Consider the following 57,671-nt stretch of genomic DNA (forward strand, 5'->3'; position numbering starts at 1 on the left):
CCGGGCCCAAGCTCCCCAGCGGTCTCGAGAACCTAGGTGGCAACGGGCTCGCAGACGGCGCGGGAGGGTCCGCTAGCGGACCCTCCCGCAAACGCGCTTATGCATCATTATCAAGATACAAGGTGGCAGCCCGCAGGGCTGACGGAGGGGCGGGGAACGTAGCGGGCTCTTTGCGCTCGGCCCCTCCACCACCCTTCAGGCGGTCCCCCTCCCCATCGCTTCGCGACAGGGAGGATATCGCGCCCCACTGTATTGACACAGCAATACGCTTTCGTTATGTCCTGCATGGGGCAAGGGGATCGGTCTAAGAAGGACGACCCCGATGTATAGCGAAAGCGACCTGCAAGCTGCGGTCGATGCAAAAGTCTTGACGCCGGAGGCGGCCACCGCCTTTCGGACGCATATTGCGTCGCTGCGCGACGCCCCCGGAGCGGATGAGGAATCCTTCCGGCTCATAACCGGTTTCAACGATATTTTCGTCAGCATTGCCGCGGTGATCCTGCTGGTCGCGGTGGCGTGGATCGGGGAATCGATCCATCCGGCGCTCGCGGGGGTCTTTGTCGCCGGGTCGGCTTGGCTGCTCGCCGAATATTTCACCCGCCGCCGCCGCATGGCGCTGCCCAGCATTCTGCTCGTCCTCGCCTTTTCCGGCGGGGTTGCCGCGACGATGATCGGCTTCCTCGTCAAGCATGGCGAGGCGATCTTCGGCAATCACGTGAACGAAACCACGGGCGCGCTGATCGCCAGCGTCATCGCCTTCGTTACCGCGGGCGCGACATGGCTGCACTGGAGGCGGTTCATGGTGCCCGTGACGATCGCCGCCGGCACCGCCGCGCTTGCCGCCACCGCAGTCGGGCTGATCCTCTCGGCCGTCGGAATGCCCGATCCGTCGCAGACGCTGTTGATGGCCCTGATCCTCGTCGCCGGTGTCGGCGTCTTTACGCTCGCCATGTGGTGGGACCGCAGCGACCGGACGCGCACGACGCGACGCAGCGACGTTGCCTTCTGGCTTCACCTGCTCGCCGCGCCGATGATCGCGCACCCGGTGTTCCATCTGCTTGGCGTCACGAGCGGCGACAATATCACCAGCGGCGCCGCGGTGATGGTCGTGGGCATCTATATCGTCTTCGGACTGATCGCGCTCGCGATCGATCGCCGCGCGCTACTCGTCTCGGCACTCGCCTATGTGCTGTTCGCGATGACCGAATTGTTCCGCACCTTCGGCGCGGTCGAACTCAACGTCGCTCTGACGGCCTTCGTCATCGGTTCGGCGCTGCTGATGCTGTCGGCCTTCTGGCAGAATGCCCGGGCGGTGGTTGTCGGCATACTGCCGGCGGAGGTGGCGAACCAGTTGCCCGCTACGATCCGTCCCCAACCAGCTTCATAAGCTTGCGCTCGACGGGGGCGAGCACGTTAGAAAGCTCGTCCCCGCGCTTGAGCACTGCCCCGCCTTCGGAGACAAGGGCCCACATGCCCTGACGGCTCCGCAAGGCGGGGCGTTTTTCTATGCGATATTCGGGACGTTCGGCGGTACGCCGAAAGGCCGAGAAGATCGCGACGTCGCGGTGGAAATCCATCGCATAATCGCGCCACTTCCCCGCTGCGACCATGCGGCCATAGAGATCGAGGATGCGCATCAGCTCGTCGCGGTCGAAACCGGTCTGTTGCGGCAATGCCCGCCCCGCATATGGAAGGGGCGTTACCGTCCCCATCAGGCGCTTTTCCGGCCTCCCTTGCGGCGCGGCGCATCATCGCCCTCACCCGATGCGGCGCGTTCATCGAGCAGCGTCTTGAGCTGCTTCTGCAACACTTCGAGCTGACATTGCAGGATTTCGAGCTTCTGCGTCGCCGGGTCGAAGGCTTCATTGCACGGGGTGCCATAGGGCACGAAGTCGCGCGCATATTCGGTCGCGTCGAGCAAGGTCGAACGCGCGGGGATGCCCACCATCACCGCGCCTTCGGGCACATCCTTCGTCACCACCGCATTGGCGCCGACGCGCGCGCGCGAATTGACGATCACCGGGCCCAGAATTTGCGCGCCAGACCCGACGATGACATCGTCGCACAGCGTCGGGTGGCGCTTGCCGCCGATGCCGTTCGCGGGATCGGTGCCGCCCAGCGTTACGCCCTGATAGATCGAAACATTGTCGCCGATCTCGGCGGTTTCGCCGATGACGACGCCAAAGCCATGATCGATGAACAGGTGGCGGCCGATCGTGGCACCCGGATGGATGTCGATACCGGTCAGCCAGCGCGACAGATGATTGACGAAGCGCGCGAGGAAGAACAGGTCCGCCTCGAACAGCCAGTGGGCGATGCGGTGCATCCCGACGGCGAGCAGCCCCGGATAGAGCAGGATTTCCCAGCGCGAGCGCGGCGCGGGATCGCGCGCCTTGATCGAGTCCAGATAGGCGACGAGCCCGTTAAACATCGCAATTTCCCCTGCGACCCTATCTTGTTTGCGCCAAGATAGAGGCTCGGGGGCGGCATTCCCCCCCCCGCCACAACACTTTCCCGTCAAAGGCCAATCGGGCCCGTCAAAGCCCAGTCAGGCCGATGCGGAAAAGCAGCAAGCCTTCGCTGCGCCAGCGTCGTTCGCCGCCGCGCGCCGCGATGGCCGCCGACCAGCGATCGAGCATCAGCAAAGCCTTGCTGCCGAGCAATCCGCGCGGCGGTGCCGCGCGGTTACAGGCATCGCGAAAAAGCTGCGCCGCGGCGTCCGCCGCTTCCTGCTGCCCGGCCAGCCAGACCAGCCCCCAACGCGCCCCGCCCGCGCCGCCCGACAGCGCGAACAGCGCCTCGCCGAACGCTGCGCCAGCCGCGGTCCGCGCTGCGGCGTCTTCGACAAGCAGCACCGCTTCGGCGGCATCGACCAGCGCATCGAGCCCGCCCCGCCCTGCCCAGCTCCGCTGCAATTCGGCGAGCAGCGGCTCGCCCTTCGGCAGCGCGGCGGGATCGGACGCGAGCAGCCCCGCCATGTCGCGCCACCAGGCGAGCTTGATCTGGCCGATCATCGGCTCGCGCGCGTCGGCAAGCAATTTGGTGAGCCGCTCGGCGAGCGCCCACAGCACCGCCAGTGCCTCGCGCCGCGCGCGCGGCACCGCGACCATCACGCGCGGGTCGCGAATGTCGGGATAGCCGCAGAGAATCGGCGAGGCTTCGGTCGTCATGCGATCGCGCGATAGAACAGACGGCGCCAAATAAGAACCGCTCGCCCTGAGCTTGTCGAAGGGCTGTTCTTCACTTCGTCGTTGCGAAAGAAAAACGGTGCTTCGACAGGCTCAGCACGAGCGGAGTTCGGGCGGGTTCGGAAGGTCAGCCGCGATTGCAAACCGTCTTCGCCGCCGCGATCACGCGCGGGACGTCGACCAGCGCCGCCTTTTCCAGATTGGCGGCATAGGGCAGCGGGACATCCTCGTCGGTTACGCGCAGCACCGGCGCATCCAGGTCGTCGAAGCCCTGTTCCATCGCCACCATCGCAAGTTCGGTGGCGATCGAACAGGTCGGCCAACCTTCCTCGACAACGATCATGCGGTTCGTCTTCTTGAGGCTGGCGAGCACGGTTTCGGTGTCGAGCGGGCGCAGCGTGCGCAAGTCGATCACCTCGGCCTGGATCCCCTCGCCGGCGAGCGCGTCGGCGGCCTCGAGCGCAAGCCCGACGCCGATCGAATAGCTGACGATGGTGACGTCGCTGCCCTCACGCATGATCCGCGCCTTGCCGATCGGCAGGACATAATCCTCGACGTCGGGAAGCTCGAAGCTGCGGCCGTAGAGCAGCTCGTTTTCGAGGAACACCACCGGGTCTTCGCTGCGGATCGCCGCCTTGAGCAGCCCCTTGGCGTCGGCGGCGTCATAGGGCGAGATCACAATCAGGCCGGGGACGCTGGCGTACCAGGGCGCATAATTCTGGCTGTGCTGTGCCCCGACACGGCTCGCCGCGCCATTGGGGCCGCGGAAGACGATCGGACAGCGCATCTGGCCGCCCGACATATAATTGGTCTTGGCCGCCGAGTTGATGATGTGGTCGATCGCCTGCATCGCGAAGTTGAAGGTCATGAATTCGATGACCGGCTTCAGCCCGCCCATCGCCGCGCCGGCGCCAAGGCCCGCAAAGCCATATTCGGTGATCGGCGTATCGATCACGCGGCGCGGGCCGAATTCGTCGAGCAGGCCCTGCGTCACCTTGTAGGCGCCCTGATATTCGGCGACTTCCTCGCCCATCACGAAGATGCGGTCGTCGGCGCGCATTTCCTCGGCCATCGCATCGCGCAGCGCCTCGCGAACGGTCAGCTTGACCATCGCCGTGCCCGCGGGGATCGACGGATCGGCGGCGCGTACGGCCGGCGCCGGCTTTTCAGCCGCGGGAGCGGGCGTGGCGGCCGGAGCCGGAGCCGGAGCCTCGGCGGGCGCGGGAGCGGCAGCGGGCGCGGGCGCCGGAGCCGCCTCTTCGCCCTCGCCCGAAATCGTCGCGATCACGGTGCCGACCTTCACATTGTCGGTGCCTTCGGGAACCAGAATCTGCGCGATCGTGCCTTCGTCGATCGCTTCAAATTCCATCGTCGCCTTGTCGGTCTCGATCTCGGCGAGAATATCGCCCGATTTGACCGCGTCGCCTTCCTTGACGAGCCACTTGGCGAGCGTGCCTTCTTCCATCGTCGGCGACAGCGCCGGCATCTTCAATTCGATGGCCATCTCAATATTGCTCCACCAGCACGTCGGTATAAAGTTCGGACGGATCGGGTTCGGGCGCGCTTTCGGCGAAGTCGGCCGATTCCGCGACCACCGCGCGGATTTCCTTGTCGATGTCCTTGATGCGATCTTCGCCGATGCCGGCGTCGATCATCGCCTTTTTCAGATGCTCGATCGCGTCGCTCTTGTCGCGCACCGCCTGCACTTCCTCGCGGCTGCGATATTTGGCGGGGTCGGACATCGAGTGGCCGCGATAGCGATAGGTCTTGAGTTCGAGCAGGATCGGTCCCTTGCCCGCGCGCACCCATTCGAGTGCCACCTCGGCCGCGCCGCGCACCGCGAGCACGTCCATGCCGTCGACCTGCATACCGGGAATGCGGAAGCTCTCGCCGCGGCGATAGAGCTGGTCCTCGGCCGACGAACGGTTGACGCTGGTGCCCATGGCATATTGGTTATTCTCGATCACGAAGATGATCGGCAGCTTCCACAGCTCGGCCATGTTGAAGCTTTCGTACACCTGGCCCTGGTTAGCGGCGCCATCGCCGAAATAGGCCATCGCAACGCCGCCGTCGCCGCGATATTTGTGCGCGAAGGCAAGCCCGGTGCCCAGTGCGACCTGCGCGCCGACGATGCCGTGTCCGCCGTAGAATTTATGCTCGACGCTGAACATGTGCATCGAGCCGCCCTTGCCCTTCGAGATGCCGGCTGCGCGTCCGGTCAGTTCGGCCATGATGACCTTCGGATCGATGCCATAGGCGAGCATATGGCCATGATCGCGATAGCCGGTGATCACGCTGTCCTTGTCGCCGTCGAGCGCCGACTGCAGGCCGACCGCGACCGCTTCCTGCCCGATATAAAGGTGGCAGAAGCCGCCGATCAGGCCCAGGCCGTAAAGCTGGCCCGCCTTTTCCTCGAAGCGGCGGATGAGCAGCATCTCGCGATAGAATTTCTCGAGCTCTTCGGGCGTCGCCGCATAGGGGACGGGCTCGCGCGGGGTTTCGCGATTGCTCGCGGCAGCTGGGGTGGATGCAGTCTTTTTTGGCGCGGCAGTCTTGCGCGCGGGTGCTTTTGCCAAGGCGATATCCTTTGCGTTTGGCCGTTACGGCAAGGCCCCTATAGGAGAGCGACGCCCCGCTTGGCAACGCCCCGCGGGCATGGCGCGGCTGCGTGGCTACCTATGCATTTATCGGTGGGAAAGCGCCGGTCAGCGCTGGCCGTCGGCCTTGGGCGCGGGGCCCGCGGGCTTTTCCGCGGGGTCCATCGGAATGGCGATCTCGTCGGGGTGCATCACGCCCAGCTTTTCGCGAACATATTCGTCGGCCAGATCGGGATCGACGCGCTGTCGCCCGAGCAGGTTCACCCGGTTCTGCAGCTCGTTCTGCTTCTTGGTGAGCTCGGACAGGATGACGCGCTTCTTTTCGACCGACTGGCCGTAATCGCCCCACGCATAAAGGCCGGTGGGCCCGAAAATGATATAGCCGATCATCGCCAGCACCGCGATCAGCGCCACCGTCGGCCCGACCGCCCGGCTTATCGATTTACGGAATTTGTGGCGCTGCGTCATTTCGACTCTTGAATCAGAGTTGATTCGCGGCGTCAAGGCGGCATCGCCGCATTCGCGTCGTCCCGGCGCATCATCCCGGTAAAAACCGGGACGACGCGTGATTGGTGACCGATCGGGCTCGCTTTACCCGAAAATCGCCGCCCCCGGATAGCGCGCCATGTTGCCCAGCTCTTCCTCGATGCGGATGAGCTGGTTGTACTTCGCGAGCCGGTCCGAACGCGCGAGGCTGCCGGTCTTGATCTGGCCGCAGTTCGTCGCGACCGCGAGGTCGGCAATCGTCGCATCTTCGGTCTCGCCCGAACGGTGCGACATCACCGCGGTGTAGCGCGCGCGGTGCGCCATATCGACCGCGTCGAGCGTTTCCGACAGCGTGCCGATCTGGTTGACCTTGACGAGCAGCGAGTTGGCGAGGCCGGTCTTGATGCCCTCCTCCAGCCGCGCGGGATTGGTGACGAACAGATCGTCGCCGACGAGCTGGCACTTGTCGCCGATCAGGTCGGTCAGCGCCTTCCAGCCGGTGAAATCATCTTCGCTCATCCCGTCCTCGATCGACTTGATCGGGTAATCCTTGACCAGCGCGGCAAGATAGTCGGCCATCTGTTCGGGGCTGAGCGACAGGCCTTCGCCGCTGATCTCATATTTGCCGTTCTTGAAGAACTCGGTCGCGGCGCAGTCGAGCGCCAGCACCACGTCGCTGCCGAGCTTGAAGCCCGCCTGATCGATCGACGCGGCGATGAAGTCGAGCGCGTCGCGCGTCGAGGCGAGGTTCGGGGCGAAGCCACCTTCGTCCCCGACCGCAGTGGCAAGGCCCTTTGCCGACAGGCCCTTCTTCAGCGTGTGGAAAATCTCGCTGCCCCAGCGCACGGCTTCGGCGATGCTGCCGGCGCCGACGGGCATGATCATGAATTCCTGGACGTCGATCGGGTTGTCGGCATGTTCGCCGCCGTTGATGATGTTCATCATCGGCACCGGCAGCGTGCGCGCCGACACGCCGCCGACATAGCGATAGAGCGGCAGGCCGCGCGCGTCGGCTGCGGCCTTCGCCGCCGCCAGGCTGACGCCGAGGATCGCGTTGGCGCCGAGGCGGCCCTTGTTGGGCGTGCCATCAAGATCGATCATTGCCATGTCGAGCTCGCGCTGATCCTCGGCATCGAGGCCGATCAGCGTCTCAGCGATCTCGCCGTTTACGGCGGCAACCGCCTTCGTCACGCCCTTGCCCAGATAGCGGCTCTTGTCGCCATCGCGCAGTTCGACCGCCTCGTGCGCGCCGGTCGAAGCGCCCGAAGGAACCGCGGCGCGGCCGAAGCTGCCGTCTTCGAGCAGCACGTCGACTTCGACGGTCGGATTGCCGCGGCTGTCGAGAATTTCGCGGCCGTGAATGTCGATGATGGCGGTCATGGGTCGGGTCCTGCTGCGGGGCCGAAGGGCGGCCGGTTGGAAAGGCGCCCGCCTGTTATCGGCGCCCCGCCGCCAAAGCAACACGTCGCATAGGAATTTCACGCGATTTTCGGCGCGCTATGGAACCAAATCGCCGCGCTTGCTATATAGATTGAGGTAGGACCGCGGACGGCGCGACGCGTGCGCGCCCCCAACAAGAATGAAGAGGACGATGTGATGGCCAAAGCCGCTACTCCCGCGACCAAGAAGGCAGCTCCCCGCCCCAAGGCACCCGCAAAGCCCGCCGCCACCAAGGCAGCACCGGCCGCGAAGGCGAAGGCGGCGGCAAAGGATCATCCGATCCGCGACCAGCTTGCCGTGACCCGCGACACGATCAAGGCCGAAGCGTCGAAGAAGGCCGCATCGATCAAGGAAGATGCGACGAGCTTTGCCAATCAAGCATCGGCAAAGGCGCGCGAAGCCGCGACCAAGGGCAAGGACAAGGCGGCCGAAACCGTCGGCAGCCTCGCCAAGATGCTCGAGGATAGCGCCGATACGGTGGATTCGAAATTCGGCAAGCAATATGGCGATTATGCCCGCTCGGCCGCGACCACGGTGGCCGGCCTTGCCTCGTCCCTCGATCAGAAGGATCTCGACGAACTGGCGGGCGCGACCCGCGATTTCGTCAAGAAGAGCCCGGCGGTCGCGGTTGGTGCGGCGGCGGTGATCGGCTTCGTGTTGGCCCGTATGCTCAAGGGCGGGTCGAGCAACGACTGATCGCCCCTTGCCCGCACAGAAACCGACCCCACCCCCGACCTCTGCTTCGGCGTCCGATCCGCACGGCTTCGGCGGCGTCAGCCACGGCTATGCGCCCGACGGGCCGCCCAGCACGCCGCCGCCGGTACCGCTCGAAGATATCGTTCGCGATCTCGTAGACGATGCCAAGCAGACGGTGCAGGCCGAACTGGCGCTTCTCGAAGCGCGCGGTGCACTGGCCTCGCACGGGGTCAAATGGGCGTCGGCGTGGGGCTTTGTCGCGGCCTGCTCGCTGCTCGTGGCGTTGCTCGCGGTTGCCTTCGGCGCGATCCTGGTGCTCGCGCCGCACGTCGGCCCGCTGCTCGCGACGCTGATCGTGGTCGCGGCGCTCATCGGGCTCGCGGGCTTCGCCGGCTGGCGCGCAAAGCGAAGTGCGGGCGATGTGAAGCTTGCCCTGCGCAGCGACCTGTCACCGCAAGGGAGTGACGACTGATGTCCGCCGCCCGCAACCGCCTCGTCAACGCGCTACGCCGGTCGATGCTGCAGCGCGCGACCTTGCGGCGTCAAGCCGACACGGCGCGCGCGGCGTTCAAGCCGCGCGCGCTCATCGATCGCGGCAAATATCGCTTGCAGGCAAAGGTCGACGACACCGCGCAGGCGGTCCGCGACGAATTTCGCAGCAACCGCCTGCCGATCGCGCTGGCCGCGGTGGCCGGAACGCTGTGGCTCCTGCGCGAGCCGATCAAGGAGCATGCCCCCCGCCTCGCGCGGCGCATCCAGAATGTGGCGAGCGACCTTGCCGACCGGCTGCGTCCTGCGACCGCGGACGCGGCCGAAGATATCGAACAAATGGAGGAAGATGATGAAGCCCTTCGGTGAAACCGCCCGCGACGCGCAGGCAAGAGCGAGTGAACTTGCGGAGAAAACCGCGGAAAATGCGCGTGCCACCGCCGAGGCGGCCAAGGCGCGCATCCAGGAAGGCTATGGCCGCGCCCGCGCCGCGACGAGCGACCTCGCAGACCGCACCCGCGCTGCGTCGAGCGAGCTTGCTGCAAAGGGACGCGAACAGGCCGACGCCGCACGCGAAGCCGCCGGTCACGCCTATGAAAAGGGCAAAGCCCAGGCCACCCGCGCCAACGGCAAGCTCAAGGACATCGCGAAGGACCAGCCGCTGACGCTGCTCGCCGGCGCCGCCGCGATCGGCGCGCTGCTCGGTTCGCTGCTTCCGAAGGGTCGCAAATCCGACTAAAGCCTATGCCGGGCCTACTTGCCCGGACGGCGCGGTGCTGTTAGGGGCCTCGGCCTCTCCCTTCCCCACGCCGTAGCGGCAAGGAACCTGAAAATGAGCAAACTGCATCTGGTGTTCGGCGGGCGCGTCAGCGATCCGCAGGGCCTCGATTTCGTCGACCTGTCGAACCTCGACGTCGTGGGCCTGTTTCCCGATTACAAGTCGGCCGAAAAGGCTTGGCGCGCCGCCGCGCAGCGCACGGTCGACGATGCCGAGATGAAATATGTCGTCGTCCACCTGCACAAGCTGTTGCAGCCCGACGCGGAATAAGCGCCGACAGGCGAATGGCCCGCGTCGCCCCCGCAAACCCGGGGACGACGATCAATCAACGGAAATTGTCGGCGTAAGCCTGGATCTTGAGCGTGCGCGCCGGGGTCGGCATGACCTCGACCTCGATCCCGTTCTTCGCCGCATAGGCAATCGCTTCGTCGCGCGTTGTGAAGCTCAGGCGAAGCTGCCGCTGCGTATCGCCGCTACCCGCCCAGCCCATCAGCGGATCGGCCTTGCGAGCTTCGGCAGGGGCATATTCCAGGAACCAGCGCTGGGTGCCGGCACGGCCCGACTGCATCGCATTCTTGGGCTTCTGGAAAATACGCGCTTTCATCGGAGAGTCCCTGACTGGATTGCTATGCCGTCGCCTTAGCGGCTCTGTCGCGCCGCGAAAAGGGGGCTATTGCGCATCGCGCCGCGCCTGTGCCGCCTTGGTCAGCAACGTCGGGCGCGCGGTCGCCGGATCGTCGGGCCAGCTATGCTTGGGATAGCGGCCGCGCATTTCCTTCGCGACTTCACGCCAGCTTCCGCTCCAGAACGACGCAATGTCGCGGCTCGTCTGGATCGGACGGTGCGCGGGCGAGGTCAGCGCCAGGACAAGCGGTATCGGCGGATCGCCGACGGTCGGATGGCGCGCCAGCCCGTACATTTCCTGCACCCGCACGCTGACCGTCGGGCCGCCCTCGGCGCCATAATCGATCGCATGACGGCTGCCTGCGGGGGTGGCGTAATCGGCGGGAGCGAGCTTTTCGAGCAATTGCCGCGCCGGCCAGTCGAGCAACCCCATCAGCGCATCGGTAAGCCGGCGATCGCCAATATCGCGCAGACCGCGCGCGCCATCGAGCAACGGTTCGAGCCACAGGTCGAGGCTGTCGGCGAGCGCGCCCGTCGACAACGCGTCGAGCCCGGCAAAGGACGCGCGCTGGCGCAGCGCCTGCGCCGCGGCCCCCCAGCCGATCAGCCCCAGCCCTTTGTCGCGAACCGCGGCAAGCCGCACCGCCACATCATCCTCCGCCCCCGCATCGCGCCCGGCCTTGCCGCTCGACAGCGCGATCGCGCCCAGTCTCCGCTCGCGCCGGTGATCGACGCGGTCGCTCGCGGCATCATAGACGCTTGCGCTCTGCTGGACGATGCGATCGGCGAAGATCGCCTCGACCTCGGCCGCCGCGATCGGCGCAGCGGCGAGGATGCGAACGCCGGCGGCATGGCCCTGCGCATCGGCGATGGCGAGCCATTCGGCATTGGCGAGCGGGTCGACGGGATCGATCTTGTAGGCCCGCCCCCCGACGCTGAGATATTCGCCGCGCTGGCCGGCGCGCTGGCGCGCAACGCGGTCGGGCCAGGCGGTGGCGATCCAGCCGCCGATAGAGCGTGTTTCGTCCGTTCGCGGGCCGGACGCCAATCGCCCGCCAACCCCGGCAAGCCGTCGCGCGAGCCGCCGCGCGCCCTCGGCACGCTCGCCCCTGACGCCCCGCCAGCGCACCAGCCGTGCCTCGACATCGGCGCCGCGGCCGCCAAGGCCCGGCTCGGTCAGCAGGACCGCCAGTTCCCCCGCCAGATCGCCCTCGCCCGCGGCCGCCGCGTCGAGTAGCATGTGCGCGAGCGGGACCGGCAGCGGCACCGCCGCCAGCGCCTTGCCGTGCGCGGTAATCCGCCCATCGTCGCCCAGCGCGCCGATCGCCTGCAACCGCGCCTTCGCCTCTGCGATCGCAGCGGGCGATGGCGGGTCGAGCCAGCCAAGTTGGCGCGGGTCGACGATTCCCCAACTCGCGCAGTCGAGCACCACGGGCATCAGGTCGTTTTCGTGAATTTCAGGTGGATCGAAGGGCGGCATGCCGGCGGTCGCCGCCGCCTCCCACAGCCGGTAGGCAACCCCCGGCCCCTGCCGCGCCGCGCGTCCCGCGCGCTGCGTCGCCGACGCCTGACTCGCGCGTTCGGTGACCAGTCGCGCGATACCCGCCGCCTTGTCGAAGCGCGGACGCCGCGACAGGCCGGCATCGATCACGATCCGCACGCCGTCGATGGTCAGGCTGGTTTCGGCAATGCTCGTCGCGAGGATCAGCTTGCGCGCGCCGCCGGAATCGCGGAGCAACGCCTTGCGCTGCATCGCGGGGTCGATCTGCCCATGGAGCCGGTGGACGACAAGCGGCAGACCCGCCGCCTCGACCGCCGCCGCTGCGCGTTCGATGTCGGCGGCGCCGGGCAGAAAGGCGAGCATGTCGCCTTCCTTCTCATCGGCCAGCGCCTGCCGCACCGCGGCGAGCACGCTCGCCTCCAGCCGATCCTCGGCGCGGCGTCCGATATGGCGCAGATCGAGCGGCCAGCTCTTGCCTTCGCTCCTCACCACCGGCGCATCGCCGAGCAGCGCCCCGAAGCGGGCGCCGTCGAGCGTTGCCGACATCGCCACGAGCCGCAGATCGTCGCGCAGCCCCTGCTGCGCATCGATTGCGAGCGCGAGCGCGAAATCGCCGTCGAGGCTGCGTTCGTGGACTTCGTCGAACAATACCGCCGACACGCCTTTGAGTTCGGGATCGGAAAGAATGCGGTTGCGGAACAGCCCCGGCGTCATCACCAGAAGGCGCGTCTCCGCCGACTGCTTGCTGTCGAGGCGCGTCGCATAGCCGACCGTCCCGCCGACCGCTTCGCCCATTTCCTCGGCAATGCGCTCGGCCGCCGCCCGCGCCGCGAGGCGGCGGGGCGAGAGCAGCCACACCGCGCCCTTGCACCACGGCTCGCGCAGCAGGGCCGGCGCGACGCGCGTCGTTTTGCCCGCGCCCGGTGGCGCGACGACAACGGCGTTGGGCTTCAAGAGCAGCGCCGCCATGATGTCGGGCAGCACCGCGTCGATGGGCAGGAAGGGCCCGGCGGTCGTCATCGCCGCCTCAATAGGCGCGGGCGACCGCAAAGGCGACGGCTTCGGTCAGCGCCGCCTTGGCCTGGCTGCTGCGAAAGCCCCCGATAGCATCGACCGCGCGCTGACCATAATGCCGCGCGCGCGCCAGCGTGTCGGCGATCGTGTCGTGCTTGAGCAGGAGCGAGGTCGCATAGGCGAGATCGTCGTCCGAAGCGCGGTGGCCGACGATAGCCTGCTTCCAGAATTCGCGTTCTTCGGCGCTACCGCGCGCGTAAGCGAGGATGACCGGCAGGGTGACCTTGCCGTCGCGGAAATCGTCACCGACCCCCTTGCCCATCGTTTCGGCGTCCGAAACATAGTCGATCGCATCGTCGACGAGTTGGAAGGCGATGCCAAGATTGCGGCCGTAAGCGTCGAGCGCTGCCTCGGTCGCCTCGTCGCGCTCGGCAACGACCGCGGCGATCTTGCACGCGCTGGCGAACAGTTCGGCGGTCTTGGCGTTGATGATCGCGAGATATTGGTCCTCGCTGGTTTCGACACGGCGCTGCGCCGAAAGCTGGTTCACTTCGCCTTCCGCGATCACCGCCGAAGCATGGCTGAGGATCTTGAGCACCTTGAGCGAGCCGTCCTCGACCATCAGTTCGAACGAACGCGCGAACAGGAAATCGCCGACGAGCACCGAAGCGCTGTTGCCCCAGATGATATTCGCGGTCTTGCGCCCGCGGCGCAGGTCCGATCCGTCGACGACATCGTCGTGGAGCAGGGTCGCGGTATGGATGAATTCGACCGCGGCGGCGAGCTTGCAATGGCGGCGCCCGGGATAGTCGAGCAACTGGGCGCAGGCGAGCGTCAGCATCGGGCGCATCCGCTTGCCGCCGCCCGCGATCAGATGTCCGGCGAGTTCGGGAATGAGCGGAATTTCGGACTGCATCCGGTCGAGGATGACCGAATTCACCTCGTTCATGTCGGCGGCGACAAGCGCCATCATCGGATCGAGCGAGGGCGGACGGTCGCCGTGGAGCTGATGGATTTCGGCAGTCATGACACGGGCTGCCTTGGCCGTGCGCCTGCAATTTTGCAACGACTTTCGGCTTGCCACCCGCCCCCCGCCGGTGCCAAGCGTGCCCGACGCAAGAGGAGCCGCGCATGGACGATCAACTCAGCCGCTACCGCCAGAGCATCGACAATATCGACGCAGCGCTCGTCTACATGCTCGCCGAACGGTTCAAGGTGACGAAGGCGGTCGGCGAACTCAAGGCGAAGATCGACCTGCCCCCCGCCGACCCCGACCGCGAGGCACGGCAGGTCGAACGGTTGCGCGCGCTGGCGCGCGAGGCCGACCTCGATCCCGAATTCAGCGAGAAATTCCTGCGCTTCATCATCGACGAGGTGATCCGCCACCACGAACATCTGAAGCGGGAGGCCGGCGCATGACCGCGGCGCATCCCATCTTCGCCAAATGGCCCGCACAGCATCCCGAGCGGCTGCAGCTTTTCACCGCGCCGACCCCGAACGGGGTCAAGCCGAGCATCATGCTCGAGGAATGCGGCCTGCCCTATGAAGCGCATCGCATCGACATCATGGCCAACGAAAGCCATGACCCGGCCTTTCTGGCGCTCAATCCCAACGGCAAGATTCCCGCGATCTACGATCCAGACGGACCGAACGGCACCGCGCTGGCGCTGTTCGAATCGGGGGCGATCCTGATCTATCTCGCGGACAAGACCGGGCAGTTCCTGCCCGCCGAGGCGAGCCGGCGTTACGAAGCGATCCAGTGGGTAATGTGGCAGATGGGCGGCATGGGACCGATGTTCGGCCAGCTCGGCTTCTTCCACAAATTCGCCGGTCGCGACTATGAGGACAAGCGCCCGCGCGATCGTTACGCGGCGGAATCGGCGCGGTTGCTTGGCGTCCTCGACGCACGGCTCGATGGCCGGGACTGGGTGATGGACGCCGATTACAGTATCGCCGATATCGCGATGCTCGGGTGGGTGCGCAACCTGATCGGTTTCTATGACGCGGCCGACATCGTCGGTTTCGATCGCTTCAAACATGTGCAGGCATGGCTCGACCGCGGCCTTGCGCGCCCGGCCGTCCAGCGCGGGCTGGAGGTCGGCGCGAGCTGATAGCGGCGCAAGCGGCATCCCCACCGAAACCGTCAAGGATAAAGAAAGAGCCCCGCCGGATCGCTCCGGCGGGGCTCTTTCTTCGGTGGCTTATCTGCAGCCCCAGGGCGCGAGGACTTAGTCCTCGTCGCTCTGGATCAGATAATCGCCGGCATCGGCGTCGGTGCCGTGGGTTTCCCCTTCGACCGCGCCGAGCGGATCGTCGCCCATCGCCGCTTCGGGGCCCTGCGCCAGTTCGGCGGCATGCTCTTCGGCCGCGGTCTGCGGCGCGATGAGATGCGCTTCATTGGCGGCGCGCATGGCGGCACGCAGCGCCGCGTCCTTCGACGAGGCGGTGACGCGGATGCGGTTCATCGCCGCGCCGGTACCCGCCGGGATAAGGCGGCCGACGATGACGTTTTCCTTGAGGCCCATCAGCGAGTCGACCTTGCCCTGCACCGATGCTTCGGTGAGGACGCGGGTCGTTTCCTGGAACGATGCCGCCGAGACGAAGCTGCGCGTCTGCAGGCTCGCCTTGGTGATGCCCAGGAGAACCGGGCGCCCTTCGGCGGGCTTGCCGTTCTTCGGCAGCTTGGCGTTATATTCCATCATCTCCAGATAATCGAGCTGTTCGCCCGGCAGCAGCGTGGTGTCGCCGCCATCGGTGATCTCGACCTTCTGCAGCATCTGGCGAACGATCACTTCGATGTGCTTGTCGTTGATCTTCACGCCCTGCAGTCGGTAGACTTCCTGGATTTCCGCGACGAGGAATTCGGCCAGCGCTTCGACACCCATCACGTCGAGGATGTCGTGCGGGTTCGGCGAGCCCGAGATCAGCGCGTCGCCGCGCTTCACATAGTCGCCTTCCTGCACTTCGAGCACCTTGGATTTCGGGATCAGATACTCGACCGCATCGCCTTCTTCCGGAACGATCGCGATCTTGCGCTTCGCCTTGTAATCCTTGACGAATTCAATGCGACCCGAAAGCTTTGCGATGACCGCATTGTCCTTCGGAATGCGCGCTTCGAACAGCTCGGCAACACGCGGCAGACCGCCGGTGATGTCGCGCGTCTTCGACGCTTCGCGGGTAACACGGGCCAGAACGTCGCCCGCCTTCACTTCCTGACCGTCTTCGACCGAGATCATCGTGCCGACCGCGAGCAGATAGCGCGCGGCTTCACCCGAAGCATCGTCAAGCAGAGTCAGGCGCGGCTGAAGGTCTTCCTTCTTGCCGCGACCGGTGGTGCGATATTCGATCACGACGCGCTGGGCGATACCCGTCGCTTCGTCGACCTGTTCGGTCAGCGTCTTGGCATCGACCAGATCCTGATATTTCACGATGCCGTTCTTTTCGGTGATGAGCGGCATGGTGAACGGATCCCATTCGGCAATCCGGTCGCCCTTCTTCACCTTCTCGCCGTTCTTGTGCATGATCTGCGCACCATAGGGCAGCTTGTGCGTCGCGCGTTCGCGGCCTTCGCTGTCGATGACCGCGATTTCGCCCGAACGCGACAGCGCCAGACGGCGACCGCGCTGGTCGACGATCGTTTCCATGTCGCGATATTCGATCGTGCCGTCCGAAATCGCTTCAAGGTTCGACTGTTCGTTGACCTGCGCCGCACCGCCGATGTGGAAGGTCCGCATCGTCAGCTGCGTGCCCGGTTCACCGATCGACTGCGCCGCGATGACGCCGACCGCTTCGCCGATGTTCACCGGCGTACCGCGCGCAAGGTCGCGGCCGTAGCACTTGGCGCAGACGCCCAGGCTGGCTTCGCAGACCAGCGGCGAGCGGATCTTCACCGCCTGCACTTCGGCTTCCTCGATCTTGGCGACCGTGGGTTCGTCGAGCAGCGTGCCGACGGGGGCAATGACATTGCCGTCCTTGTCGACAACATCCTCGAGCGTCGTGCGGCCCAGGATGCGCTCGCCCAGCGAGGCGATCGTCGAACCGCCCTGGATGATCGCGCGCATTTCCATGCCGCGGGTCGTGCCGCAATCATCCTCGATGACAACGCAATCCTGCGAGACGTCGACCAGACGGCGGGTCAGGTAACCCGAGTTCGCCGTCTTGAGCGCGGTGTCGGCCAGACCCTTACGGGCACCGTGGGTCGAGTTGAAATACTCGAGAACGGTCAGGCCTTCCTTGAAGTTCGAGATGATCGGCGTTTCGATGATCTCGCCCGACGGCTTGGCCATAAGGCCGCGCATGCCGGCAAGCTGCTTCATCTGCGCCGGCGAACCACGCGCGCCCGAGTGCGCCATCATGTAGATCGAGTTGACCGGAGCAAGCCGGCCGTCGTCGAGCTTCGGCGTCGCCCGGATTTCGTCCATCATCGCGTTCGCGACCTTGTCGCCGCACTGCGACCACGCATCAATGGCCTTATTGTACTTTTCCTGCTGCGTGATCAGGCCGTCCTGATACTGCTGCTCGAAATCCTTCACCAGCGCGCGGGTCTCGTCGACCAGCTTTTCCTTGGCGTCGGGGATGATCATGTCGTCCTTGCCGAATGAGATGCCGGCGCGGAACGCGTGGCGGAAGCCCAGCGCCATGATCGCGTCGGCGAACAGCACCGTCTCCTTCTGGCCGGTGTGACGATAGACCTGGTCGATCACGTCGCCGATTTCCTTCTTGGTCAGAAGGCGGTTGACGACGTCGAAGGGCACGGTGTGCGACTTCGGCAGGCATTCGCCGATCAGCATGCGGCCCGGCGTCGTTTCGAAGCGGCGCAGATATTCATTGCCGGCTTCGTCGGTCTGCGGAACGCGGCTGGTGATCTTCGAGTGCAGCGTGACCGCGCCCGTGTAGAGCGCCTGGTGCACTTCGGCCATGTCGGCCAGCAGCATGCCCTCGCCCGGTTCGCCTTCGCGTTCCATCGACAGATAATAGAGGCCGAGGACCATGTCCTGCGACGGAACGATGATCGGCTTGCCGTTCGCGGGGCTGAGGATGTTGTTGGTCGACATCATCAGCACGCGCGCTTCCAGCTGCGCCTCGAGGCTCAGCGGGACGTGCACGGCCATCTGGTCGCCGTCGAAGTCGGCGTTGAACGCGGCGCAGACCAGCGGGTGAAGCTGGATCGCCTTGCCCTCGATCAGCACGGGTTCGAACGCCTGAATGCCGAGGCGGTGGAGCGTCGGGGCGCGGTTCAGCAGGACCGGGTGCTCGCGAATGACTTCGTCGAGGATGTCCCAGACTTCCTTGCGTTCCTTTTCGACCCACTTCTTCGCCTGCTTGAGGGTCATCGACAGACCCTTGGCGTCGAGGCGCGCGTAGATGAACGGCTTGAACAGCTCGAGCGCCATCTTCTTCGGCAGGCCGCACTGGTGCAGCTTGAGTTCCGGGCCGGTCACGATGACCGAACGGCCCGAATAGTCGACGCGCTTGCCGAGCAGGTTCTGACGGAAGCGGCCCTGCTTGCCCTTGAGCATGTCGGACAGCGACTTCAGCGGACGCTTGTTGGCACCGGTGATCGTGCGGCCGCGGCGCCCGTTGTCGAACAGCGCGTCGACGGCTTCCTGCAGCATGCGCTTTTCGTTGCGGACGATGATGTCCGGCGCACGCAGCTCCATCAGGCGCTTCAGGCGGTTGTTACGGTTGATGACGCGGCGATACAGGTCGTTGAGATCCGACGTCGCGAAGCGGCCGCCGTCGAGCGGCACCAGCGGGCGCAGTTCGGGCGGGATGACCGGAATGACTTCGAGGATCATCCACTCGGGACGGTTGCCCGATTCGATGAAGCTTTCGACGACCTTCAGGCGCTTGATGATCTTCTTGGGCTTCAGCTCCGACTTGGTCGTCGCCAGCTCTTCCATCAGGTCGACGCGTTCCTGTTCGAGGTCGAGCCCTTCGAGGAGCACGCGGATCGCCTCGGCGCCGATGCCGGCCGAGAAGGCGTCCTCGCCATATTCGTCCTGCGCGTCGAGCAGTTCGTCCTCGGTCAGAAGCTGGAACTTCTCGAGCGGCGTCAGGCCAGGTTCGAGAACGATATAGGCTTCGAAATAGAGGACGCGCTCAAGCTGCTTGAGCTGCATGTCGAGCAGCAGGCCGATGCGCGAGGGCAGCGACTTCAGGAACCAGATGTGCGCGACGGGCGCGGCGAGCTCGATATGGCCCATGCGTTCGCGGCGGACCTTGGTCACCGTAACTTCGACACCGCATTTTTCGCAGACGATACCCTTGTATTTCATGCGCTTGTACTTGCCGCACAGGCATTCATAATCCTTGATCGGACCGAAGATGCGCGCGCAGAACAGGCCGTCGCGTTCGGGCTTGAACGTGCGGTAGTTGATCGTTTCGGGCTTCTTGATCTCACCGAACGACCACGAGCGGATACGCTCCGGGCTCGCGATGCCGATCTTGATCATGTCGAAGGTTTCGGGCTTCGCGACCGGGTTCATGAAGTTGGTAATCTGGTTCATATTCTAGCTCCACTCTTCCCCCTCCACCGCCGGCGGAAGGGGGTGAGGAAAATCATTCGGCGGCTTCGGGAAGAGCGTCCGGACCATCTTTGTCGTCTTCGTCCGTATAGGACGACAGTTCGACGTTGAGGCCCAGCGAGCGCATTTCCTTGACGAGCACGTTGAAGCTTTCGGGAATGCCGGCCTCGAAGGTGTCGTCGCCCTTGACGATCGCTTCGTAAACCTTGGTGCGGCCGATCACGTCGTCCGACTTCACCGTCAGCATTTCCTGCAGCGTGTAGGCGGCGCCATAAGCCTGGAGCGCCCACACTTCCATTTCACCGAAGCGCTGGCCGCCGAACTGCGCCTTACCGCCCAGCGGCTGCTGGGTGACGAGGCTGTACGGCCCGATCGAGCGCGCGTGGATCTTGTCGTCGACCAGGTGATGGAGCTTCAGGATATACATATATCCCACCGTCACCTTGCGGTCGAAACGATCGCCCGTGCGGCCGTCGTACAGATCGACCTGACCCGACCGGTCGAGACCGGCACGTTCCAGCATCGTCGACACATCGCCTTCGCGCGCGCCATCGAACACCGGCGTCGCGAACGGGATACCGAGCGACAGGTGGCCCGCCATCTCGACAATCTGATCATTGCTGCGACCCTTGATGTCTTCCGCGTAATCGTCGCCATAGGCGGTGAGCAGCGCCTCACGTACCGCTTCGGGCGGCGCGCCCGCTTCGGGGTTCGGGTTTGCCGCACGCCAATCTTCGAGCGCCGCGGTAATCTGGCGACCGAAACCGCGCGATGCCCAGCCGAGGTGCGTTTCGAGGATCTGACCGACGTTCATACGCGACGGCACGCCCAGCGGGTTGAGCACCACGTCGACATGCGTGCCGTCTTCGAGGAACGGCATGTCCTCGATCGGCAGGATGCGGCTGATGATACCCTTGTTCCCGTGGCGGCCGGCCATCTTGTCGCCCGACTGCAGCTTGCGCTTGATGGCAACGAAGACCTTGACCATCTTGAGCACGCCCGGCGCGAGTTCGTCGCCGCGCTGCAGCTTTTCGACGCGGTCTTCATACTTCGCGTTGATCCGCTTGATCGCGTCGTCATACTGCGCCTTGATCGCTTCGAGAGCGGCCTGCGCCTTGTCGTCGACGACCGCGAGCTTCCACCAGTCGCCGCGATCGAGTTCGGCGAGCTGATCTTCGGTCAGCACGTCGCCCTTCTTCATGCCCTTGGGCACTGCGCTGGTGGCCTGGCCGACCAGCAGTTCCTTGAGGCTGGAGAAGGTCGCGCGGTTGAGGATCGCGCGCTCGTCGTCGGCGTCCTGCTTCAGACGCTCGATTTCCTCGCGTTCGATCGCGATCGCACGTTCGTCCTTGTCGATGCCGTGACGGTTGAAGACGCGGACTTCGACGACCGTACCCGACACGCCAGGCGGCAAGCGGAGCGAGGTGTCGCGCACGTCGCTGGCCTTTTCGCCGAAGATGGCGCGCAGCAGCTTTTCTTCCGGCGTCATCGGGCTTTCGCCCTTCGGCGTGATCTTGCCGACCAGGATGTCGCCCGGGCCGACTTCGGCGCCGATGTAGACGATGCCCGCTTCGTCGAGGTTGCGGAGCGCTTCTTCGCCGACGTTCGGAATATCGCGCGTGATGTCCTCCGGCCCGAGGCGCGTGTCGCGGGCGGTGACTTCGAATTCCTCGATGTGAATCGAGGTGAAGACGTCGTCCTTCACGATGCGTTCGGAAATGAGGATCGAGTCCTCATAATTGTAGCCGTTCCACGGCATGAACGCGACGAGCACATTCTTGCCGAGCGCCAGTTCGCCAAGCTCGGTCGACGGACCGTCGGCGATGATGTCGCCGGTGCGGATCACGTCGCCCACCTTCACCAGCGGACGCTGGTTGATGCAGGTATTCTGGTTCGACCGCTGGAATTTCTGGAGGCGATAGATGTCGACGCCCGACTTGCCGGGTTCGACAAGGTCGGTCGCACGGATGACGATACGCGTCGCATCGACCTGGTCGATGATGCCGCCGCGGCGTGCCGCGATGGCCGCGCCCGAATCGCGTGCGACGGTGCCTTCCATTCCGGTGCCGACGACGGGCGCTTCGGCCCGCAGCAGCGGCACGGCCTGACGCTGCATGTTCGATCCCATCAGAGCGCGGTTGGCGTCATCGTTTTCCAGGAACGGAATGAGCGAGGCCGCAACCGAAACCAGCTGCTTCGGCGACACGTCCATCAGCGTGATCTGTTCGCGCGGCGCCATCAGGAATTCGCCGGCTTCACGCGCCGAGATCAGCTCCTCGACGAAGCTGCCGTCGGGGTTGAGATCGGCGTTCGCCTGCGCGACCGTGTGCTTCGATTCCTCCATCGCCGACAGATAGACGACTTCGCTCGTCACCTTGCCGTCGACGACGCGGCGGTACGGGGTTTCAATGAAGCCATATTTGTTGACGCGCGCGAAGGTCGCGAGGCTGTTGATCAGACCGATGTTCGGGCCTTCCGGCGTTTCGATCGGGCAGATACGGCCATAGTGCGTCGGATGGACGTCGCGGACTTCGAAGCCCGCGCGTTCGCGGGTCAGACCACCCGGCCCGAGCGCCGAGACGCGGCGCTTGTGGGTGACTTCCGACAGCGGGTTGGTCTGGTCCATGAACTGCGAAAGCTGCGACGAGCCGAAGAATTCGCGCACCGCAGCAACCGCCGGCTTCGCGTTGATCAGATCGTTCGGCATCACGGTCGAGACGTCGACCGACGACATGCGCTCCTTGACCGCACGCTCCATGCGCAGCAGGCCGACGCGATACTGGTTTTCGAGCAGCTCGCCGACCGAACGGACGCGGCGGTTGCCGAGATTGTCGATATCGTCGATCTCGCCCTTGCCGTCCTTCAGGTTCACCAGTTCCTTGACCACGGCGAGAATATCCTCGCTGCGCAGCGTCGTCACCGTGTCCTCTGCGTCGAGGCCGAGGCGCATGTTGAGCTTGACGCGGCCCACCGCCGACAGGTCATAGCGTTCGGGATCGAAGAACAGGCCCGCGAACAGCGCGTCGGCGGTTTCGCGCGTCGGCGGCTCGCCGGGGCGCATGACGCGATAGATGTCGCTCAGCGCCTGATCGCGATCCTCGGCCTTGTCGGCCTTCAGCGTGTTGCGAATCCACGGACCGGTGTTGTTGTGGTCGATGTCGAGCAGCACCAGCTTGTCGATGCCGGCGGCGTCCATCTTTTCCAGATTTTCCGCGGTCACTTCGTCGCCGGCTTCGATGTAGATCTCGCCGGTCGATTCATTGATCAGGTCATAGGCGCTGTAACGGCCGAAGATTTCCTCGGTCGGGATCAGTAGCGTTTCAAGACCGTCCTTAGCCGCCTTGTTGGCAAGGCGCGGGCTGATCTTGTGGCCGGAAGCGAACACGACTTCACCGGTCTTGGCGTCCACGATATCGAACGCCGGCTTCGCGCCGCGCCAGTTTTCGAGGACGAACGGAATCTTCCAGCCATCGGCCGCGCGTTCGAAGATCATGCGGTCGTAGAAGAAGTTCAGGATTTCTTCGCCCGACATGCCCAGCGCATACAGCAGGCTGGTCACCGGAAGCTTGCGCTTGCGGTCGATACGGACGTTGACGATGTCCTTGGCGTCGAATTCGAAATCGAGCCACGAACCGCGATACGGAATGACGCGCGCGGCAAAGAGATATTTGCCCGACGAGTGGGTCTTGCCGCGGTCATGGTCGAACAGCACACCCGGCGAACGGTGCATCTGGCTGACGATGACACGCTCGGTGCCGTTGATGAAGAAGGTGCCGTTCTCGGTCATGAGCGGCATGTCGCCCATGTAGACGTCCTGCTCCTTGATATCGAGAACCGAACGCGTGTCGGTTTCGCTGTCGACTTCAAAGACGATCAGGCGCAGCGTGACCTTCATCGGCGCCGCATAGGTGATGCCGCGCTGACGGCATTCCTCGACGTCATATTTGGGCTCTTCGAGCTCGTAATGGACGAAGTCCAGCTCCGCCGTCCCGGCAAAGTCGCGGATCGGAAACACGCTGCGCAGCGTCTTTTCAAGGCCCGAGACGTAACCGACCGAAGGATCGGAACGCAGGAACTGTTCATAGGATTCGCGCTGCACCTCGATGAGGTTGGGCATTTCCACGGCTTCGTGGATATTGCCGAACAGCTTGCGGATTCGCTTGGTTGCGGTTGCTTCGAGGGCCTTGCCCACCGACTTCGCCTTGGTCGCCATAAAGGATTGTCTCGCCTGTAAAAATTCGACTCGCGAGCGCGATAGAGACGCAAAAAAGCCGCAGGCAACCGTTGCCGGTTTACCGCAGCTTTCCAACGCATCTCGAAATCCCGACCGCCCTATTCGTGCCGCCTGCTGCGCAAAGTCAGGCCGCTTCCCGGACGGAAAGGTGTGAGGCGGATATAGGATCGGGGCCGGCCACTGTCAATTGGCGGCCCCCAATATAAGCTTTGCATCTGGCCCGCCGGCTCCATGACGTCGCCCCTCAGCGAATATTCCGTGCCGATTGCGCGCCGCGGCTCGCTTCGTCCCGGCTCTGCCACGGTTCGGCAGCTTTGGCATGGCCTTCGCGTCGCGGCATGCGTTCAAGGTCCATGTCAATCCGAAAACCACCAAGGAGAAAAGAAGCTATGCGCAAGATCGCAGGCATTGTCACGTCCCTCTCTCTCGGCCTCGCGATGGCCGCCGGCGCGCCGGCATTCGCGCAGAGCGCGCCCGCCGCGGCGCCGACCATCAACCTCGCGCCCGGCACGACGGTCTATGACTCGGCTGGCAAGGCGATCGGCCCGATTGCCAGTGTCGCCGACCCCAATGTCGTCATCACTGTCGATGGCAAGTCGGTCGCACTGCCCAAGACGTCGTTCATGGAAACCGACAAGGGTCCGGCGATCACGCTGACCCTCGAACAGCTCACCGCCTGGCTCGATCAGCAGGCCGCAGCTGCCACGGCGGCGCTGAACGCCGCGCTCGTTCCCGGCGCCGACATCCGCAGCGCCAAGGGCACCGCTATCGTCGGCAAGGTCAAGGTTGTCGAAGCCGACGCCGTCGTGCTGACCACCGCCGAAGGCGACATGCGCTTGCCGAAGTCGGCTTTCTTCCAGTCGCAGCAGGGTCTGGCCACGAGCTTCACCGCCGAGCAGTTTGCGGCGGCGATTGCCGAAGCCAAGGCTGCAGCGCAGCCCGCGGCGACCGCCGAAGCGGCAGCCGATCCCGCGCCCGCGGAAGCGACGGCAAAAGAAGCCAACTGATCGTAGCGCGATCGGTTAAGGATGGGCGCGAGGGACATCCCTCGCGCCCTTCTTTTTGTCCGCGGATCAGGCCGCCATGCGGAGCCGGTTGCGCCCCTCGCGCTTGGCGAGATAGAGCGCCTTGTCGGCTCGGTGGAGCAATTCCTCGACGCTGGTGTCGGCAGCATAGGCCGCGAGGCCGATGCTGATCGTGACATGCGCCGGCCCTTCGGCATCGACATCGGCCTTTTCGATCGAAGCCCGAATGCGCTCGGCGACCAGTTCGGCCGACCGGGCGCTCGGCCCCTGAAAGATGCACACAAATTCCTCGCCGCCATATCGGCCGACAACATCTTCCTCGCGCAGCGTCGCCTTCGCGCGCTGCCCGACCCAGCGGATGACCTCGTCGCCCACGGCATGACCGTGACGATCGTTGATCTGCTTGAAATGATCGATGTCGAAAATCGCCACTGCGAGTTGCGTCCGGCCCTCGCCTGCCGCCAGCAAGGCACGATTGAGCAGCGCGAGTGTCGAGCGCCGGTTGGGCAGACCCGTGAGCATGTCGGTGTTCGCGGCTTCTTCGGCGATGCTGCGCGCGGCTTCCAGGCTGCGGGCATTTTCGACCGTTGCGGTGACATCCTGCACCGTCCCGAAAATGCCGACGCTGCGCCCGCCGCGCCCGCGCTCGATCGAACCGTGCGATTTGACATAGCGTATGGTGCCGTCGGCGCGGATGATGCGTCCCTGATATTCGAAGGGTTCGCCGGTGCGCACCGCCTCTTCCAATATCGCCCTCACCGCGGGCTGATCCTCTTCGACATAATGCTCGACGCTGGTCCTCACGCTGACCTGCGCACCGGGTTCGAGCCCGTGGATGCGATAGGTCTGGTCCGACCAGTGGATCGTCCAGCGCACCAAATCAACGCGCCAATGGCCCACCAGCGCGGCCGCTTCGGCCTGCACCAGCCAGCGATTGCTCTGTTCGAGCCGCTTGGCGAGGCGGCGCTGGACGACCAGCGATGCAGCGAGCGGCAGCGCCGTCGACTGAAGCGCCAGCAGATAGAATTGCAGGAAGAAGACCTGTTCCTTGACACTGGCCTCCATCGCGGCGACCGGCCCATGCCCCTGCCCGGTCAGCCAGGCCGCGATGCCGGCGATGATGAGCATGCCGGCCGCAGCTCCGAACGGACCGACGCGATAGGCGGCGACGATCACCGCGATGACGGGGAGGAAGGTCGCCGGAAAATGCGATTGTTCGAAGCTGACCGCGGTAATCAGCGCCGCAAGCGCGAGCACCGCGATCGCTTCGATCTTCATGCGCGTCGTCGCATTGTCGAGCGCCTTAGACGCGACAAGCCGCGTCAGCATGATCAACGGCGGCGCCACGATCAGCATGCCGAGCGCCACGGTCGTCATCCACGAGAGGAAGAAGTCGAGGCCGATGCCGCCGAAAGCCAGCATCGTACCGCCCCCCGCGATCAAGGCACTGGCCATGCTGGCGACGATCACCGCAAGGCAGAAGCTGGCGACGGCGCGCGGCACCATGAACGACAGGTCCTCGCCCTCGCGGCGGCGAACGATCCAGAAGGCGAGCCCCGCCTCGACCGAATTGGCGAACGTGAAGATCGCCGCCATCAGGAAGGGCGCCCCGCTCAGTATGTTCGCCGCAAGACTGGCCGCCGCTGCGGCGCCGATCGCCGCCGGTCGTGCGCGCCCCGGCATCAACAGCAGCAACGCCAGGAAATAGCCGCTTGGCGGCCAGATCGCGGCGATATTGTCCTCCCCCTTCGTCGCATGCAGCGACAGGCTGGCGAGCATGAAATAGCCAAGCGCCATCAGCAGCGACCAGAACGTCGCTTCTACTCGTGGGGGGAGTGTCCGCGTCATGCCCGTTATCTGGCAAAAACTGGAAAACAAATGGCTAACATCGCCACCTGTTTAGCCGGGAACGGGCGCGAAATCTCTGCAAATCATCGCGTTAGTCGAACCCGCCGAAAGTCATTGCGACGACCTGTTCGACCCGCGCTTCGTCCCATTCGATCCGGCGGTCGAGAATCAGCATCGCCAGCCCGTGCACCAATGACCAGGCGTGCAGCGCCGCAACGTCGGGCGCTTCAAGCTGTGGCAGTGCCTGCGAGACCCCGACGCGCAGTAAGTTGAAGGCAGTTTCGCCGCCATCGGTTCCCGCTTCGCGATAGCGTTCGGGCATCTGCCGGGTAAAGCTGAGCCGAAAGATTGCCGGCTCTTCGTGCGCAAAGCGGACATAGGCGACACCAGTTGCAAGAAAGCCGGCCTTGCCGCCCCCCGCCTTGAGCCACGCCTGCGCCTGCAACGCCCCCAGCCGCCGCAGCCCCTCGTCGGCCAGCGCATCGAGCAACGCCTCCTTGTCGGGAAAATGCCGGTAAAGCGCGGTCGCACTGACGCCGACGTCGCGCGCCAGCGCGCGCAGGCCAAGCTCGGCATCGCCGCCATCGGTCAGCCGCTTCATCCCCGCTGCGATCACCGCGGCGCGCAAGTCGCCATGATGATAGCCCTTGCCACGCGGCGTCGCCACCGCATCGGCATTTTCCATGTTGACACTGTTATCTTCATCGATCATGTTTGCACTGTAAACATCGCGAGTCGGTCGCGCAAGCGAAAGGAGAAGGGCATGGCAAGCAATATGGAAACGCTGATCCGCGGCGCGGTCTCGAAAGGCATCGGCAAGGTCGCCGATTTCAACCGCAAGCGCCTGCCCCGCCCCACCGACGCGCATCCCTATCTGACCGGCATCCATACGCCGATGACCGAGGAACTGACGATCGAGGCTCTGCGTGTCGACGGGGACATTCCCGCGGCGCTTTCGGGCCGCTACCTGCGCAATGGCCCCAACCCGGCTCTCCCCCCCGATCCCGCGAGCTACCACTGGTTCACGGGCGCCGGCATGATCCACGGGCTGCGCATCGGCGACGGCAAGGCGCACTGGTATCGCAACCGCTGGGTGCGCGGGACCGAGGCGTGCGCAAAGCTCGGCGAGCCGATCCCGCCCGGCCCGCGCACCGACGGCTTCGACGCCCCCAACACCAATGTCGTCGGATTGGCGGGACGTACCTTTGCGATCGTCGAGGCCGGCGGCAAGCCCGTCGAACTCGACGATCAACTCGCGACGATCGCCCACAACCCCTTCGACGGCACCTTGGCTGGCCCTTATACGGCACACCCGCATCATGACCCGCTCACCGGCGAGACGCATGCGATCACCTACCGCGGCGACGAAATGAACAAGGTCTGGCACGTCGTGCTCGACGACAAGGCGCAGGTGATCCGAGAGGAAGCGGTCGCGGTCAGCGACGGCCCGTCGATCCACGACTGCGCCATCACCGAAAATTACGTGTTGGTGTTCGACCTGCCGGTGACCTTTTCGATAAAATCGCTGCTCGCGGGCTATCGCTTTCCCTATGCGTGGAACGAAGCCCATCCCGCGCGGGTCGGCCTCCTCCCCAGGAAAGGCCGCGGCGACGAGGTGGTGTGGTTGCCGGTCGATCCCTGCTATGTCTTTCACCCCGCCAATGCGTTCGAAACCGCCGACGGCAAGGTGGTGGTCGATGTCGTCGCGCACGACACGATGTTCGCGCGCTCGACGCGCGGCCCCGACAGCGAACGGTCGCGCTTGGAACGCTGGACCATCGATCCGGCGGCGGGAACGACGACGCGCACGGTTCTGCACGATCATCCGCAGGAATTTCCGCGCTACGACGAGCGGCTGACCACCCGCCCCTATCGCTACATCTACAGCGTCGCCATTCCGGGCGGTGACGCGGTCGAAATGGCGATCGCCGATACCCGGCTGTTCCGCCTCGATCTGGAAAAGGGCGTGACCGAGGCGCGCGATTTTGGCCCCGGCCGCCATCCCGGCGAGTTCGTCTTCGTCCCGCGCAGCGCCGCGGGCGCCGAAGATGACGGCTGGCTGATCGGCCTGGTGGTCGACATGACCAACGAGACGAGCGAGCTCGTCATCCTGAACGCCGACGATTTTACCGGCGCGCCGCAAGCGGTGATCCATCTGCCGCACCGGATCCCGCCCGGCTTTCACGGCAATTGGGTCTCTGACTGAGCCGCGGCGCGGCGGCCGGTCGCAACCCCGACTCGGTTCGCCGACGCGCCGAATCCTCGTCCAATCGCCGGGCCGCCACGGCTCGTCGTGAAAAGCGCTGTCATTTGGCAGCGCTTTTCACGCGCGGTTCGTTTTCCTTTCACTATGACGAAGAAGCTCCCCCTCCTCCGCCCTGCCACGAGCGCGATGGCCGCGTTCCTGGTCCTGTCCACCCCGGCCGCCTTTGCGCAGACCGCGCCGGCCGAAACCACGCCCCCCGCGATGGCGCCCGAACCCGTCGCGCCGCCGGTTGTGATGGTCCCGCCGGTCGCCGCACCGGCTCCGCAGACGACGCAGCCTGCGACGACCGCACCTGCGCCGGTCATCCGCGTGCCGCTCGACGTCGCGCCCCCAGCTACCGAAACAACGCCGAAGGTGGCGGAACCGCAGGCCGAGGCGGCCCCCGCACCGCGCGCCGAACGTCAGGCGAAAGCCGCACCGGCCGAGCGGACCCGCGAGCCCGCCGCAGCTCCGGCCAGCCCCGCAACCGAACCAGCCGCACCGGCTACCGCAGCCGCATCGATGCTCGCCGAAGATAGCGCACTGACGCCGCCGCTCGCGGCGCCGGTTGCCGAACCGGCAGATCCTGTGGTCGCGCAGAGCGCCGATGCCGGCGGCGACGCCTTCCCTTGGGAAATCGCTGGCGGCGCCGCCGCTCTGCTGCTCGCGGGCGGCGCAGCCTTCGCCTTGATGCGCCGCCGTCGCACCGATGGTGTCGCCGAGGAAACGCGCTACGAAGATGGTCCGGTCGCGGACCCTGCGCCCGAAGCCCATCGCGCGCCTGTCATTACGGCGCCGCCCGCCAAGCCGCGTTCGACGCCCGCATTCGCCACCGCGCCGCACGGCAGCATGGGCCGCCATGAGGCGCTGGCTATGGCTGGGCCGAGCGAGGACAATCCCTTCCTGACGCTCAAGAAGCGGCTGAAGCGCGCGCGCTTCTATGACCGCCGCGAACGGATGGACTATGATGCGCTGCTCGCTGGACAGAAGGATATGCGCCGCCAGCCGGCCAGCGCGTGGGATATCGCCCAGCGTCCCGAACCGGCCCCGGCGCAGCAGGACGTGCATCGTCCGGACACCCGCCCCGCGCGTCCGGGCCTGCGCCCCGGTTTCGCCAAGGGCTGAGCCAGAGGCTGACTAGCCGCGCGCGCCAAGTTTGTTCGTCGCGCAAGGAAAAAGGGCGGCGCCGCAAGGCACCGCCCTTTTTCTTGTCGCCATGGTTCCGCCGGGAGCCGGCGGCAACCGCTGCGAACGACAGCGAACTTACTTGAGTTCGACGGTCGCGCCGGCAGCTTCCAGCTTCTTCTTGATGTCTTCGGCTTCGGCCTTGTTGACACCTTCCTTGACGGCCTTCGGCGCGCCTTCGACGAGCGCCTTGGCTTCGCCCAGGCCCAGGCCGGTGATCGCGCGGACTTCCTTGATGACGTTGATCTTCTGACCACCGTCGCCGGTCAGGACGACGTCGAATTCGTCCTTTTCTTCAGCAGCCGGAGCGCCAGCGCCAGCAGCCGGAGCGGCAACAGCGACAGCAGCGGCGGCCGAAACGCCCCACTTTTCTTCGAGCATCTTCGAAAGTTCAGCAGCTTCCAGAACGGTCAGCGCCGACAGGTCTTCAACGATCTTAGCAAGATCAGCCATTTTCATTCTCCATCAGAACCGGGATAGCCCGGTGAATTGGTAAGGGTAGGTAGGGTTTATGCCGCTTCCTTGGCGCCATAGGCACCAAAGACCCGCGCCAGCTGACCAGCCGGGGCTGCCGCAATCTGGGCAACCTTGGTGGCCGGAGCCTGAAGCAGGCCGATAAGCGTGCCGCGCAGCTCGTCGAGCGACGGCAGCGAAGCGAGCGCCTTCACGCCTTCCACGTCGAGGACCACATCCCCCATGCCGCCGCCAACGATTTCAAGCTTGTCGTTGGTCTTGGCAAATTCCACGGCGATCTTCGCAGCCGCCACCGCATCGGTGGAAGCGGCAATAGCCGTGGGACCGGTCAGATAATCGCTGATGCCGGTGTAGGGCGTGCCTTCGAGCGCGATCTTGGCCAGGCGGTTCTTCGCGACCTTGAAGCTCGCGCCCGCGTCGCGCATCTGCTGGCGAAGCACCGTCGACTGGGCGACGGTAAGACCAAGGTTGCGAACGATCACAACCGAAGCCGCATTCGACAGCGTAGCGTTCAGCGAGGATACGGCATCGGCTTTTTGAGCACGATCCATGCCTGTTTCTCCACTCTGTGCCCGGATGCGCGCAACAGGGCGCGCCGCCGGGCGGCTAACGAACGCAAAGGCCAGAAAGGAGGCATCCCGTCTGTCCGTTGCGTGGCGATGTCCGATGGGGTCGGTCAAGCCGCGGGCGCCTGGATACAGGCGGGCGACCGAAAAAGACTGTTCCCCGTCTAGGCTGGAAATTAAGCGGAGCAAATCCCCCGCACCAACTGTCTCGGACGGAATTGCCAGGATCGGAACCCTGACAACACGGGGGCGCCTAATAGCGGCGAGCCGCAGCGAGTCAAGGGAAATAGCCGCTCCGGACACAGAGCGCTCGCGCACAAAATCGCAAAACCCCTTGCGTAATTTTATTTAAGATATATCTTAGAGCTATCTAAAAACAGTCTGAAGGATAAAGACATGCACTTTCATGGACATAGAGGCGATCGCGGATGCGGCATGCGCCATGGCATGCGACACGGCGGGCGCGGATTCGGACCCGGCTTCGGCCGCGGGCGCGGCTTTGGCGGCCGTCACGGCCACGATGACGAGGGCCGCGGCCGGCGCCGCCGGATGTTCGACAGCGGCGAATTGCGCCTCGTCCTGTTGCGGCTGATCGCCGACGAACCGCGCCACGGCTACGACCTGATCCGGCGAATCGAGGAACTGACGGGCGGCGCCTACGCGCCCAGCCCCGGCGTGATCTACCCCACCCTCACCCTGCTCGACGACATGGGCCAGATTGCCGCCGCCGACAGCGAGGGCGCCAAGAAGCTGTTCGCCATCACCCCCGAGGGCCAGGCCGAACTCGACGCCAATGCCGCGCTCGTCGACGAACTGCTGGCGCGGCTGGCGGCGGTCGGCGATGAGCAGCAGCGCACCGACAGCGCTTCGGTGCGCCGGGCGATGGGCAATTTGCGCGCTGTGCTGATGAACCGGCTGCGCGACCGCGAGCTCGACGAAGCCACGCTCCACGAGATTGTGGCGCGGATCGACGAAGCGGCACAGAAGATCGAGCGGCTTTGATGGAGGCTCAGATGATCCATACCGCCACTGCGCAGGTCCCCACGGCGCATGCAGCAAATATCTGCAGCAGCTCTGCAAGCATTGGCAGCATAATCTGGCGGTCGCTTTCACCGCCGATCACGGCACCGTGACCTTTCCGCGCGACGCCCGCGGGGCGGACTGGCCCGGCGACGGGCTGGTCACCTTCGACGCCGGCAAAGCCACCCTGTCGGTTCGCATCGATGCGAGCGCCGAAGGCCAGCTCGAGGCGTTGAAGGGCGCGGTCGCGCGTCATCTCGACCGCTTCGCCTTTCGCGAAGCGCCGCTGCGTTTCGACTGGCAATAGGCAAGGTCGAGCCGGGCGCGCGGTCTATACCGCCGACCCGGCCGATCGGCCGATGGGCGGCGCCATGTCAGTCGGCGCGCGCGGGAAGACCGTTGACGAGCTGATGCAGCTCACCGGCTTCCCACATTTCCATCATGATATCGCTGCCGCCGACGAATTCGCCCTTCACATAGAGCTGGGGGATCGTCGGCCAGTCCGAAAATTCCTTGATACCCTGCCGGATTTCCATGTCCTGCAGCACATCGACGCTGGCATATTCGACGCCGAGCCGGTCGAGCATCGCAATGGCGCGCGACGAAAAGCCGCACTGCGGGAAAAGCGGCGTGCCCTTCATGAAGAGCAGGACGGGATTGTCGGCGACCAGCTTGGCAATGCGGTCGTGAGTGGCTTCGGTCATAACAGGTCTCCGGCACGGGCGCGGGCGCGCCGCATTGGGGTCATACCCCTATGAAGGGATGGCGGTGGTCAATTGCAAGGCGTGAAGTTCGCCGCCCATGCGCCCACCAAGCGCTGCATAGACCGCCTTGTGCTGCGCGACGCGGCTCAACCCGCGAAAGGATTCGCTCACGATATGCGCCGCATAATGATCATTGTCGCCGGCAAGATCGGTGATCGTCACCTCCGCGTCGGGAAGCGCCGCCTCGATCATCGCCCGCAAATCGGATTCGCGCATGCCCATGCCGGATGTCCTGCCTGGTTCCGCGATCAGTTCTGCGTGTCGATGAACTGGCGGCGCGCCTCGGCCGTCTTTTCGTTGAGCATCGAGCGGATTTCGGCGTCGCTGATCTCGACCGCGGCGGCGGTCAGGTCGCCGGCCAGCTTGCGGATCACATCCTCGTCGCCGGCCTCCTCGAAATCGGCCTGCACGACCGCCTTGGCATAGGCGTCGGTTTCCTCGGGCGTCAGCCCCATGCGCTCGGCGGCCCATTCGCCGAGCAGGCGATTGCGGCGTGCGGTGATGCGGAACTGCACCTCCTGGTCGCGGGCGAACTTCGCCTCGAAAGCCCGTTCACGATCGTCGAATCCGCTCATTTCACCCTCTTTTGGAAATTGACCCTGTCGGGATGGCAGATAGGTGGCCGCGCCCCGGCGCGCAAGCCGCCTGTGCGGCAGATCACTTCCCTTTTCGCCACAAGGGGTTTAGGGTCCGCCGCAACGGGAATGGGTCGTACCGCAGCAACAGACTGCGCCTTGCCGCCAACCAGATGGCCAGGTGCCCGATGCCGTGACCCTGGGGGAATATCGTGATGACCGTACGACCTGCGTTTCGCCTGTCCTTGCTGGCGCTGCTCGCCGCATCGGCGCCTGTCCCGGCCTGGGCACAAGGCGAAGACCCGACGCTCCGCGACAGCTTTTCGATCGGCAGCCAGGGCGGCTCGCTGTGCGAAGTGCAGGCAACGGTCCGCGACGCCGTCGTCAAGGGCATGTTCGACCGCGCCTGGGTGATCGTCTGCCGCGACGCGAGCCAGCCCGTCGGCTATATCCGCGCGCTGCGTGCCAGCGAAGCCGAGGCGGCGCAGCGGCTGGCGGCGGCGCGCGATCCGGACATCGTCTGCGGCGCCGATGGGCGCTGCACGATCAAGGGCAGCAGCGTCGAATGGGCGAGCCGCATCGAAATGGACGGCGCGATCGCCTACACCGCCGAAGGCTTTGCCGCTTATGGCGATGCGCTAACGCTCGCGCTCCAATCGATCCGCCAGCACAAGGTCGCACCGGGCGTCATCAAGGTCGCGACCACGTCGGTCGGCGGCGGCGACGAGGGCTTTGCGCGCACGCTCGCCGGGACGATCGACCTCGACCGGGCGCTCGCCGAAGGCTATCGCCGCAACCACAGCGGCGACTATGCCGAAGCGGCCGAATTTTTCGAAGCGCTGTCGCGCCGCACCGCGAACGATGCGTCGACCGGCGACATCGATCCGAGCGAATTCACGCTCAACCGCGCGCTCCAGAAATCGAACCTCGGCGAATTTGCTGAAGCCGCGCGCCTGTTCGCCGAAGTCGATGCGATCCCGACGAGCGACCCCGTGCAATTGCGGCTGCGGCGCAATTTTCAGGCGATCGATGCGCTCAACCAGCGCGACTATGCGCGCGCCGCCGAAATCCTGCAGCGTCCGGTGCCGCCGACCACCGCGTCGATCGAAACCGCCGACGGCAGCGTCACGCTGACCCCTGCGATCACCGCGGGGGTCAACAGCGGCAGCAACGCCCGCGCCATCCGCCAGACATCGGACAGCGAGCGTCTGAGCCCGCTCGAGCGCGCGCAGATCATCGACGCACAGGCGACGCATCTGCTCGGCACCGTCGATCGCCTCCGCGGCGATGCGAAGTCCGCCAAGCAACTCCAGCTCAAGGGTCTGACTGACGCGCTGGCCGTGCGGCAGGGGCGTGTCACGTCGATCGTCCGGCTGCGTTCGCAGATGCTCGGCGAGCTCGCACTGACCGAAGAGGCACTGGGCGACATGGGCGCGGCGGATGCGCGCTTCCGCGAATCGGTCGATGCGCTCGCGATCGAATATCCCGAAACCAATGCGCTCGCTTCGGCCCGCGCGCGCTACGCCGCCTTCCTGACCCGCCAGGGCCGCGACGACGAGGCGCTCGCCCTCTATCACGCGGTGGTAAAGGCGCTCGCCGACACGCAGCGGTCGTCGACCGGCATGGCGAATATCATGGCGCCCTATTACCGCCTGCTTGCGGCACGCGCGCCGACCGATCCCGCCGCCGTCGCCGATTTCTTCGTCGCCAGCCAGCTCCAGGTTCGTCCCGGCGTCGCCGATACGCAGGCTGTGCTGGCGCGCGAATTGTCGGGCGGCGACGGCGACGGCGCCCGGCTGTTCCGTCAGGCGACGACGCTCAATCGCGACATCGAACGCGCGCGGATCGAGGAAGCGCGCCTGATCCAGCTCCCCGCGACCGGCGAGGTCGTCGCACGGCTCGCCGATGTGAAGACACAGATCGACAATCTGTCGTTCCAGCAGGCCGAAACCGTCGCCAAACTGTCGGCGTTCCCGCAATATCGCGTCGTATCGTCGGGCAAGCTCGATCTCGGCGAATTGCAGCAGGTACTGCGCCCCGACGAAGCCTATCTGAAGATGCTCGTCGTCGGCGACGCCGTCTATGCGATGCTGATCGAGCCGGGCAATGCACAGCTCTGGCGCGCCGACACCGACGCAGTCGGCCTCGAAAATGCGGTCGATGCGATCCGCTCGACGATTTCGACGGTCGAAAACGGGCGCCGCGTCACTTATCCGTTCGACGCGGCCACCGCGCGCAAACTCTATGTCCAGCTGTTCGGCCCGGCCGCCGATCACCTGCCGGCGATCAGGCACCTTGTCTTCGAACCCGATGGCGCGATGCTGAAACTTCCCGTCAACCTGCTCATCACCTCCGACACCGGGCTCGCCGCCTATGAACAGCGGGTCAATGATCCCGCCGCCGACCCCTTCGACATGCGCGACATCGCCTGGCTCGGGCGCTCGACCCGGCCGAGCACAGCGGTATCGGCGCTCGCCTTCCGCAACGCGCGCCAGGCGCCGCCATCGACCGCACGGCGGCAATATTTCGGGCTTGGCGAAAATCTGCCGCTCGCCGGCGGCATCCTGCCCTCGCTCGGCATCCGCGGTGCGGCGAGCGACAGCGTCGACGGCACCTGCCAGTGGAGCGCCTCGCAATGGGCGCGCCCGATCTCTGCGGCCGAACTCGTGACCGCAAGCAGCACCATCGGGCGCGACAGCTCCACCCTGCTCACCGGCGGCGCCTTCACCGATACCGCGGTCAAGGAACGCGGCGACCTCAGCGACTATCGCATCATCCATTTTGCAACCCACGGTCTCGTCACCGCGCCGAAGCCGTCCTGCCCGGCGCGCCCCGCACTCGTCACCTCGTTCGGTGACAAGGATTCGGACGGCCTGCTCACGTTTCAGGAAATCTTCGACCTGAAACTCGACGCCGACCTGGTGATCCTGTCGGCCTGCGATACCGCGGGCGCCGCCTCGGTCGCCGCAACGCGCGAAGCCGGCGTCGCCAGCGGCGGCGGCAGCGCGCTCGACGGTCTCGTCCGATCGTTCATCGGCGCCGGTGGGCGTTCGGTCATAGCGAGCCACTGGCCGGCGCCCGACGATTTCGACGCAACCAAGCGGCTGATCGGCGGCCTGTTCGCCGCACCGCAAGGCGAAAGCGTCGCCGATGCGCTCTGGACGACGCAAAGCCAGCTGATGAACGACCAGCAAACCTCGCATCCCTATTATTGGGCCGGGTTCGCGATCATCGGCGACGGCGCGCAGCCGCTGCTGCACGGCCTCCCCACGACGACCGCCATCGCCCCCGCCGCCGGAGTTTCGACCGGACGCGCGGCGCGCTGACCCGATGACCGCGAGCATCGCCCCGGACGCCCCGCCCGACGCAATGCCGGCCGCCAATGGCCCGGCGACGATCCCGCTGCGCAAGCGGGTCCGGCGGCTGGTCATGCAGCTCGGCCCGTCGCGAATGGCGGCGACGATCCTCTTCCTGATCGTCGCGACGCTGTTCGCGCGCTTCAGCTGGGACATGCCGCTCGTCAACGATGCCGAACGCGCGCTTTACGATGCGCGCGCGACGCTGATGGCGCCGCACGTCGCGCAGGATCAGCGCATCGTCATGATTACCTATAATGACGAAACGCTGTTCAATACCGGCATCCGCTCGCCGCTCGACCGGACGCTGCTGGCGCGCGCGCTTGCCAACATCGACCGCATGGGCGCGAAAGCGATCGGCATCGATATTGCCTTCGATTCGCCGCGCCCCGACGACGATCTGCTCAAGACGCAGTTGCGCGCCATGACGACGCCGACCTGGCTCGCCTATGCCGAACAGGCGAGCAATCCGAATACCATCTTCTACGAACAGCAAAAATTCCTGCAGTCCTTCATCGCCGATGTGCGCACCGGCAAGACCCGGCCGACGAGCGTCCTGTTCCGCACCGACGGCGACGGCGTGATCCGCCGCTGGCCCGACCGGCCGAAGAATCTGCCGCCGCTGATGGCGAACGCGCTGGCGCCGGTCGACGCTGGCCACGCCGATTATCAGGGCAATATTCGCTTCCTCCTGCCCGCCCGCGCCAATGCCGGACAGGAGGAGCCGGTCTTCGCCAACATACCGATCGACACGTTTGCGGTGCCGATGGACGATGAAATGCTCGCCGGCCTCGCCGAGCTGGTGCGCGGACGCTATGTCCTGATCGGCGGCGACATCATCGACAACGACCAGTTCAACACGCCAATGAGCCGCTTTGTCGATCCGATCACCGGGCTTCACGAAACGATGATCGGGCTCGAGGTTCATGCGCATATGCTGGCGCAGCAGCTTGACGGCGACTGGCCGGAACCGGTGCCGGGACCGTCGCTGTGGGTGCTGGCCATCCTCGTCGTCGTCGCCGGAGGACTGACCAGCCTGATCGACATGCGCGCGCGCTGGGTCGCGCTTGCGTTTCTGGGGCAGCTTGCCTTCTTCGTCGCCTTCCCTTTTTGGCTGCATCGCCACGGCATCGACACGACGACCCTGCCGGCCTTCGGCTGGGCGGTCGGCTGGCTGCTCGGCTATGCGGCGGTCGGCACGGCGGCGCGCACGATCGGCTCGCGTCAGCGCGCCTTCGCGCAGTCGGCGCTCGGCAAATATCTGCCTGTCGATGTCGCCGCGCAGATCATGCGCGATCCCGATCAGCTTTCGCTACACGGCGAACGGCGCAACATCTATTGCGTCTTTACCGACCTCGAAGGCTTCACCAAGCTCAGCCATGCGGTGACGCCGGAAACGGTGGCGCGGCTGCTCAACGAATATCTCGACCGCCTGTCGGACATCGTCCTCGAACATGGCGGGACGATCGACAAATTCGTCGGCGACGCGGTCGTCGCCTTCTGGGGGGCGCCGATCAGCCGTCCCGACGATGGTGCGCGCGCGGCGGCGGCGGCGGTCGCCATGTATCAGGCGGGCGAGGCCTTTCGCGTCGATATGGCGGAGGGCGTGCCGCCGATCGGCATGACGCGCGTCGGCCTGCATGTCGGCGACGCGATCGTTGGCAATTTCGGCGGCGAGGATCGCATCCAATATACCGCGCTCGGCGACAGCATGAACACCGCCTCGCGCCTGGAGGCAGCGAACAAGAGCCTGAAGACCGGCGTCCTCATCTCGGCCGAAGCCGCTGAGCGCTCGGGGCGCGACGATCTGGTGCCGATGGGCCGGGTGACGCTGCGCGGGCGGGCGCAGCCGGTCGACGTCTTCACCCCGCGCGCCGACCTTCGCCCCGATCAGCGCGCCGCGATCGGCGCGCTGGTTGCGGCGCATGCGGCGGGCGATAAAAAGGCCTATGTGACCTGCGCCACAGCATTGGCGGCCGAATGGGGTAAGGATTTGTCCATCATGTTCCTGATCGAACGCCTGAACGATACCGACAAGGGAGAAAGCTATGTCCTTTCCTGACTTCCGGACCCGCCGCCTGGGCCTGACCGCGGCCGCAGCCGCCATTGCCTTCGCGGTTGCCGGCACCGCAGCGGCGCAATCGATGGTCGTGCGCTCGACCGGCCCGTCGGCGTCCAAATATCCGACCGGCGCAAAGCTGAAGGCCAGCGACAAGCTGACCTTGGTGGCGGGCGACAAGATCGTGCTGATGCAGGGCGGCAAGACGCGCACCCTGTCGGGGCCCGGCACCTATGGCGCCAGCGGCCCGATCCAGTCGAACCAGACGATGGGCAGCGCGGTGACGCGGATGCTCGCCAGCGGCCCGTCGATGCGATCGCGCGGCGGGTTTTCGCGCGGTCCCGACGAACCCAAGCCCGCCGAACTGCGCGCGCCGAACCTGTGGTTCATCGACTATCGCGAAGCCGGCACCTTCTGCGTCGCCGATCCCGCGACGCTGATGCTGTGGCGCCCCTATATGGACACCGACGAGCTTCTGAAGATCGAGCAGGACGGCAAGACGCAGACCGTTGCTTTCGTCGTCGGCGCCAATTTCCGCAAATGGCCGTCCGATGCGATGCCCGTCAAATATGACGTCGATTATCGCCTGTCGGGCGGCGGGCTCAGCGCCCCCGTCACCATCCGCTTCAAGCCGATGGGAGAGGTGCCAGCGACCCCCGACGCATCGGTCGATGCGCTGATGGCAAAGGGCTGCACCCCGCAGCTCAACCGGCTCGTCGACACGATGGCGGAAGCCGAAGCGAGCGGCGGCTGAACGCACGGCTGGCGGGCATTGAAGGGGCCGCGCCGGTCTGATATTTGTTGCAGACTATGCGGCCGGATAGAGCCGCAAGTCCTTTCCTTGGGTCGATAAATTGGTCTAGCTGCCCGTGGGGGCCGCAGGATCGCTGGAGCGCGTTCGAAAACGGCTGCGCTCGGGGTTGGGGGTAATATGACGGTCAAGGGCGACAGGACAGGTTTCGGTGCGGCGCTCGCCGGTTCGGTGGCGATCGCTGCCTTGATGGGGCCGGCCGCCGCATCGGCGCAAAGCGCGCCGCCGGTCCCGACGCGCGAGGAAATCGACCGCAGCGCACCGCCGCCGATCGCCCCGGCGGGCGAGCGCGTCGTGTCGGCCGACGACAGCATCGAACACGCCCCCTGCCCGCTCGCCGCACCCGAATTCGCCAATGTCAGGGTGACGCTGCGCAGCGCCGAATTCTCTGCCGCGCCGGGGATCGACACCGCCATGCTCGCGCCCGCCTGGTCGGACAAGGTCGGCCAGGATCTGCCGATCGCGGTCGTGTGCGACATTCGCGACCGCGCCGCGACGCTGCTGCGCGCCAAGGGCTATCTTGCCGCGGTGCGCGTCCCGCCTCAGACAATCAGCGACGGCATCGTCCGCTTTGACATTCTCTCGGCACGCCTGGCGCGCGTCGAAGTGCGCGGCGATGCCGGCAGCAACGAACGGCTGCTGCAACGCTATCTCGCGCATCTCGACGATGCGCCGATCTTCAATGTCGAGGATGCCGAGCGCTATCTGCTGCTCGCGCGCGACATCCCCGGCCTCGATGCCCGGCTGACCTTGCGTCCCGGCAATGCGCCCGGCGAAGTGATCGGCGAGGTCACGGTCACGCGCACGCCGTTCGCTTTCGACGCCAATATCCAGAATTTCGGGTCGCACGACGTCGGCCGCTGGGGCGGCATGGTCCGCGCGCGCGCCGCCGGCCTGACCGGCATGGGCGACCTCACGACCGTCAGCCTGTATTCGACCGCCGATTTCGAAGAGCAGCAGGTGCTGCAATTGTCGCACGAAATGCGTGTCGGCGGCGAAGGCCTGCGGCTTGGCGGCAGCTATACCTATGCATGGACGCGCCCCGATGTCGCGACGCTGCCGCTGAAATCGCATACGCAGATCATCAGCCTGTTCGCCGGCTATCCGCTCGTGCTGACGCAGGCGAAGCGAATTCAGATCGGCGGCGGGCTCGACATCATCGATCAGGATATCGCCATCGGCGGCGTCCCCCTCAACCGCGACCGCGTGCGCGTCTTCAACCTGCATATGGATGGCAACTGGACCGATCCCGCATCGATCGCGGGCCGGCACGGCTACACCCCCGCCGAGCCGCGCTGGGCCTTCGGCGCCTCGCTCGAAGCGCGCCAGGGCGTCGATTTCCTGGGCGCCAGCAAGGACTGCGGCCCCGGCGGCACCGCCTGCTTCCTGCCCGGTGCGGTTCCGCTGACCCGGATCGAGGCGAAACCCGACGCCTTCGTGCTGCGCGCCAACGCACAGGCCGACTGGCGACCGATCCCCAAATTCACCCTGTCGGTGGCGCCGCGCGCGCAATGGGCGAGCGATCCTCTCGTCGCCTATGAAGAATTTTCGGGCGGCAATTTCACCGTCGGACGCGGTTTCGATCCCGGCACGGTGATCGGCGACAGCGGGGTCGCGGTGACGACAGAGGCGCGCTACGGCTCGTTCGTCCCCGCCAATACCAAGGCGCTCGCCATCCAGCCCTTCGCCTTTTTCGATGCGGCATGGGTCTGGAACAAGGACAGCAGCTTCAATGGCCTGAATCCGCAAAAGCTGTTCTCGGCGGGCGGCGGCGTGCGGCTTGCCTACGGCACGCTCGGCCGGCTCGACATGACCGTCGCGGTGCCGCTGAACCGACCGGCACTGTTGGCGAAAAAGCCCGACCCGCGCTTCCTGCTGTCCCTGACGACGCAATTCGGTGTGAGGGCTCGTTGATCATGCAATTCGAACCGGAAACCACCGCCATGCGCAAGACCGCAAACACCAACCTTCCCGCCGCACGGACGGCGAAGCGCCAATTGTTGCAGGGCTGCGCGATCGCCGCGGGCCTTGCTGCGCTTGCCTATGGCGGGCCGGCGCTGGCGCAGGTCGCCGGGACGGGCACCGTCGTGAGCGGAAGTGCGACCATCTCGCCGCCCGGACCCGGCGCGACAACCGTCACCACCGGCGGGTCGCAGACGATCATCAATTGGGTTCCGACCGACAACGCTCCGACCGGCGGCGACATCGACTTCCTGCCGGCCGGCAACGCCTGGAATTTCAGCGGCAACGGCAATTATGTGGTGCTCAACCGCTTCGTCAACGGATCGGGCGGATCGCTGAGCCGGCAGATCGCGCTGAGCGGCGCCATCAACAGCACCGACACCGCGACGGGCGCGCCGGGCGGCAGCATCTGGTTCTACAACGCCGGCGGCATCCTGCTGAACAGCGGCAGCGCGATCAACGTCGGCAGCCTTGTCCTTACCGCCAACGATATCGACACGACCGGCGGCCTGTTCGGGCCGGGCGGCGAAATTCGCTTTCGCGGCGCATCGGGCAGCACCGCTGCGATCCGTATCAACGCAGGCGCCTCTATCACTGCCGATATGGGCGCGGCTGGCGGCAGCTATGTCGCGCTGGTCGCCCCGCGCATCGTCCAGGACGGCATCGTCAACGTCAACGGGTCGGCGGCCTATGTCGCCGCCGAACAGGCCGACATCCGCATCAACGCGGGCCTGTTCGACATCAACGTCCTGACCGGCGCCGAGGGCGGTCAGGTCATCAGCCACAGCGGCATCACCACGGGACCGGAACAGCAGGTCAGCGGCGGCGCCCAGCGCATCTATATGGTCGCCATTCCCAAGAATGACGCCGTATCGATGCTCGTGTCGGGCCAGATCGGCTATCAGGACGCTGTTTCGGCGGTGACCGATTCCGACGGCGCCGTCATCCTGTCGGGGGGCTATAACATCACCGGGGGGGCGATCGACACCGCGCCGGCGAGCAGCGTCGGGGCCAATATCACGATCAACGACACGCTGTTCCGCAGCAACACCATTGCACGCGCGAGTGGCGATTTTCTGGGCCAGCCCATCGATACGATTCCGCCGGTCGGCGGAGCCTTCGTCCCGCCGCCGCAGCTTGGCCGGATTCTCGTTCAGGGCAATGCGCTGTTCGAGGGCGACAACAGCGCGACGATCAACGTCGGCGCGGTTCAGGCCGTGGGCGCGACCGGCCAGTTCATCGTCCGTTCGAAAGCGGCCTCGGCAATCACCGTCGACGGCGGACAGCTGGCGGCGGGCACCGACATCCTCGTGTCGGCCTCGCGCGATGCCAATATCGTGACCGGCGTTGGCGAGGGCGGCAATGCCAGTCTGACCGTCCTTAACGGCGGCAGCGTGTCGGCCAATAGCGTGACGGTCAGCGCGCGCGGTCTGGGCGGATTCACCGACAGCGGCGCCGGCGGAACCGGGATCGGCGGAACCGCGAGCATCAGCGTCAGCGGCCCCGGCAGCACATTGAATGTCGGCTCGTTGATCGTCGATGCCGGTGCACTCGGCGGCGGCGCCTATGTCGGACCAAGCGGTCCTACCGTCGCCGACGACAGTGGCGACGGCCAGGGCGGGACAGCCACGCTCGATATATCCGACGGCGCCACGGTTCAGGCCAGCAACTTCGTTCGCGTGACCGCCGATGGTCAGGGCGAGACCGGCCTTGTCCGCTCGGGCGACGGCGCAGGCGGGACGGCGCGGATCACCGCTGGCGGGCCTGGCACGACCTTCATATCGAGTTCGACCGACATCAATGCTCAGGGTTTTGGCGGCGGAAGCCAGTCGAGTTCTAGCGGATCGATCTTCTCCGCCTCCGCCGGAAACGGCGTCGGCGGCACCGCGTCCTTCAGCGCGAGCGGTGACGATTCGACCCAGATCGCGCCGGGGAACCTCTATCTGTCGGCAAGCGGCCTCGGCGGCGGCGCCAATGCGGCCACTGGGCCGCAGGGCGGCGACGGCACCGGCGGCGATGCGTCGGTGTCGGCCGATGGCGCCTTCACCCTCGATCTCAACTCGCTGATCGTTCTCGCCAACGGCGAAAATGGCGGCGCCTCGAGTTCGGGCGGCGATACGGGCGTCTCGGGGGACTCGCAGGGCGGCACCGTCAGCCTGTCCGCAAGCAACGGCGCGACGATCGCCAGCACCTTCTATATCCAGCTCGACGCCGGCGGCATCGTTTCGAGCAGCGAGAATATCGGCAACGGCCAGGGCGGCGGCGTTCGCATCGACGCGACGAACGGCGGGTCGATCACCACCGACGGCATGCTGCAGATGACCGCCGACGGCGGCAGCTTCGGCGGCTTCACGGTGGCGACGAGCGGCGGCACCGGCGACGGCGGCAACATCCTCATCAACGCCGACGGCGGATCAGTGGATGCCGGCTATTATTATCTGACCGCCAACGGCAGCTCGGCCAATTCGGCTGGCAGCACCGGCGCCGCGCAGGGCGGCAACATCGATCTTTTTGCCCTGGGCGGCGGCAGCATCAGCGCCACCGACCCCAGCCAGTTCAGCAGCTTCAATGCCGATGGGCAGAGCGGCAACAGCGTTGGCGGTGCCAATGGGTTCGGCGGTTTCATCGGGCTTCACGCCGATGGCGGCACGATCGATCTGGCCGGAACGATCCGGCTGTCGATGGGCGGCTATTCGGGCGGCAACACCGATCCCGCCGGCGGCGCGGTCCCGGTGGGCCTCGGCGGCTCTGCGCTGATCGAGGTGCTGAACGGAGGCGCCATGACCCTCGGCGACTTTGCGGCCGATGCCGAGGGGCGCGGCTATGGCAATGTCGAATCGCCCGGCGGAGCGGGCATTGGCGCGGCCAATGGCGTCGGCGGCGATGTCGTCATCACGCTGAGCGACGGCACGCTGAGCGCAAGCCGCTTCGCCCTGTCGGCCAACGGCTTCGGCGGCCAACCCGGGTCCGGTAGCGGCACCGGCCAAGGCGGCACCATCAGCTATACGCAGACCGGCGGCGATGCGAGCTTCGGCGACATGTCGATCACCGCCAACGGCTATGGCGGCTCGACGCTGACCGGCACCGGCAACGGTATCGGCGGCACCGCGACCATGACCCTGTCGGACGGCAGCTTCAGCGCCTCGACCGCGGCCGCCTATGCCGAAGGCGTCGGCGGCGAAGGCAACTATGGCTACGACGATTTCTCGAACCCGGTTCAGCCTGCGGGCAATGGCGGCGATGGACAGGGCGGCACCGCGACGATCGTCATCGACGGGCCGATCGCGATCGATACCGGCACGTTGGCGGCCTATGCGGGTGGCCGCGGCGGCAGCGGCGGCGATTTCAGCAGCATCGGCGTCGCGGTCGGCAACGGCGGCGATGGCGGTGCGGGCACGGGTGGTCAGGCATCGATCACCGTCACCGACGGGTCGATCGACACCGGCGACCTGATTGCCGACGCCGGCGGCATCGGCGGCAATGGCGGCAACAGCTATGATTCGGGCAGCTTCGGCGCCCCTGCGGGTATCAGCGTCGGCGGCCGCGGCGGATCCGGCACCGGCGGGACGGCAACGATCCACCTCGCAGCGACGGTCGGGGTCGCCAACACGCTGGCCGCGCGCGCGGCGGCGTCGGGCGGACTTGGCGGCTATGGCTCGGTCGGCAACGACGGCGGCGCCGCGACGGGCGGCCTTGCCCAGTTGATCGTGACCGATTTCGACGCCGGGCCGCTCGGCGTCATGCTCGACGCTTCGGCGCTCGGTGGCGGCGGCGGCACCGGCAATGACGGCGCGGGCGGCGATGGCGGCGCAGCAACCGGCGGCACCGCGCGCGTCGAGGCGACGGGCGCCAACGGCGCGGCGTCGATCACCCAGGCCAATTTCATGGCCAGCGGCACCGGCGGACGCGGCGGCGACGGCAATTCCACCTTCTTCCTGAACCCCGTCGGACCCGATGGCGGCAAGGGCGGCGACGGCACCGGCGGCACGATCGAAGCCGTCGCGAGCGAGAATGCGACGCTCACCCTCGCCGGCGCGAACGGCGGGCCGGTCACGCTGGCGAGCGGCGGCACCGGCGGCGATGGCGGCAACGGCGCCTTCAATGGTGAAATACCGGGCAGCACCGGCGGCGATGGCGGCGATGGCGGGGCGGGTTCGGGCGGCGTCGTCCATCTGCTTGCCAATGGCGGCACGGTCAGCTCGGCGGGTGCGCGGGTGAACATCAGCGTGGCGGGCACATCGGGCAACGGCGGCATCGGCGGCGACGGCAATGTCGATGCGGGCGGCAACGGCGGCAACGGCGCGAACGGCGCGATCTTCGCCGACCGTGGCGGGCGTATCGTCATCGAGGCACTGGCAACCCAGTCGGGCCCCGGCGCGATGGACCTTGGCGACACGACGCTGGTCGCAAGCGGCGCGCTGGCCGGGCGGATCGAGATCCGCACCGACGGCACCATCGACTTCGCCAGCCTCGACGCCGAAAACTACGGCATCTCCGATCCGACGAACAATGACACCGACGTTGCGACAAGCGGTATCTTCGTCGCGACGACCGATGGCACCATCAATGTCGGTGGCAACGCGTCGCTGCGTAGCGACGGCTCGGTCGGTGTCTATGGGCAGGCGGCGGGGTTGTTCGACATCACGGGCGATCTGACCATCGAAGCTGGCGACCAGATCGATATCCGCCACGATTTCGGCGAAGGCACGCCGCCGACGATCCGCGCCGGTGGTGACTTCACCGCGACCGCGGGATCGGGCATCAGCGGCGCGACCGGTTCTTTCCTGATTGCGGGCGGCGACCTGTCGTTGACGGCGTCCAACGGCGCGATCGGCGTCGATAGGCTGCAGGGAAGCAATATTTTCGTGACCGCGAGCGGTGCGGGATCGGTCGAACATGCCGAAGCGGACAATGATTTCATCGCCAGCGTGGCAAGTTTCCGTACCGGGCTCAATTCGATCATCACCGGCGGCAATATCATCATCACCGCACCCGGCGCGGTCGACCTCGGCAACTCCACTGCCGGCGGCTATGTCTCGGTCGACGGGGAGTCGATCCAGTTCGCGAACATCGGCGCGGGCGGCTTCGTCACGCTCAACGCCTCGGGCACTGCGCCGGGGGCCGAAGGGATCGCCGGCGGATCGATCGACGCGGGCAGCTCGATCAGCCTCTCCGGCAACAGCATCGCACTCACCGGCCCCGTCACCGGCGCCGGGCCGCTGTTCGCGACGGGCACCGGCGGCGCGGTGAGCATCAGCGATGCCGATGTCGCGGGGTCGATCGTCGTCGCCGCGGTGGGCAATATCAGCGGGAGCTATGTCTCGGGCGGCGACATCCTGCTGACGTCGGATGCGGACATCAACGCATCGGCGACGGCCAATGGCGGCTATGCCGATGCGGCAACCGGCGCGATCGCCGACGGCAATGTTTTCGCCGATGCGGCGGGCAACGCCACGCTGACCGACAGCGGTGCGGCGCGCATGTTCGGCGTCAACGCGGGACAGGCGGCCACGGTCACCAATGCGACCGCCGGCGAGGATCTGCTCGTCCTTGCTGGCACGACCGCCAATCTGACCAATGTCGCGGCAGGCGACGACATCGACGTCCGCGCTGCCGGAGCGGTTATCGCAAACGGGCTCGACGCGACCGGCGCCGGGCTCGACGGCTTCACGATCAACTATGTGCCGGGGAACGGCTTTACCATCGGTCAGGGCGAAGGCACGTCGAGCATCGACGGGTCGGACATCGATATCACATCGTCGGCGGCATCGATCGACGCCACCAACCTTTCGGCGGGCGACGATATCCTGCTGTCGGCGGCGACGACGATCGCCCTTGACAGCGGCACGACGCTGGGCCTCGGCATCACCGGCGGCGACAGCAGCATCCGCACGCAGGGAGGCGATACGGTCCTCACCAACCTCGACGCGTTCGACGACATCGTCGCGACTTCGGCGGGTGCGATCAGCGGCGACGCCATCGCTGCAGGCCGCAATCTCGCGCTGACGGCCGTCGATGCCATCGATTTCGGCGCCATCACCGTCGGCGGGACGACCACCCTCACGAGCAGCGACGGCGCGATCGGCGTCGATGCGCTCAACGCCGCCGGGCCGATCACGGCGAGCGGCGACAGCATCGACATTCGCGGCGGCGCGATGCAATTCGCGTCGCTTGCCGCCAATGTCGGCAACGCGCTGATCCGCTCGACCGGCAATCTTTCGATCGCAAGCGGCAGCGTGGCGGGCAGCGCCGATCTCGCGGCGACAGGCGGCAGCATCGCCCTGACCGACCTGTCGGCGGGCGGCGACCTCAACGCGACCGCAAGCGGCGCCATTCAGGTCGATGGCATCGTCAGCGGTCCGCGCATCGCGCTGGCGTCGAACGATATCGTGATTGCCGGACAGGGCCGCGTCGGGACCGCCGGCACCACGCAGAGCCTGACGCTCACGAATAATGGTGCCACGCCCACCTTCGTCGGCGGCAGCGGCACGCAGAACGGCTATCACGCCGACGCGACCGAGATGACGCGGCTGTTCGCGACGAACATCACCGTCAACGCGCCCAACGGTGCAGCGGCGACCGACCTGATCGTCGACAGCTTCACGCTGGCGGGCAATTCCAATCTGGGCGCGGCGGGCTCGCTCACGCTCCAGACGCCGGGGCGGGCGCGCGTGATCGGTGCGGTCGAACTGACCGGCCTGACCAGCGCGAACCGGCTGACGCTTTCGGGCGACGATCGTGTCGAGATCATTCTGGGTCAGGGCAGCATCCGTCTTTCGGCGAATGGCGCTCCGGAAGGCGTGCTGGATCTGCGCGGAAACGATATCTTCGTCGCCACCGCGGCGGCCATCACCGATGTCGAAGCAGCGACCTCGACCAGCGCGATCGACACGCGCCTCGCACAGAATGACGGCGTCACCAGCGACGAAGGCGCTTTGTTCGCCGGCGGCATCAACGTCACGACGTCCCGCGGCTTCTATGTCCAGAACAGCGGTGCCGGGACCGACTACGCACAGCGGCGCGGGCTGACCTTCGCCGCGGGCGGGCTGAACGTCGATGCGCCGTCTTCGGGCGTGCGGATCGTCATCAACGGCGTCCGGCTCGGCGCCAACGGGCAAGTCACCGGGCTCGACACCATCCCGTTCCTCACCGTGAACGGTTCGGTCCCGACCAGCGTCACGATCGACATGCGGTCAACCTTCAACGGGTGCCTGATCATCAGCACCGGCGGCTGCACCTTCATCGATCCGGGCAATCAATTCCCCGTGCAGGATGTCGTCGAGGACGAGGTTGGCGGCGATGGTGACGGGGACGGCGACGGCGGCGGCACCGGCTTGCCCGTGCCGCTTATAACGATCCGCGGCATCGAGCCGCTGAGCGGCGCGCCGCTGCTCGACGATCCGGTCACCGGCGCGGGCAACGACGATCTCTGGACGCCGACGACGCCCTGACGCGCGTGTGCACAGTTGACGCCGACGGGCGGGCCGGGGCATGGGCGCGGTCATGACCGATACCCCCGCCCTCGCTTCCGGCGCGCCGCTGCGGCTGTTCAACAGCCTGACGCGCCAGTTGGAGCCCTTCGCGCCCGTCCACCCCGGCGAAGCGCGCGTCTATTCGTGCGGGCCGACAGTCTATAATTATCCCCATATCGGCAACATGCGCGCTTATGTCTTCGCCGACACGCTGGGCCGGACGCTGACCTACAAGGGCTACCAGCTCACCCACGTCATCAACATCACCGACGTCGGCCACCTGACCGACGACGCCGATGCGGGCGAGGACAAGCTGGAAAAGGCGGCGGCCGAACGCGCCCAGTCGATCTGGGACATCGCGCGCCATTATACCGAGGCTTATTGGGCCGACATCAAGGCGCTGAACATCCGCCAACCGGCGCATTGGTCGATCGCCACCGACTATGTGCCGCAGATGATAGACTTCGCGAAGGCGATCGCGGACAAACATTGCTACGAACTCGACAGCGGTCTCTATTTCGACACGACGAGCGTGGCCGACTACGGGCGCCTCGCGCGCCACGGGACTGACGAAGGCGAAAGCCGGATCGATCTCGTCGACGGCAAGCGGCATCCGGCCGATTTTGCGATCTGGCGCAAGACGCCGCCGGGCGAAACGCGCCAGATGGAATGGGATTCGCCCTGGGGCCGCGGCGCGCCGGGCTGGCACCTCGAGTGTTCGGTAATGTCGGAGGCGCTGCTCGGCTTTCCGTTCGACATCCACACCGGCGGCATCGACCATCGCGAAATCCACCACCCGAACGAAATCGCCCAGAACCAGGCGCATAGCTGCTCGGCCGACAGCGGCGCACGGATGTGGATGCACAATAATTTCCTGGTCGAACGCAGCGGCAAGATGTCGAAGAGTTCGGGCGAATTCCTGCGTCTGCAATTGCTGATCGACAAGGGCTACCACCCCCTCGCCTACCGCCTGATGTGCCTGCAGGCGCATTATCGCAGCGAGCTGGAATTTTCGTGGGAGGGGTTGGGAGCGGCGCTCACACGGCTCAAACGGCTGGTGATGGGCGTCGCTCCCGTGTGCGACATTCCCGCCGCAGCGGTCGAAGATCGCCGACTGACCGACCTGCTCGGCAAGTTCGACGCCGCCATCTCGGACGACCTCAACACCTCGGTCGCGTTGACGCTGCTCGAAGACGTCATCGCGATGAAAAAGACCGATGCCGGACAAAAGCGCGCCGTGATCGGGACCATCGACGCGGTTCTGGGCATCGGTCTTCTGGATCTGCTGCGCGAAGATCTGCGCATCCGCCCCAAAGCGGCGACGATCACGGACGAGGAAATAGAAGCCGCCCTCGCCCGCCGCAAGGAAGCGCGCGCGGCAAAGGATTTCGCCACGTCCGACAAGCTCCGCGACGAATTGATCGCCGCGGGCGTCGAGGTGATGGACGGCGATCCGCTCGGTTGGGATTGGCGCCTCGGCGAATAAGTTTCGCCTCCCGCTTGCGGGCGGCATCGGACATCGCCATGATCGGTTGCAAAATCGAACGGAAGAGATGCCCGCAATGACCAAGACCGTCACCGTCCTGTCCGGCCTGATCCGCCCGCTGGTCGAAGGCCGCCTGCCCGATTGGGTCGAGCCGCGCTTCTTCACGACGAAGGACGAGGCGATGGCGATGGCACCCGAGGCCGAGATCGGCTGGTTCGACATGTACGACAAGGACGACATGGCGGAAACGATCACCGCCGCGACGCGGCTGAAATGGCTCAATTCCATCTATGCCGGGGTCGATGGCATGCCGCTCGATCTGCTCGCGGAGCGCGGGACGGTCGTCACCAACGGCGCCGGGATCAACGCGATCACCATCGCCGAATATGTCGTGATGGGAATGTTGACCGTGGCCAAGGGCTATCGCGAGGTCGTGCGGGCGCAGGATCGTCGCGAATGGCTGATGGATTCGCCGGGCAAGGTCGAACTGTTCGGATCGAAGGCGCTGCTGCTCGGCTATGGCGCGATCGGCAAGCTGATCGAGGAGCGGCTGAAGGGCTTTGCGGTCGATGTGACCATCGTGCGCCGGTCGCCCCCTAAAGACTCAGGCGGCCCCAACACGCTGACGCCCGACCAGTGGCGCGCGAAACTGAGCGACTTCGACTGGGTGATTCTGGCGGTTCCGGCGACGCCCGAAACCGATGGCATGATCGGCGCCGCCGAACTTGCCGCGATGAAGCCGACCGCCACGCTCGTTAACATCGCGCGCGGCAGCGTGGTCGATCAGGATGCGCTGGTCGCGGCGCTCGACGCGAAGCAGATCGCCGCCGCCTTTCTCGACGTGACGACCCCCGAGCCGCTGCCCGCCGACGATGCGCTGTGGAGCCTCGACAATGCGCATGTCACGATGCACCTGTCGGGCCGCGCGCAGGACAAGATGTTCGTCCGCTCGGCGCAGCGCTTCCTCGAAAATCTGGATCGCTGGCACAAGGGTGAAGCGGTCGAGCCGCGGGTCGACCTGACCCTGGGTTATTGATCGCCCGCGCCGTCACCTTTCGATCCTTTCGCGCGAATGGGAAGAGACTTCTCCCGTCGCGCAAAGGATTGCCATGCTCCCCCTTCTTCCTCGCCGCACCTTGCTGATCGGCGCCGCGGCTTCGACCGTCGCCACCGCGCTTCCCGCGCGCGCCGCCGCGGCCGCGCCGATCCGCGCGATCGGCTTCGACGGCTTTCCGATATTCGACCCGCGCGGCGTTGCAGCGCGCGTCAAGGCCATCGTCGGCGACGAGGGAGAGGCCTTTGCGGCCCAATGGTCGGCCAAGCTGTTCGGCTATAGCTGGCTGGAAACCGCCGCCGGCCGGTACCGCGATTTCCGCACGATCGCCGACGCGGCGCTGCGGCACACCGCTGCGGCGATGCAGGTTACGCTGAGCGATGCCGACCGCGCGGGGCTCGTCGGCGCTTACGACGCGCTCGACATCTGGCCCGATGTCCGTCCGGCCCTCGAAGCGCTGCGCGGCGCCGGAATTCGCCTGGCCTTTCTGTCGAACCTCGGCGCCGTCACGCTCACCGCCAATATGCGACGCAACGACATCGCCCATTATTTCGACGCGCCACTGAGTACCGACCGCGTGCGCGCCTTCAAACCGTCGCCCAAGGCCTATGCGATGGCGCTCGACGCGTGGGACATTCCGCGCGAACAGATCGGCTTTGCGGCGTTCGGCGGGTGGGATGCGGTGGGCGCGACCTGGTTCGGCTACCGCACCGCCTGGGTCAACCGCCTCGGCGTCCCCGCCGAACCGCTCGGCGTCGAACCGGCGATCACGAGCCGCGGGATCGAGGGCGTGCTTGCCCTTGCCAGCCTCGCCTAAGCCGGCCGCTCGGCCTTCAGTTCGCGCACCAGCGGCTGCAGCCGCGCGTCATATTTGGCGAGCATCGTGTGCGCGCCGGCATGGTCATAAAAGCTGACTAGCTCACGGCCGTTCCAGCGATGGAGCGCATAGGCTGGATCTTCGGCCACGATCATCGGGCGATCGTCGGGATGATTTTCGTCGATAGGGCGCAGGTCGAGCGAAACTTGCGGCGCAGTCGACGAACAGATCGCGACCGTCCGCCCCTCCCACGCCACGGTAACGCTGCGATGCAAATGGCCGCAGATCAGGCCGCGGACGTGGGGATGGCCACGCACGACATCGGTGAAGCAATGCACCCACGGTTCGTCGGGATGGGTGTTCATCCACTCGATGCCGCTTTCGACCGGCGGATGGTGCATGACGATATAGGTCGGCTTGGTCGTATCGCGGCCGAGTTCGGCGTCGAGCCATGCGGCGCGCGCGTCGCAAAAAGCGCCGCCGTGGCGCCCTTCCTCCAGCGTGTCGATCGTGACCAGCCGCACGTCGGGCAGATCGATCGCATATTGCACGAAGCCGTTGCCGTCGTCGAAGCCCGGAAACTGCGCGTGAAAATTGTCGCGCAAATCATGGTTGCCGACGCTCGGCCAGACCGGAAAGGGACAGCGCGAAAAGGCGGTGGCGAGCCGGCGATAGCTGTCGGCATCGCCGCGATCGGTGATATCCCCGGTCGCGAGCAACAGGTCGGGCCGGTTCGGCCCCTCGATGAGCACGTCGAGCACATCGTCGAGCCGCTTGCGGTTATATTCGGCCGGATTGTCCGGATCGAACCCGATATGGATATCGGTGATCTGGGCGATCAGCATATCCGTCCCCTGCTCGGCCGCTGGCGGCCTTCAATATCTCACCCGCCCCGCCTTGCCCCGTGCAAGGAAGGTGTGCGCCACGTCACATCATAAAGGCCCCGCCCCTCGGTGCCTGTGATCAGGCTCACATCATAGATAGCAGCCAGAGGTTTATGCGTGATTGCCGCGCTGTTAACCTTCCGCTGACGCGCCGGCATCCACGGTTTGCCGCCGTCCGAATGATATTCATGGCACATGGCGCACGGCGATTCGGTCGCGGTCTCGACCTTCACCAGCCGCGCCCCGCCCTCGCCCACATGGCAGTCGCGGCACTGGCGCAGTCCCGGCACCAGCAGGTCGCTGGCCGCCTTCGAACCCGGCGCGGCGGTATGGCAGTCGGCGCATTTCGTCGCCTTGTGCGCGTCGTGATCGAACCAGCCCTTTTCCAGATAGCGCGGGGTCTGATTCACCGCCATCACCCGCCAATTGTTGCCCGATGCGGGGGCAAAAATCGTGTGGCAGTCGTAACAGGCCCCGCCCTTGGAAAAGACCGCGCGCACCGCATCGGCGGCGCGATTGGGCCGCACCGCGACTTCGCGGAAATAGATATTGTAAAGCTGACCGTCGGCATATTGGCCGGGCCGCCGCCGCTCCATGCCGCCGAGTTGCAGCGGCCGGCTCGGCGGGGTCGAGCGATAATAGGCGTAAAGGTCCGCCACGACCTGATCGGGCTCGCCATGGCGCAGCGTGCGGGTGACGCCGCCGACGGTTTCAAAGGCCAAGCTGTGGCACATCGCACAGTCGCGTTCCATCACGACGGGTTTGATCCGCACCCCGTCGGCATCGGGGCGGTGGCAATTCTGACATTCGAGCTTCTTCCCGAAATCATATTGGCCGCGGAAACTTGCCGCCATCCGCGCCACCCCGCCGTTGGCGGCCAGATGGACGTCGTGCGGAAATTTCAGGCCGTCATAATCGACCAGTGGCCCCGTGCCGGGCATCGCGCGCGCCGGTTTGGCGCCCGGCGCCGCGCGGACGAGGGGGCGGAATTCGGGGTGCGCGGTGCCGAAATCGCCGGCATCGGCAACATCGACCTTGAAGCCTGCCGCCTTGAGCCGCGCGGCCATGCCGTCGTGGCAATCGGCGCAGAATTTCTGCGGCGTCGGCGGCATCGGCCCCGCGCCTTCATGCTCGGTATGACATTCGACGCAGCGCCCCTGCGGCTTGTTGAACGCCTTGGCGAAGCCGGCGAGGACTTTCTCGCCGACACCCGGCGGGTGCCGCGCGGCGAGCAGCATCGCGGTCGAGGCATCGGCATGGCTCGCGCTCATCGCCTTATGCTCGCCCGTATGGCATCCGACGCACGCCTTGTCGGTCACCGCGACGAACGCGTCGACATGGCACGCCTGGCAATCATTCTTCAGGCTGGCGTGTGCGCTCGACAGCGGCCCCGACAGCCACGCCTTGTCGGCATGATAGCCCTGCGGGCGGACATCGACGCTGCGATAGCTGTGCCAGGCCCAGATCGGCCCGACCAGAAAGGCGAGCAGCACGACCAGCGCAAAGGCCCAGGCGCCCATGCGGCGCCCCGGCATCACCGCGGCGAGTGAAAAGGCCCGGGCCTCGTCGACATCCTTCGACGATTGCGACAGTTCGTCGATCCGCTCGACGAGCAGGATGATATTCTCCCCCTCGCGCGCGATCGTCAGCCGGTGGCCGCCAAAGCGCAGCTCCGCCCCCGCCGCGCTGTCGATGTCGGCGATGTCGAGCGTCCGGCCGTTGAGGTCGAACCCCAGCCCCTCGCTCGCCTGCACCCGCACATGGCGGCCGTCGGCGCTGCTGATCGTCGCATGCTGCGGGTTCACCGCCAGATCGGCGACGTGGATCGTGTTGCCGCCGTCGCGGCCCAGCGTGATGCTGGTACCGGGCAGCGGCTGATCCCGAACGATCTGCTTGCCCGTCTTGGTCGTCGATATGCGGCGCAGGATGAAGCTCATGATCCCCGCCTCACCAGTAAAAGAAGACGCTGATGATATGTGCCGACAGCGCCGCGATCAGCGCGAAGGTCAGCGGCACATGCACATAGAGCCAGATCTCCAGCATCGCCCGGATACGCAAATGCGCGCGTAGACGCGCCAGTGCGGCTTCCTTTTGCGAAAGCAGTCCGATGACCTTCTGCCGCGCGTCGGCGTTACCGCCGTGCGCGAGCGACAGCGCGCGCAGCGCCGCCGCCGTCGCGTCCTTCGGATAGCGCCCGGTCAGCCGCGCCCTGATGCCCCCCGCGAAGGGATCTTCGTCGAGCGAGGCGAGCACCGGCGCCGTGTCCTCCGGCGACAGCGGCTGCGCGGCGGCGTGCAGCTGGCGGTCGAAGGCGCGGATCGCCTCCAGCATCTGCATCTGCGTCATCTCGTCGCGATTGTTCGACAGCGCCGCGGGCAGCGTCGCATAGACGATCACGCCATAAAGGCCCGACAGGATGACCAGCATCATCAGCGCCCAGGCGAGCGTGTGGACGTTCCAGCCGAGCTGGAAACCCGTGTGCCAGGTGCCGATGACGACCAGGCTCAGACCCAGATAGACATGCGCCGACGTCCACGCCTTCAGCGACCAGGCGTCGCGCGTCATCTTGCGCTTGCGATAGCCGAGCGCGGTGAGCCAGAGGATCAGCAGCGCGCCGATGGTGCCGAGCGTATAGCCGTACCAGCTTCCGCCATTGGGGCGCGGCGTCACGTCGATCAGCGCATAGGAGGTGATGACGAGCAGGCACAGGCCGCCCGAAATCTTCGCCCAGCGGAAATTGGCGTAGCGCAGAAAGCCCTCATGCTTGCGCTCGCGGACGCGTTCGGTCTGGGTGGCCCGGTTGCGGCGACCCAAAAGCCTTCTGGGAAACAGACTCGCCATCAGCCCGCATCCTCCTCGAGCCGCGCGATCGACAGAAACTCCTCAGGCGACACGCGGATCGCGGCGCCGGTCGGACAAGCGCGAACGCAGGCGGGCCCGCCCGCGATGCCCTTGCACATGTCGCACTTCACCGCGATTTTCTTGGGCTTTTCGTCGCCGAGCTTTTTCTTGGTCCATTTGGGCGACGGTTCGCCCGGCCCCGGCCCCTTGCCGAACAGCAGCCAGCTAAGCAGCCCCGGCTTCGGCGGCGGCGCGGCCTCCATGCGGATCACGCCATAGGGACAGTTGCGCATGCAGTTGCCGCAGCCGATGCAGCCCGGTTCCATGAATACCTCGCCGTCGGGGCCACGGTGGATCACGTTCGGCGGGCAGTCGGCCATGCAATGCGGATGTTCGCAGTGACGGCAGCTTGTCGGCACATGCAGATGCGCGAAGGTCTTGCCCGCCTCGCGGTCGAGCCGCGACAGTCCCTCATGGCTGTCGGCGCACGCCTTTTCGCAATTGTCGCAGCCGACGCACAGATTTTCGTCGATCAGCAGCGCGTCGGTCGCCTCGCCCAGCCCCTCCTTCATGATGAAGCTGGCGGTGTCCGAATAAAGATCGACCGCGCTCGAATAGCTCGCCTTGCGCGATTCGATGAAGGCGTTCATCGCCGCGCGTTCGGCGACCGCCGCCTCGGTCGCGGCGCGCACCTGCGGCCGCACGGCGAGCATCTTGCGAAAGCTTTCGCCGGTCAGCTTGATGACCTCGCTGCCGACCGCGGCCTTGACCGTCGCATTGCGCGGCTCGCCGCTGAGCACGCCCATTTCGCCGAAATAGCTGCCGGCGGGCAGATAGCGCAGGAAGATCGGCTTGCCGCCGATATCCTTTTCGACGACCATCGAGCCTGACCGAATGACATAGACATCGTCGCCCTGCTCGCCTTCGGTCACGACCACCTTGCCCGCGGGCACGCGCACGACCTCGGCCTGGTCGACGACCTCCTGCAGATCATCGACGGTCAGGCCGCCCTTGAAGATTTGCAGCAACTGGCGTTCGAGCGAGATGCGGTTGATGACGCGCTTCGCCCCCGGCACTGCGGCCATCAGCTTGAGCGCGGCCGTGCGCGACACCTCGACGAAGATGCTGTCCTCGCCGGCGCGGATCGTCGCGCCGCGCTTGCGGCCCGAGATCAGCCCGACCTCGCCGAAGATAGACCCCTGTTCGATCGGCACCGTGACGCCGGGTGCCACTTCCACCTCGGCATGACCGTCGGCGATCGCAAACAGCGACGATCCCGGATCGCCCTTTTCGAACACCACCTCGCCGCGGCGATAGAAGGCGACCTTCGAATCGAGCATGAATTCGCGCATCTGCAGCGGCGACACATCGGCGAAGATGCGGACGCGCGTGCGCAGATAGTCGAGCCATTCGCTGACCGATTTTTTCTGCGGCAAATCGGCAAAGATCGCCGCCAGATCCTTTTCGTCGGCCGGGGTCAGCGCGCTGTTGCCGTTGATGAACTCGACGACGTCATAGCCCTGGTTCATGCAATGCTTGATCAGCGGATAGCCCGCGAGCGCGCCGATCACGAAAATGCCCGGAACGGTCGATTCAAAGGTCGGGGACAATTTGGGAAAGGCTTCGCGGTCCGGGCCGGTGAATTCGATCCCC

At 66.0% G+C, this 57,671-nt stretch carries 43 protein-coding genes and 1 pseudogene (1 of these 44 running past the window's edge); 21 read left to right on the plus strand and 23 right to left on the minus strand.

What is annotated here, in order from left to right:
• The first annotated feature begins 322 nt into the window (after window positions 1-322).
• On the plus strand, window positions 323-1,387 hold the full coding sequence (locus P1IM2_RS06110) for a hypothetical protein (protein WP_186401807.1): 1,065 nt from the start codon (window positions 323-325) through the stop codon (window positions 1,385-1,387).
• Here the strand turns inward: P1IM2_RS06110 and P1IM2_RS06115 are convergent.
• The 7 genes from P1IM2_RS06115 to eno form a co-directional block, all read right to left on the minus strand.
• Window positions 1,359-1,712: a DUF2794 domain-containing protein gene (locus P1IM2_RS06115; RefSeq protein WP_003039097.1), complete on the minus strand. Its 354-nt coding sequence runs from the start codon at window positions 1,710-1,712 to the stop codon at window positions 1,359-1,361. The genes P1IM2_RS06110 and P1IM2_RS06115 overlap by 29 nt on opposite strands.
• Window positions 1,712-2,431, minus strand: coding sequence for a serine O-acetyltransferase (cysE, locus tag P1IM2_RS06120; protein ID WP_058812031.1), 720 nt, complete (start codon window positions 2,429-2,431; stop codon window positions 1,712-1,714). Before cysE ends, P1IM2_RS06115 begins: the two co-directional genes overlap by 1 nt.
• A 106-nt stretch (window positions 2,432-2,537) precedes the next feature.
• The gene (locus P1IM2_RS06125; RefSeq protein ID WP_186401808.1) at window positions 2,538-3,170 is read right to left on the minus strand and encodes a hypothetical protein; all 633 of its coding nucleotides are present in this window, start codon (window positions 3,168-3,170) and stop codon (window positions 2,538-2,540) included.
• Window positions 3,171-3,315: 145 nt separating this feature from the next.
• On the minus strand, window positions 3,316-4,692 hold the full coding sequence (locus P1IM2_RS06130; RefSeq protein ID WP_186401809.1) for a pyruvate dehydrogenase complex E1 component subunit beta: 1,377 nt from the start codon (window positions 4,690-4,692) through the stop codon (window positions 3,316-3,318).
• A gap of 1 nt (window position 4,693) precedes the next feature.
• Window positions 4,694-5,764: a pyruvate dehydrogenase (acetyl-transferring) E1 component subunit alpha gene (gene pdhA / locus P1IM2_RS06135; protein WP_186401810.1), complete on the minus strand. Its 1,071-nt coding sequence runs from the start codon at window positions 5,762-5,764 to the stop codon at window positions 4,694-4,696.
• A gap of 129 nt (window positions 5,765-5,893) precedes the next feature.
• Complete coding sequence (locus tag P1IM2_RS06140) at window positions 5,894-6,253, minus strand: FtsB family cell division protein (RefSeq protein ID WP_186401811.1); 360 nt, start codon at window positions 6,251-6,253, stop codon at window positions 5,894-5,896.
• A 123-nt stretch (window positions 6,254-6,376) separates the two neighbouring features.
• On the minus strand, window positions 6,377-7,651 hold the full coding sequence (gene eno / locus P1IM2_RS06145; RefSeq protein ID WP_186401812.1) for a phosphopyruvate hydratase: 1,275 nt from the start codon (window positions 7,649-7,651) through the stop codon (window positions 6,377-6,379).
• A gap of 180 nt (window positions 7,652-7,831) precedes the next feature.
• On the opposite strand from eno, the gene P1IM2_RS06150 reads away from it, so the two are divergent.
• The 5 genes from P1IM2_RS06150 to P1IM2_RS06170 all read left to right on the plus strand — a co-directional run bounded on the left by P1IM2_RS06150 (window position 7,832) and on the right by P1IM2_RS06170 (window position 9,944).
• Entirely contained in the window at window positions 7,832-8,407 is a 576-nt protein-coding gene (locus tag P1IM2_RS06150) for a hypothetical protein (RefSeq protein WP_040589091.1), read from the plus strand.
• A gap of 7 nt (window positions 8,408-8,414) precedes the next feature.
• Window positions 8,415-8,879, plus strand: a complete 465-nt coding sequence (locus tag P1IM2_RS06155; protein WP_186401813.1) for a phage holin family protein — start codon at window positions 8,415-8,417, stop codon at window positions 8,877-8,879.
• On the plus strand, window positions 8,879-9,265 hold the full coding sequence (locus P1IM2_RS06160) for a hypothetical protein (RefSeq protein ID WP_186401814.1): 387 nt from the start codon (window positions 8,879-8,881) through the stop codon (window positions 9,263-9,265). The genes P1IM2_RS06155 and P1IM2_RS06160 overlap by 1 nt, the downstream gene beginning before the upstream one ends.
• Entirely contained in the window at window positions 9,246-9,635 is a 390-nt protein-coding gene (locus tag P1IM2_RS06165; protein ID WP_254535864.1) for a hypothetical protein, read from the plus strand. The genes P1IM2_RS06160 and P1IM2_RS06165 overlap by 20 nt, the downstream gene beginning before the upstream one ends.
• A gap of 93 nt (window positions 9,636-9,728) precedes the next feature.
• Window positions 9,729-9,944 carry a DUF4170 domain-containing protein gene (locus P1IM2_RS06170; RefSeq protein WP_003039127.1) on the plus strand — a complete coding sequence of 72 codons (216 nt, stop codon included), beginning with the start codon at window positions 9,729-9,731 and terminating at the stop codon, window positions 9,942-9,944.
• Between the two features lie 55 nt (window positions 9,945-9,999).
• On the opposite strand, the gene P1IM2_RS06175 is transcribed toward P1IM2_RS06170, so the two are convergent.
• The 3 genes from P1IM2_RS06175 to P1IM2_RS06185 form a co-directional block, all read right to left on the minus strand.
• Window positions 10,000-10,278, minus strand: coding sequence for an ETC complex I subunit (locus P1IM2_RS06175; protein WP_186401815.1), 279 nt, complete (start codon window positions 10,276-10,278; stop codon window positions 10,000-10,002).
• A gap of 66 nt (window positions 10,279-10,344) precedes the next feature.
• Window positions 10,345-12,819 carry an ATP-dependent helicase HrpB gene (gene hrpB / locus P1IM2_RS06180; protein ID WP_186401816.1) on the minus strand — a complete coding sequence of 825 codons (2,475 nt, stop codon included), beginning with the start codon at window positions 12,817-12,819 and terminating at the stop codon, window positions 10,345-10,347.
• A 7-nt stretch (window positions 12,820-12,826) separates the two neighbouring features.
• Window positions 12,827-13,840 (minus strand): polyprenyl synthetase family protein, encoded by a 1,014-nt coding sequence (locus P1IM2_RS06185; RefSeq protein WP_003039135.1) that lies wholly within the window; start codon window positions 13,838-13,840, stop codon window positions 12,827-12,829.
• Between the two features lie 104 nt (window positions 13,841-13,944).
• On the opposite strand from P1IM2_RS06185, the gene P1IM2_RS06190 reads away from it, so the two are divergent.
• Both P1IM2_RS06190 and P1IM2_RS06195 read left to right on the plus strand, forming a co-directional pair.
• The gene (locus P1IM2_RS06190; RefSeq protein ID WP_058812022.1) at window positions 13,945-14,232 is read left to right on the plus strand and encodes a chorismate mutase; all 288 of its coding nucleotides are present in this window, start codon (window positions 13,945-13,947) and stop codon (window positions 14,230-14,232) included.
• Window positions 14,229-14,924, plus strand: coding sequence for a glutathione S-transferase N-terminal domain-containing protein (locus P1IM2_RS06195; RefSeq protein ID WP_186401817.1), 696 nt, complete (start codon window positions 14,229-14,231; stop codon window positions 14,922-14,924). Before P1IM2_RS06190 ends, P1IM2_RS06195 begins: the two co-directional genes overlap by 4 nt.
• Before the next feature lie 117 nt (window positions 14,925-15,041).
• Here the strand turns inward: P1IM2_RS06195 and rpoC are convergent, their stop codons facing one another.
• Window positions 15,042-19,322, minus strand: coding sequence for a DNA-directed RNA polymerase subunit beta' (gene rpoC, locus P1IM2_RS06200; RefSeq protein ID WP_058812020.1), 4,281 nt, complete (start codon window positions 19,320-19,322; stop codon window positions 15,042-15,044).
• Between the two features lie 52 nt (window positions 19,323-19,374).
• On the minus strand, window positions 19,375-23,553 hold the full coding sequence (gene rpoB / locus P1IM2_RS06205) for a DNA-directed RNA polymerase subunit beta (RefSeq protein WP_186401818.1): 4,179 nt from the start codon (window positions 23,551-23,553) through the stop codon (window positions 19,375-19,377).
• A gap of 410 nt (window positions 23,554-23,963) precedes the next feature.
• Here rpoB and P1IM2_RS06210 point away from each other — a divergent pair, with 410 nt between their 5' ends.
• Window positions 23,964-24,581, plus strand: coding sequence for a hypothetical protein (locus P1IM2_RS06210; protein ID WP_003039148.1), 618 nt, complete (start codon window positions 23,964-23,966; stop codon window positions 24,579-24,581).
• A 66-nt stretch (window positions 24,582-24,647) separates the two neighbouring features.
• Here the strand turns inward: P1IM2_RS06210 and P1IM2_RS06215 are convergent, their stop codons facing one another.
• Both P1IM2_RS06215 and P1IM2_RS06220 read right to left on the minus strand, forming a co-directional pair.
• Window positions 24,648-26,447, minus strand: coding sequence for a sensor domain-containing diguanylate cyclase (locus P1IM2_RS06215; protein ID WP_254535863.1), 1,800 nt, complete (start codon window positions 26,445-26,447; stop codon window positions 24,648-24,650).
• Window positions 26,448-26,538: 91 nt separating this feature from the next.
• Entirely contained in the window at window positions 26,539-27,159 is a 621-nt protein-coding gene (locus P1IM2_RS06220; RefSeq protein WP_186401819.1) for a TetR/AcrR family transcriptional regulator, read from the minus strand.
• Window positions 27,160-27,210: 51 nt separating this feature from the next.
• Between P1IM2_RS06220 and P1IM2_RS06225 the strand changes: the two genes are divergently transcribed.
• On the plus strand, window positions 27,211-28,653 hold the full coding sequence (locus P1IM2_RS06225) for a carotenoid oxygenase family protein (RefSeq protein WP_186401820.1): 1,443 nt from the start codon (window positions 27,211-27,213) through the stop codon (window positions 28,651-28,653).
• 144 nt (window positions 28,654-28,797) lie between these two features.
• Complete coding sequence (locus P1IM2_RS06230; RefSeq protein ID WP_186401821.1) at window positions 28,798-29,817, plus strand: hypothetical protein; 1,020 nt, start codon at window positions 28,798-28,800, stop codon at window positions 29,815-29,817.
• A gap of 138 nt (window positions 29,818-29,955) precedes the next feature.
• On the opposite strand, the gene rplL is transcribed toward P1IM2_RS06230, so the two are convergent.
• Both rplL and rplJ read right to left on the minus strand, forming a co-directional pair.
• The gene (rplL, locus tag P1IM2_RS06235; RefSeq protein ID WP_003039166.1) at window positions 29,956-30,330 is read right to left on the minus strand and encodes a 50S ribosomal protein L7/L12; all 375 of its coding nucleotides are present in this window, start codon (window positions 30,328-30,330) and stop codon (window positions 29,956-29,958) included.
• Window positions 30,331-30,386: 56 nt separating this feature from the next.
• Window positions 30,387-30,902, minus strand: a complete 516-nt coding sequence (rplJ, locus tag P1IM2_RS06240; protein WP_003039169.1) for a 50S ribosomal protein L10 — start codon at window positions 30,900-30,902, stop codon at window positions 30,387-30,389.
• 450 nt (window positions 30,903-31,352) lie between these two features.
• Between rplJ and P1IM2_RS06245 the strand changes: the two genes are divergently transcribed.
• Entirely contained in the window at window positions 31,353-31,919 is a 567-nt protein-coding gene (locus P1IM2_RS06245) for a PadR family transcriptional regulator (protein ID WP_186401822.1), read from the plus strand.
• An 11-nt stretch (window positions 31,920-31,930) separates the two neighbouring features.
• Window positions 31,931-32,244: pseudogene (locus P1IM2_RS06250) on the plus strand (DUF2218 domain-containing protein).
• A 67-nt stretch (window positions 32,245-32,311) separates the two neighbouring features.
• Here P1IM2_RS06250 and grxD read toward each other — a convergent pair.
• Genes grxD through P1IM2_RS06265 form a run of 3 tightly spaced genes read right to left on the minus strand, consistent with a single transcriptional unit; the run spans window position 32,312 to window position 33,276 of the window.
• The gene (grxD, locus tag P1IM2_RS06255; protein ID WP_003039178.1) at window positions 32,312-32,641 is read right to left on the minus strand and encodes a Grx4 family monothiol glutaredoxin; all 330 of its coding nucleotides are present in this window, start codon (window positions 32,639-32,641) and stop codon (window positions 32,312-32,314) included.
• Window positions 32,642-32,689: 48 nt separating this feature from the next.
• Window positions 32,690-32,923: a BolA/IbaG family iron-sulfur metabolism protein gene (locus P1IM2_RS06260; RefSeq protein WP_062769264.1), complete on the minus strand. Its 234-nt coding sequence runs from the start codon at window positions 32,921-32,923 to the stop codon at window positions 32,690-32,692.
• 26 nt (window positions 32,924-32,949) lie between these two features.
• Window positions 32,950-33,276: a DUF1476 domain-containing protein gene (locus tag P1IM2_RS06265; protein WP_003039183.1), complete on the minus strand. Its 327-nt coding sequence runs from the start codon at window positions 33,274-33,276 to the stop codon at window positions 32,950-32,952.
• A 215-nt stretch (window positions 33,277-33,491) separates the two neighbouring features.
• On the opposite strand from P1IM2_RS06265, the gene P1IM2_RS06270 reads away from it, so the two are divergent.
• The 8 genes from P1IM2_RS06270 (at window position 33,492) to P1IM2_RS06305 (ending at window position 52,293) form a co-directional block, all read left to right on the plus strand.
• Window positions 33,492-36,602, plus strand: a complete 3,111-nt coding sequence (locus P1IM2_RS06270) for a CHAT domain-containing protein (RefSeq protein ID WP_186401823.1) — start codon at window positions 33,492-33,494, stop codon at window positions 36,600-36,602.
• A 4-nt stretch (window positions 36,603-36,606) separates the two neighbouring features.
• Window positions 36,607-38,694, plus strand: coding sequence for an adenylate/guanylate cyclase domain-containing protein (locus P1IM2_RS06275; RefSeq protein WP_186401824.1), 2,088 nt, complete (start codon window positions 36,607-36,609; stop codon window positions 38,692-38,694).
• The gene (locus P1IM2_RS06280; protein WP_062902125.1) at window positions 38,681-39,445 is read left to right on the plus strand and encodes a hypothetical protein; all 765 of its coding nucleotides are present in this window, start codon (window positions 38,681-38,683) and stop codon (window positions 39,443-39,445) included. Before P1IM2_RS06275 ends, P1IM2_RS06280 begins: the two co-directional genes overlap by 14 nt.
• Before the next feature lie 177 nt (window positions 39,446-39,622).
• Window positions 39,623-41,416 carry a ShlB/FhaC/HecB family hemolysin secretion/activation protein gene (locus tag P1IM2_RS06285; protein WP_186401825.1) on the plus strand — a complete coding sequence of 598 codons (1,794 nt, stop codon included), beginning with the start codon at window positions 39,623-39,625 and terminating at the stop codon, window positions 41,414-41,416.
• A gap of 2 nt (window positions 41,417-41,418) precedes the next feature.
• Window positions 41,419-48,915, plus strand: coding sequence for a hypothetical protein (locus tag P1IM2_RS06290; RefSeq protein WP_186401826.1), 7,497 nt, complete (start codon window positions 41,419-41,421; stop codon window positions 48,913-48,915).
• Window positions 48,916-48,967: 52 nt separating this feature from the next.
• Window positions 48,968-50,422, plus strand: a complete 1,455-nt coding sequence (cysS, locus tag P1IM2_RS06295; protein ID WP_254535861.1) for a cysteine--tRNA ligase — start codon at window positions 48,968-48,970, stop codon at window positions 50,420-50,422.
• Window positions 50,423-50,498: 76 nt separating this feature from the next.
• Window positions 50,499-51,458 carry a D-2-hydroxyacid dehydrogenase gene (locus tag P1IM2_RS06300; RefSeq protein ID WP_186401828.1) on the plus strand — a complete coding sequence of 320 codons (960 nt, stop codon included), beginning with the start codon at window positions 50,499-50,501 and terminating at the stop codon, window positions 51,456-51,458.
• Between the two features lie 73 nt (window positions 51,459-51,531).
• A complete protein-coding gene (locus tag P1IM2_RS06305; protein ID WP_186401829.1) occupies window positions 51,532-52,293 on the plus strand; it encodes a haloacid dehalogenase type II in 762 nt (253 codons plus the stop codon).
• Here P1IM2_RS06305 and P1IM2_RS06310 read toward each other — a convergent pair.
• The 4 genes in view from P1IM2_RS06310 to P1IM2_RS06325 are tightly spaced (at most 38 nt apart) and all read right to left on the minus strand, a layout consistent with a single transcriptional unit that may run on beyond the window.
• Window positions 52,290-53,138 (minus strand): metallophosphoesterase, encoded by an 849-nt coding sequence (locus P1IM2_RS06310; protein WP_186401830.1) that lies wholly within the window; start codon window positions 53,136-53,138, stop codon window positions 52,290-52,292. The two genes, P1IM2_RS06305 and P1IM2_RS06310, sit on opposite strands and share 4 nt — an antisense overlap.
• Before the next feature lie 38 nt (window positions 53,139-53,176).
• Window positions 53,177-55,114, minus strand: a complete 1,938-nt coding sequence (locus P1IM2_RS06315) for a cytochrome c3 family protein (RefSeq protein WP_186401831.1) — start codon at window positions 55,112-55,114, stop codon at window positions 53,177-53,179.
• 10 nt (window positions 55,115-55,124) lie between these two features.
• Window positions 55,125-56,018, minus strand: coding sequence for a hypothetical protein (locus P1IM2_RS06320; protein ID WP_254535859.1), 894 nt, complete (start codon window positions 56,016-56,018; stop codon window positions 55,125-55,127).
• A protein-coding gene (locus P1IM2_RS06325) for a cyclic nucleotide-binding domain-containing protein (RefSeq protein ID WP_186401832.1) crosses the window boundary here: on the minus strand, window positions 56,018-57,671 show its 3' portion. It continues 782 nt past the right edge of the window; only the last 1,654 of its 2,436 coding nucleotides appear in the window; the start codon falls outside the window, past its right edge; the stop codon is at window positions 56,018-56,020. The genes P1IM2_RS06320 and P1IM2_RS06325 overlap by 1 nt, the downstream gene beginning before the upstream one ends.

Source organism: Sphingopyxis sp. P1IMeth2 (assembly GCF_900185685.1).
Taxonomy (GTDB): domain Bacteria; phylum Pseudomonadota; class Alphaproteobacteria; order Sphingomonadales; family Sphingomonadaceae; genus Sphingopyxis; species Sphingopyxis terrae_A.

Bases quoted from the DNA above. Each gene is read 5' to 3' on its own strand.
- P1IM2_RS06110 (WP_186401807.1), top strand. From the start codon at position 323: ATGTATAGCGAAAGCGACCTGCAAGCTGCGGTCGATGCAAAAGTCTTG.
- P1IM2_RS06115 (WP_003039097.1), bottom strand. From the start codon at position 1,712: ATGGGGACGGTAACGCCCCTTCCATATGCGGGGCGGGCATTGCCGCAA.
- cysE (WP_058812031.1), bottom strand. From the start codon at position 2,431: ATGTTTAACGGGCTCGTCGCCTATCTGGACTCGATCAAGGCGCGCGAT.
- P1IM2_RS06125 (WP_186401808.1), bottom strand. From the start codon at position 3,170: ATGACGACCGAAGCCTCGCCGATTCTCTGCGGCTATCCCGACATTCGC.
- P1IM2_RS06130 (WP_186401809.1), bottom strand. From the start codon at position 4,692: ATGGCCATCGAATTGAAGATGCCGGCGCTGTCGCCGACGATGGAAGAA.
- P1IM2_RS06140 (WP_186401811.1), bottom strand. From the start codon at position 6,253: ATGACGCAGCGCCACAAATTCCGTAAATCGATAAGCCGGGCGGTCGGG.
- eno (WP_186401812.1), bottom strand. From the start codon at position 7,651: ATGACCGCCATCATCGACATTCACGGCCGCGAAATTCTCGACAGCCGC.
- P1IM2_RS06160 (WP_186401814.1), top strand. From the start codon at position 8,879: ATGTCCGCCGCCCGCAACCGCCTCGTCAACGCGCTACGCCGGTCGATG.
- P1IM2_RS06165 (WP_254535864.1), top strand. From the start codon at position 9,246: ATGATGAAGCCCTTCGGTGAAACCGCCCGCGACGCGCAGGCAAGAGCG.
- P1IM2_RS06170 (WP_003039127.1), top strand. From the start codon at position 9,729: ATGAGCAAACTGCATCTGGTGTTCGGCGGGCGCGTCAGCGATCCGCAG.
- P1IM2_RS06175 (WP_186401815.1), bottom strand. From the start codon at position 10,278: ATGAAAGCGCGTATTTTCCAGAAGCCCAAGAATGCGATGCAGTCGGGC.
- hrpB (WP_186401816.1), bottom strand. From the start codon at position 12,819: ATGACGACCGCCGGGCCCTTCCTGCCCATCGACGCGGTGCTGCCCGAC.
- P1IM2_RS06185 (WP_003039135.1), bottom strand. From the start codon at position 13,840: ATGACTGCCGAAATCCATCAGCTCCACGGCGACCGTCCGCCCTCGCTC.
- P1IM2_RS06190 (WP_058812022.1), top strand. From the start codon at position 13,945: ATGGACGATCAACTCAGCCGCTACCGCCAGAGCATCGACAATATCGAC.
- P1IM2_RS06195 (WP_186401817.1), top strand. From the start codon at position 14,229: ATGACCGCGGCGCATCCCATCTTCGCCAAATGGCCCGCACAGCATCCC.
- rpoC (WP_058812020.1), bottom strand. From the start codon at position 19,322: ATGAACCAGATTACCAACTTCATGAACCCGGTCGCGAAGCCCGAAACC.
- rpoB (WP_186401818.1), bottom strand. From the start codon at position 23,553: ATGGCGACCAAGGCGAAGTCGGTGGGCAAGGCCCTCGAAGCAACCGCA.
- P1IM2_RS06210 (WP_003039148.1), top strand. From the start codon at position 23,964: ATGCGCAAGATCGCAGGCATTGTCACGTCCCTCTCTCTCGGCCTCGCG.
- P1IM2_RS06215 (WP_254535863.1), bottom strand. From the start codon at position 26,447: ATGACGCGGACACTCCCCCCACGAGTAGAAGCGACGTTCTGGTCGCTG.
- P1IM2_RS06220 (WP_186401819.1), bottom strand. From the start codon at position 27,159: ATGATCGATGAAGATAACAGTGTCAACATGGAAAATGCCGATGCGGTG.
- P1IM2_RS06225 (WP_186401820.1), top strand. From the start codon at position 27,211: ATGGCAAGCAATATGGAAACGCTGATCCGCGGCGCGGTCTCGAAAGGC.
- P1IM2_RS06230 (WP_186401821.1), top strand. From the start codon at position 28,798: ATGACGAAGAAGCTCCCCCTCCTCCGCCCTGCCACGAGCGCGATGGCC.
- rplL (WP_003039166.1), bottom strand. From the start codon at position 30,330: ATGGCTGATCTTGCTAAGATCGTTGAAGACCTGTCGGCGCTGACCGTT.
- rplJ (WP_003039169.1), bottom strand. From the start codon at position 30,902: ATGGATCGTGCTCAAAAAGCCGATGCCGTATCCTCGCTGAACGCTACG.
- P1IM2_RS06245 (WP_186401822.1), top strand. From the start codon at position 31,353: ATGCGCCATGGCATGCGACACGGCGGGCGCGGATTCGGACCCGGCTTC.
- grxD (WP_003039178.1), bottom strand. From the start codon at position 32,641: ATGACCGAAGCCACTCACGACCGCATTGCCAAGCTGGTCGCCGACAAT.
- P1IM2_RS06260 (WP_062769264.1), bottom strand. From the start codon at position 32,923: ATGGGCATGCGCGAATCCGATTTGCGGGCGATGATCGAGGCGGCGCTT.
- P1IM2_RS06265 (WP_003039183.1), bottom strand. From the start codon at position 33,276: ATGAGCGGATTCGACGATCGTGAACGGGCTTTCGAGGCGAAGTTCGCC.
- P1IM2_RS06270 (WP_186401823.1), top strand. From the start codon at position 33,492: ATGACCGTACGACCTGCGTTTCGCCTGTCCTTGCTGGCGCTGCTCGCC.
- P1IM2_RS06275 (WP_186401824.1), top strand. From the start codon at position 36,607: ATGACCGCGAGCATCGCCCCGGACGCCCCGCCCGACGCAATGCCGGCC.
- P1IM2_RS06280 (WP_062902125.1), top strand. From the start codon at position 38,681: ATGTCCTTTCCTGACTTCCGGACCCGCCGCCTGGGCCTGACCGCGGCC.
- P1IM2_RS06285 (WP_186401825.1), top strand. From the start codon at position 39,623: ATGACGGTCAAGGGCGACAGGACAGGTTTCGGTGCGGCGCTCGCCGGT.
- P1IM2_RS06290 (WP_186401826.1), top strand. From the start codon at position 41,419: ATGCAATTCGAACCGGAAACCACCGCCATGCGCAAGACCGCAAACACC.
- cysS (WP_254535861.1), top strand. From the start codon at position 48,968: ATGACCGATACCCCCGCCCTCGCTTCCGGCGCGCCGCTGCGGCTGTTC.
- P1IM2_RS06300 (WP_186401828.1), top strand. From the start codon at position 50,499: ATGACCAAGACCGTCACCGTCCTGTCCGGCCTGATCCGCCCGCTGGTC.
- P1IM2_RS06305 (WP_186401829.1), top strand. From the start codon at position 51,532: ATGCTCCCCCTTCTTCCTCGCCGCACCTTGCTGATCGGCGCCGCGGCT.
- P1IM2_RS06310 (WP_186401830.1), bottom strand. From the start codon at position 53,138: ATGCTGATCGCCCAGATCACCGATATCCATATCGGGTTCGATCCGGAC.
- P1IM2_RS06315 (WP_186401831.1), bottom strand. From the start codon at position 55,114: ATGAGCTTCATCCTGCGCCGCATATCGACGACCAAGACGGGCAAGCAG.
- P1IM2_RS06320 (WP_254535859.1), bottom strand. From the start codon at position 56,018: ATGGCGAGTCTGTTTCCCAGAAGGCTTTTGGGTCGCCGCAACCGGGCC.